Annotated in this window: 39 protein-coding genes, 1 tRNA gene and 3 pseudogenes (2 of these 43 cut by a window edge); 17 read left to right on the plus strand and 26 right to left on the minus strand. The window is 70.8% G+C overall.

The genetic code is table 11. The features are described from left to right. Together IEY98_RS16355 and IEY98_RS16360 are read left to right on the plus strand one after the other, a co-directional pair. A protein-coding gene (locus IEY98_RS16355) for a FecCD family ABC transporter permease (RefSeq protein WP_189211271.1) crosses the window boundary here: on the plus strand, positions 1–667 show its 3' portion. Its footprint begins 431 nt before the window's first position; 667 of the gene's 1098 nt are visible here — the last part of the coding sequence; its start codon lies off the left edge, out of view; its stop codon occupies positions 665–667. Between the two features lie 17 nt (positions 668–684). After that, positions 685–1521: an ABC transporter ATP-binding protein gene (locus IEY98_RS16360; protein WP_189211272.1), complete on the plus strand. Its 837-nt coding sequence runs from the start codon at positions 685–687 to the stop codon at positions 1519–1521. 29 nt (positions 1522–1550) lie between these two features. Here the strand turns inward: IEY98_RS16360 and IEY98_RS16365 are convergent, their stop codons facing one another. Next, the gene (locus IEY98_RS16365; protein WP_189211839.1) at positions 1551–2507 is read right to left on the minus strand and encodes an arsenic resistance protein; all 957 of its coding nucleotides are present in this window, start codon (positions 2505–2507) and stop codon (positions 1551–1553) included. Between the two features lie 120 nt (positions 2508–2627). Next, positions 2628–3383, minus strand: coding sequence for a MerR family transcriptional regulator (locus IEY98_RS16370; RefSeq protein WP_189211273.1), 756 nt, complete (start codon positions 3381–3383; stop codon positions 2628–2630). 186 nt (positions 3384–3569) lie between these two features. Between IEY98_RS16370 and IEY98_RS16375 the strand changes: the two genes are divergently transcribed. Further along, positions 3570–4433 carry an alpha/beta hydrolase family protein gene (locus tag IEY98_RS16375; RefSeq protein ID WP_189211274.1) on the plus strand — a complete coding sequence of 288 codons (864 nt, stop codon included), beginning with the start codon at positions 3570–3572 and terminating at the stop codon, positions 4431–4433. 127 nt (positions 4434–4560) lie between these two features. Beyond that, the gene (locus IEY98_RS16380) at positions 4561–5238 is read left to right on the plus strand and encodes a hypothetical protein (protein ID WP_229786961.1); all 678 of its coding nucleotides are present in this window, start codon (positions 4561–4563) and stop codon (positions 5236–5238) included. 69 nt (positions 5239–5307) lie between these two features. On the opposite strand, the gene IEY98_RS16385 is transcribed toward IEY98_RS16380, so the two are convergent. The 3 genes from IEY98_RS16385 to IEY98_RS16395 form a co-directional block, all read right to left on the minus strand. Beyond that, the gene (locus IEY98_RS16385) at positions 5308–5562 is read right to left on the minus strand and encodes a hypothetical protein (RefSeq protein ID WP_189211275.1); all 255 of its coding nucleotides are present in this window, start codon (positions 5560–5562) and stop codon (positions 5308–5310) included. Further along, positions 5559–5909, minus strand: a complete 351-nt coding sequence (locus IEY98_RS16390) for a DUF1622 domain-containing protein (RefSeq protein ID WP_229786962.1) — start codon at positions 5907–5909, stop codon at positions 5559–5561. The genes IEY98_RS16385 and IEY98_RS16390 overlap by 4 nt, the downstream gene beginning before the upstream one ends. Before the next feature lie 1165 nt (positions 5910–7074). Continuing rightward, positions 7075–8334, minus strand: coding sequence for a pentapeptide repeat-containing protein (locus IEY98_RS16395; protein WP_189211277.1), 1260 nt, complete (start codon positions 8332–8334; stop codon positions 7075–7077). 465 nt (positions 8335–8799) lie between these two features. Here IEY98_RS16395 and IEY98_RS16400 point away from each other — a divergent pair, with 465 nt between their 5' ends. Together IEY98_RS16400 and IEY98_RS16405 are read left to right on the plus strand one after the other, a co-directional pair. Further along, positions 8800–9174 (plus strand): hypothetical protein, encoded by a 375-nt coding sequence (locus IEY98_RS16400; RefSeq protein WP_189211278.1) that lies wholly within the window; start codon positions 8800–8802, stop codon positions 9172–9174. 8 nt (positions 9175–9182) lie between these two features. Further along, a complete protein-coding gene (locus IEY98_RS16405; RefSeq protein WP_189211279.1) occupies positions 9183–9755 on the plus strand; it encodes a hypothetical protein in 573 nt (190 codons plus the stop codon). Here the strand turns inward: IEY98_RS16405 and IEY98_RS16410 are convergent. Then, positions 9752–10831, minus strand: a complete 1080-nt coding sequence (locus IEY98_RS16410) for a phage exclusion protein Lit family protein (protein ID WP_189211280.1) — start codon at positions 10829–10831, stop codon at positions 9752–9754. The genes IEY98_RS16405 and IEY98_RS16410 overlap by 4 nt on opposite strands. A gap of 936 nt (positions 10832–11767) precedes the next feature. Between IEY98_RS16410 and IEY98_RS16415 the strand changes: the two genes are divergently transcribed. Together IEY98_RS16415 and IEY98_RS16420 are read left to right on the plus strand one after the other, a co-directional pair. Beyond that, positions 11768–12637 (plus strand): hypothetical protein, encoded by an 870-nt coding sequence (locus IEY98_RS16415; protein WP_189211281.1) that lies wholly within the window; start codon positions 11768–11770, stop codon positions 12635–12637. Beyond that, the gene (locus tag IEY98_RS16420) at positions 12637–12855 is read left to right on the plus strand and encodes a hypothetical protein (protein WP_189211282.1); all 219 of its coding nucleotides are present in this window, start codon (positions 12637–12639) and stop codon (positions 12853–12855) included. Before IEY98_RS16415 ends, IEY98_RS16420 begins: the two co-directional genes overlap by 1 nt. 737 nt (positions 12856–13592) lie before the next feature. Here IEY98_RS16420 and IEY98_RS16425 read toward each other — a convergent pair. Beyond that, positions 13593–14723, minus strand: a complete 1131-nt coding sequence (locus tag IEY98_RS16425; RefSeq protein WP_189211283.1) for a Dyp-type peroxidase — start codon at positions 14721–14723, stop codon at positions 13593–13595. Positions 14724–14786: 63 nt separating this feature from the next. Here IEY98_RS16425 and IEY98_RS16430 point away from each other — a divergent pair, with 63 nt between their 5' ends. Continuing rightward, positions 14787–16106 carry a right-handed parallel beta-helix repeat-containing protein gene (locus IEY98_RS16430; protein WP_189211284.1) on the plus strand — a complete coding sequence of 440 codons (1320 nt, stop codon included), beginning with the start codon at positions 14787–14789 and terminating at the stop codon, positions 16104–16106. On the opposite strand, the gene IEY98_RS16435 is transcribed toward IEY98_RS16430, so the two are convergent. After that, on the minus strand, positions 16099–16812 hold the full coding sequence (locus tag IEY98_RS16435) for a hypothetical protein (protein WP_229786963.1): 714 nt from the start codon (positions 16810–16812) through the stop codon (positions 16099–16101). The two genes, IEY98_RS16430 and IEY98_RS16435, sit on opposite strands and share 8 nt — an antisense overlap. A gap of 206 nt (positions 16813–17018) precedes the next feature. Between IEY98_RS16435 and IEY98_RS16440 the strand changes: the two genes are divergently transcribed. Together IEY98_RS16440 and IEY98_RS16445 are read left to right on the plus strand one after the other, a co-directional pair. Then, positions 17019–19454 carry an SdrD B-like domain-containing protein gene (locus tag IEY98_RS16440; RefSeq protein ID WP_229786964.1) on the plus strand — a complete coding sequence of 812 codons (2436 nt, stop codon included), beginning with the start codon at positions 17019–17021 and terminating at the stop codon, positions 19452–19454. Between the two features lie 253 nt (positions 19455–19707). Then, positions 19708–19905 carry a hypothetical protein gene (locus tag IEY98_RS16445; protein ID WP_189211286.1) on the plus strand — a complete coding sequence of 66 codons (198 nt, stop codon included), beginning with the start codon at positions 19708–19710 and terminating at the stop codon, positions 19903–19905. A gap of 429 nt (positions 19906–20334) precedes the next feature. On the opposite strand, the gene IEY98_RS16450 is transcribed toward IEY98_RS16445, so the two are convergent. Further along, positions 20335–21042 (minus strand): TetR/AcrR family transcriptional regulator, encoded by a 708-nt coding sequence (locus tag IEY98_RS16450; protein ID WP_229786965.1) that lies wholly within the window; start codon positions 21040–21042, stop codon positions 20335–20337. Between the two features lie 78 nt (positions 21043–21120). On the opposite strand from IEY98_RS16450, the gene IEY98_RS16455 reads away from it, so the two are divergent. From IEY98_RS16455 to IEY98_RS16465, 3 genes are all read left to right on the plus strand, one after another. Further along, a complete protein-coding gene (locus IEY98_RS16455) occupies positions 21121–22098 on the plus strand; it encodes an SDR family NAD(P)-dependent oxidoreductase (RefSeq protein WP_189211287.1) in 978 nt (325 codons plus the stop codon). A 243-nt stretch (positions 22099–22341) separates the two neighbouring features. Beyond that, entirely contained in the window at positions 22342–22737 is a 396-nt protein-coding gene (locus IEY98_RS16460) for a VOC family protein (RefSeq protein ID WP_229786966.1), read from the plus strand. Between the two features lie 25 nt (positions 22738–22762). Then, a complete protein-coding gene (locus tag IEY98_RS16465) occupies positions 22763–23350 on the plus strand; it encodes a PadR family transcriptional regulator (protein WP_189211288.1) in 588 nt (195 codons plus the stop codon). Between the two features lie 102 nt (positions 23351–23452). On the opposite strand, the gene IEY98_RS16470 is transcribed toward IEY98_RS16465, so the two are convergent. Beyond that, positions 23453–24235 carry an SDR family NAD(P)-dependent oxidoreductase gene (locus tag IEY98_RS16470; RefSeq protein WP_189211289.1) on the minus strand — a complete coding sequence of 261 codons (783 nt, stop codon included), beginning with the start codon at positions 24233–24235 and terminating at the stop codon, positions 23453–23455. A gap of 110 nt (positions 24236–24345) precedes the next feature. Here IEY98_RS16470 and IEY98_RS16475 point away from each other — a divergent pair, with 110 nt between their 5' ends. Then, positions 24346–24984: a TetR/AcrR family transcriptional regulator gene (locus IEY98_RS16475; protein WP_189211290.1), complete on the plus strand. Its 639-nt coding sequence runs from the start codon at positions 24346–24348 to the stop codon at positions 24982–24984. Positions 24985–25637: 653 nt separating this feature from the next. Here IEY98_RS16475 and IEY98_RS16480 read toward each other — a convergent pair. Then, the gene (locus IEY98_RS16480) at positions 25638–26885 is read right to left on the minus strand and encodes a serine hydrolase domain-containing protein (RefSeq protein WP_189211291.1); all 1248 of its coding nucleotides are present in this window, start codon (positions 26883–26885) and stop codon (positions 25638–25640) included. 488 nt (positions 26886–27373) lie between these two features. On the opposite strand from IEY98_RS16480, the gene IEY98_RS16485 reads away from it, so the two are divergent. Further along, positions 27374–27964, plus strand: a complete 591-nt coding sequence (locus IEY98_RS16485; protein WP_373292403.1) for a site-specific integrase — start codon at positions 27374–27376, stop codon at positions 27962–27964. 130 nt (positions 27965–28094) lie between these two features. On the opposite strand, the gene IEY98_RS16490 is transcribed toward IEY98_RS16485, so the two are convergent. Then, positions 28095–28171: transfer RNA gene (locus IEY98_RS16490), tRNA-Leu, on the minus strand. 181 nt (positions 28172–28352) lie between these two features. On the opposite strand from IEY98_RS16490, the gene IEY98_RS16495 reads away from it, so the two are divergent. Further along, positions 28353–29042, plus strand: coding sequence for a DUF899 domain-containing protein (locus IEY98_RS16495; protein WP_268244596.1), 690 nt, complete (start codon positions 28353–28355; stop codon positions 29040–29042). Here the strand turns inward: IEY98_RS16495 and IEY98_RS16500 are convergent, their stop codons facing one another. The 14 genes and pseudogenes from IEY98_RS16500 to IEY98_RS16550 form a co-directional block, all read right to left on the minus strand. Next, positions 29043–30935 (minus strand): ABC1 kinase family protein, encoded by a 1893-nt coding sequence (locus IEY98_RS16500; protein ID WP_189211292.1) that lies wholly within the window; start codon positions 30933–30935, stop codon positions 29043–29045. 190 nt (positions 30936–31125) lie between these two features. Then, positions 31126–32352 carry a methylaspartate mutase gene (locus tag IEY98_RS16505; RefSeq protein WP_189211293.1) on the minus strand — a complete coding sequence of 409 codons (1227 nt, stop codon included), beginning with the start codon at positions 32350–32352 and terminating at the stop codon, positions 31126–31128. Then, complete coding sequence (locus IEY98_RS16510; protein WP_189211294.1) at positions 32349–32783, minus strand: cobalamin B12-binding domain-containing protein; 435 nt, start codon at positions 32781–32783, stop codon at positions 32349–32351. The genes IEY98_RS16505 and IEY98_RS16510 overlap by 4 nt, the downstream gene beginning before the upstream one ends. Before the next feature lie 10 nt (positions 32784–32793). Beyond that, complete coding sequence (locus tag IEY98_RS16515; protein WP_189211295.1) at positions 32794–33579, minus strand: ABC transporter permease; 786 nt, start codon at positions 33577–33579, stop codon at positions 32794–32796. Next, a complete protein-coding gene (locus IEY98_RS16520) occupies positions 33576–34535 on the minus strand; it encodes an ATP-binding cassette domain-containing protein (protein WP_189211296.1) in 960 nt (319 codons plus the stop codon). The genes IEY98_RS16515 and IEY98_RS16520 overlap by 4 nt, the downstream gene beginning before the upstream one ends. A 12-nt stretch (positions 34536–34547) precedes the next feature. After that, positions 34548–36953 (minus strand): amino acid adenylation domain-containing protein, encoded by a 2406-nt coding sequence (locus IEY98_RS33525; protein ID WP_505606715.1) that lies wholly within the window; start codon positions 36951–36953, stop codon positions 34548–34550. 21 nt (positions 36954–36974) lie between these two features. Then, positions 36975–41735 (minus strand): annotated as a pseudogene (locus IEY98_RS33530) (amino acid adenylation domain-containing protein); the annotation flags it as partial. Next, the gene (locus IEY98_RS16530; protein WP_189211298.1) at positions 41717–49390 is read right to left on the minus strand and encodes a non-ribosomal peptide synthetase; all 7674 of its coding nucleotides are present in this window, start codon (positions 49388–49390) and stop codon (positions 41717–41719) included. The gene IEY98_RS16530 and the pseudogene IEY98_RS33530, both read right to left, overlap by 19 nt. A gap of 3 nt (positions 49391–49393) precedes the next feature. Next, positions 49394–50620, minus strand: coding sequence for a condensation domain-containing protein (locus IEY98_RS33410; protein ID WP_444541827.1), 1227 nt, complete (start codon positions 50618–50620; stop codon positions 49394–49396). Positions 50621–50734: 114 nt separating this feature from the next. Beyond that, a pseudogene (locus tag IEY98_RS33415) lies at positions 50735–52588 on the minus strand (non-ribosomal peptide synthetase); the annotation flags it as partial. Between the two features lie 111 nt (positions 52589–52699). Continuing rightward, positions 52700–56845: pseudogene (locus tag IEY98_RS33420) on the minus strand (amino acid adenylation domain-containing protein); the annotation flags it as partial. A gap of 84 nt (positions 56846–56929) precedes the next feature. Then, a complete protein-coding gene (locus IEY98_RS16540; protein ID WP_189211300.1) occupies positions 56930–57181 on the minus strand; it encodes an acyl carrier protein in 252 nt (83 codons plus the stop codon). Positions 57182–57270: 89 nt separating this feature from the next. Further along, complete coding sequence (locus IEY98_RS16545) at positions 57271–57471, minus strand: MbtH family protein (RefSeq protein WP_189211301.1); 201 nt, start codon at positions 57469–57471, stop codon at positions 57271–57273. Further along, positions 57468–57671, minus strand: the final stretch of a protein-coding gene (locus IEY98_RS16550; protein WP_189211302.1) for a non-ribosomal peptide synthetase. It continues 3627 nt past the right edge of the window; the window shows 204 of its 3831 coding nt (coding positions 3628–3831); the start codon falls outside the window, past its right edge; it ends in the stop codon at positions 57468–57470. Before IEY98_RS16550 ends, IEY98_RS16545 begins: the two co-directional genes overlap by 4 nt.

The following is a 57671-nucleotide window of genomic DNA, read 5'->3' on the forward strand; positions in this document are numbered from 1 at the left end:
GGTCGGCGCGAACTCACTCACCGGCAGCGCGTTCCTCGGCGCGCTCGCCGCGACGGGGATCGTGTTCGCCGTCGCGGCCATCGGCGGGCGGATCACCTCGGTGCGGCTGCTGCTGGCCGGGGTGGCCGTCGGGTACGTGCTCAACGCCGTCACCAGCTTCCTCATCTTCGCGTCCGACACCCCGGAGGGCGCGCGTGCGGTGCTGTTCTGGCTGCTGGGCTCGCTCGCCAGGGCCGACTGGCCCGCCGTGCTCGTCGCGGGCAGCCTGCTCGTGGTCTCCTTCGCGGTCCTGCTGCTGTGGTCGCGCAGGCTGGACGCGCTCACCCTCGGCGACGACACCGCCCACGCCCTGGGCAGCCCGCCCGCGCGGCTGCGCGCGCAGGCGCTCGTGGTGGTCGCGCTGTGCGTCGGCGCCGCGGTCGCGGTGTCCGGCGGGATCGGGTTCGTCGGCCTGGTCGTGCCGCACGTGGCCCGGCTGTGCGTCGGCGGCGTCCACCGCAGGCTGCTGCCCGTCTCCGCGCTGATCGGCGCGTCGTTCCTGATCTGGGCGGACGTGGTGGCCCGCATGGCGTTCGTGCCGAGGGAGCTGCCCCTCGGCATCATCACCGCCGTCCTCGGCGCCCCGTTCCTGCTGTTCCTGGTGCGCCGCGTCCGGTCGGCGGCCTGACCGAGAGAGGTGCCCGCGTGCTCAGCGCCACCGACGTGTCCTTCGCCTACGACGGAACACCCGTGCTGGCCGGGGTCAGCCTCGCCGCCCGCTCCGGCGGCGTCGTCGGCCTCATCGGCCCCAACGGCAGCGGGAAGTCCACGCTGCTGCGCGTCCTCTACTCGGCCCTGCGCCCCCTCGGGGGCGTCGTGCTGATCGACGGGACGCCCGTGTCCGGCCTCCGCGGCCGCGAACTGCCCCGCCGGATCGCCGTCGTGGCCCAGGAGGCCCCGCCCGAACTCCCGGTCACGGTGGCCGAGATGGTCCTCTTGGGACGCTCGCCCCACCGGTCGTCCCTGCAGTCCTACACCGCGGACGACCACCGCATCGCCGCGACCGCGTTGCACCGGGTCGGCATGCGCGACCACGCCGACCGCGGTTTCGCCACCCTGTCCGGCGGGGAGAAGCAACGCACCCTGATCGCCCGCGCCCTCACCCAGCAGACCGGCCACCTGCTCCTCGACGAGCCCACCAACCACCTCGACATCCACTACCAGCACGAGATCCTGCACCTGGTCCGCGACCTCGGCATCACCACCGTGGTCGTCCTGCACGACCTGAACCTGGCCGCCCGCTACTGCGACCACCTCGTCCTCCTCGACAGCGGCCTGGTCGCCGCCTCCGGCCCGACCGAGGAGGTGCTGACCCCCGAAGTGCTCGAACCCGTCTACCGGGTCACCGTCCGCACCATCGACGACGGCGACTGCCGCCAACTCGTCTTCCGCCCGACCGAGGCCGCCAGAGCCCAAGACGGCCTGCCCGCCCTCGGAGTACCGGCAGGACACGACGCGGTCAGCGAACCTGACCGAGGCTGACACGATCCGCCGAGAGCTGCCGGACGCGCTCAGGAGGCGGTGGCGGTGCGGTCCGGCAGCAGCCGCGGCACGGCACGGACGTAGGCGAGCATGCCGATCACCTCGACCAGGGTCTGGGTGACGACGACGCCCGCCGCCAGCGCCAGCCGGTCGGGCAGGGCGAGCGCCAGCGGGAGCACGACCAGGGAGTTGCGGGTCGCTCCGCTGAACACCACCGCGCGGGCGGCCGGGACGTCGAGGCGGAACACGCGGGCAACCGCCCATCCGGCGAACGCCATGATCACCAGGAACGCCGCGTAGAACGGGATGACGGCGGCGACGTCGGCGAGGTTGCCGTCCAGCCTGGGGACCTGGGAGGCGACGACGACGAGCAGGGTCGCGGCCATCAGCGGCACCATCGCTGTGCCCGCCGCCCCGGACAGAGCCCGGCCCGCGGGTGCGCGGGCGGCCCAAGCCTGGGTGGCCCAGGCAAGCGTCAGCGGGCCCACGATGAGCACGAGGAACGCCTCGACGAACGGCCCGGGCTCGACGATGTCGGCCAGCTCCGCGCCCAGGAACAGGTAGAGGAACACCGGCAGCAGCAGCATCTGGGCGATGAGCAGCAGCGGGGTGGCGGCCAGCAGCCGCTGACTACTGCCGCCCGCGAGGCCGCAGAAGACGATGACGTAGTCCACGCACGGGGTGAGCAGCACCAGCAGGACCCCGATGCGCACGGCCTGGTCGGCGGGCAGGAACCCGACCATCGCCGCGACCACGGCCGGGACGAGCAGGAAGTTCACCGCCAGCGTCGCGGACAGGAACCGCCCGTCGCGCAGCGACCGCAGCAGCTCGGCCGCGGGGACCTGGAGGAAGGTCACGTAGAGCAGGGCGCCCAGCACCGGGTTGATGGCGTGCGCCAGACCCGGCCCGGCGGCAGGCAGCGCCCAGCCGAGCAGGCCACCGGCCGCCATCGCCGCGAGGTAGATGGCGATCTGGTGGTGCTCCATCCGCTCGACCACACCCCGCGTCACCCTGTCCGCTCCCGCTCCTCGCCACCACCTGCCGGTCCATCCTCACAGGCCCGAACCCGTCTTCGCCGTGCGCTCATCAACCGGATCTCGCGATGCTCACGCGTCGGCCCCGAACAGGTCGGCCAGCAGTTCTGCCGCGGTGTCCGGAGCGCGCACGGTCAGCTCCAGAGCCGCGGGGGTCAGGTGCAGGCTGAAGTCGAAGAACGCGCAACAGTCCTGCTCGGCCACGGCCAGCGCGGCGACCTCGGCGGCCAGCTCGGGCGTGGCCGGGAACACCAGCACCATCCCGTCGGTGACGGCGCGCCGGTCGGTGGCCCGCGCCGTGAGCCGCTGCCACTGCGCGGTCCGCTCACCGAGGTCGGGACCATCCAGAGTGCAGGCCACCGGCACGTCCCGCCACGGCTCACCCGCGGTCTCCTCGGGACGGGTGGGCGGCACCGCCACCGGCACGGTGGCCATGCAGCCGCAGTCCGGTCCGCACCCCCCTGCAGGCGCGGGCGTCGACAACTGCTCGTGCACCCCGACCAGCCGGGCGGAGAACCCCGCGAGCTCGGCCTGGCGGCGATCGGCGTCGGCGATGCGCTCGGCGACCAGCGGCACCATCCGCTCCCGCACCGCCGCGCACACCCCCTGCTCCCACACGCCGAGCAGGTCGCGGATCTCCTCCAACGGCAGGCCCAGCGTCTTCGCCGAGGAGATGAACGCCAACCGCTCCACCGCGTCGGGCCCGTAGACCCGGTAGCCTGCCGCGGTCCGGTCGGCGGGCAAGAGGCCTTCCGTCTCGTAGTAGCGCAGCGTCGTCGCCGGGACACCGGTCTGAGCCGCGAGCTGGGAAATCCGCAAACTGGTCACCACCCGACGGTAAACCTTCGACCCGACTCGAAGGTCAAGCCCCACGTCCGGGCCCGTGGGGTTGATATTCGATGTGACTCATCACAGTGATCCCAGGACAAATTCGGAATCGCGGCCAATGCGCCGGTATCGCTTGACTGGGACGATCCAATCGTCCCCCAGGATCACTCTGAAGGAAGATCCGACATGACATCGCGCTCCCTGCGCCGCGGGTTCGGACTGTCGGCCATCGCCGTCGCCCTCGTGGTCGCGCAAGCCCCCGGCTTCACCGCCGTGGCCTCCCCCGCGACGGCGGCGGCCGTCGAGCGGCACTACGAGCAGCCCGGTCCGCACGCGGTGACCAAGGCGCCGGGCGGACCGGCCCACACCCTGTACTACCCGGCCGACATCGCGTCCTCTACCGTTCCGCACCCAGTGCTGGTGTGGGGCAACGGCACCAACGCCACCGTCGACCAGTACGACCAGTTCCTCAGGCACATCGCCTCCTGGGGCATCGTCGTCGCGGCGGCGAACACCGGGCGTGCGGGCTCCGGCGAGGAGATGCTGGCGGGCGCGCACTACCTGATCAGCGAGAACAGCCGCCCCGGCAGCGTCTTCCACGGCAAGATCAACCCGGGGAGGGTCGGCGCGGCAGGCCACTCCCAGGGCGGCGGCGGCGCCATCGCCGCGGGCGCCGACCCCCTCATCACGGTGACCGCTCCCGTGCAGCCGGGCCCGCAGGGCTCGGTGCCGATGCTGCAGGGGCCCGCCCTGTTCATCGCGGGCCAGCTGGACTACATCGTGCCGTCGTTCTACGTCCGCGGCCGCTACGCCCGGGCCGGGCACGTCCCCGCGGTGTTCGCCGAGCTGAGGGGTTCCGACCACTTCTTCCCGGGTGAGACCCGCACCCGCCTGATCGGCGTGCTCACGGCGTGGTTCCGCTACTGGCTGGCGGACGACACGAAGGCCAAGACGGTCTTCTTCGGCCCGGAAGACCAGACCGAGCTGTACCTGGACACCGCGGCCTGGTCCTCAGTAGACCGCAACACGAAGGCCACCGCGATCGGCTGACCCGGCACGAACGGCCGCCCCACGGAGGGCGGCCGTTCCGTTTCCCGGCAGCACCCCTGTGTGTCCCCCGAAGGGATGACCGCAGGCCGGGCGCTGGCAGTTGGGCAAAGGTGGGTACCCAGTAGGGGTGACGGGCTCGCGCAAGGGGGACGAGGAGGAGCGACAGGTCTGGGCCGAGGAGCTTCTTCGCAGGTTGGACCGGCCCATGAGCATGCTGGGCGTGTTGTTCCTGTTCGTCGTGTTGGGCCAGACCCTGGCGATCGAACCGGCGCTCAACACCGTGCTGGTGATCGTCGGCTGGGCGTTGTGGCTGGTGTTCGTGGGGGAATTCGCGTTGCGGCTGTACGTCGCGCCGATGCGGGGGCTGTTCCTGCGGCGGAACTGGTGGCAACTGGTGTTCCTGGTCGTGCCGTTCCTGCGGTTCCTGCGCGTGGTCCGGGTCCTGCGGATCGCGAGGGCGGGTGGAGTGCTGTCCTCGGCCGTCAGGGGCAGCCGTTCCGCCGGGCGGTTGCTGTCCGGCAGGCTGGGTTGGCTCATGGCGGTGACCGGGGTCCTCGTCCTCGCGTGCAGCCAGTTGCTCATGCTGACGGGTGATTACCAGTCCTACCACCTCGCCCTGCACGACGTCGCGCTGGCCACGATCACCGGGGAGCCGATGACCCAGGGCGGGGGATTCGCGCGTTTTCTGGAAGTCGTGCTCGCGTGCTATTCGGTGGCAGTCTTCGCCGCCCTAGCCGCAAGCCTCGGGGCCTATTTCCTCCGACCGGACGGCCCGAGTGGCGAGATCGAGAAGGCCACCGAGTAGTGCTATCCCGTTTTCTCTTTGCGATTTCACGGGACGGTCACCGCTCGGGCAGCTAGCGAGCCCCCGCGATCAGGAACCACTGTGGCCCGTTCGCGCGGTCTCCGCGGCGCCGATCGCGCTCACCACGAGCTTGCGCACCGCCACCACCACCGCGGCCGTGGCGATCTGCGCCCAACTCATCCCGAAGGACAACCCCAGCAGACCGGCCGCCATCAACAACTCCACCAACACCCGCACCGCAGCAGTGACCGACCGCCCGGTCACCAACACCACAACGGCCACCACCAGCGCACACCCCGCAAAGAGCGGGACCAACCCCGTCACGACGACGTTCGCTCATCCCGAGGACCGCGCTCACGGACCAGACGTTGCTCCTCGGCGATCTCCCGCCCGAGGAAGTAGTTCAACGCCGTCCGGATCGCCGCAATGGCCGCCAGCTGCCCAATCTGAGTGAACGTCGGCGCGATCGCCGTCCGCAGAATGTCCCCCGCGAGTTGGAACTCCAGCCCCAAGGCGAGGAACCGCCCCAACGTCAACCGCACCGGGGTGAACACCGCGGCGTCCCGGTACCGGATACCGGTCACCACGAACCGGACCATCGCCCAGGCAGCACCCGTCACGATGACCGCGGCCCCTGCCATCTCCACCAGGCGCACCAGCCAGTCGATCACCGCCCGCAGCTCTTCCTCACCCATACCCTGACCCCATGATCGGCTCCACGTCCTGGCCGACTACCCCTGCGCGAAGCGGCCAAACCCGACCCCGCCGCCGCTTGTCCCCCATTCGTGATGCCCGACTCACTGTCCCCGCGACCGACAAAGGTACCGCTCGCCCCAACCCCGGTAGTGCTGGTGCAGCCACCGGTACGCCCCGACCGGTAGCGACGGCGCCAGACACGCAGCGTGAGTTGGCCGATCCGCAACCGGCATCACGAGGGACCACCGCACCCACTCCTCGGCGCAACAGAGCGCCCCGCACTCCGTCGATGGCACGCTGCTCGATTCGGCTGCGGTCCCGCCCTACGCCACGCCTACGCGTCCTTCTGGTTCCCCGTCCTCCCCACCACCACGCGCCACCGATCTCGCGCACCTATGGGGCACAGACCCCCGCAAACAGCCGCGCCAAGCCACACAACCGGACACGGGACTGAGAGGTTGCAGTCAGGAGACCGCGTACTAGTCCGCTCGGCGCTCGAGCCGCACGATGCGGTGTTCGTGGTCGTTAAGCTTCCCTTCAGTGGCTTGGGCTTCGCTGATGGCTTCGATGACGGTGTCGAGTTTCTCGTCATCGGACTCGATGCTGCCGTTGACACCCGCTTCGAGGTCGGTCAGGTTGGCTTTGACCTCCTGTGGGCCCGGACCCGCCCATTTGTTCGATGGAAGTGCTGTGGCGGACTGACTTCACGAAGCGCCGCTAAGCCCGCAAGTGCGCAGAGGAGTCGAGCGCGTTCGTCGTAGCAGAATTCGCGGCCGAAACTAATGAAGTGCAACCGCTCCACAGACAGAATCCTCGAGAGGATGGAAATGAGTAAGGGGGGTTATGGTCAACTCTTGCGCCCAAGTCGAAGACGACTGCCCCGATAGTTTGCACCCAGTGGTGACACTAAGCCGCGCCTACGGCGAGATATCGTTCAATGGTCGATAGGGTACAGGACAAGCGACGCTGACGTCGCCGAGATAGACACCCCTTCGAGAATGACTTTCATGATACTTGACGACCCCTGCGGGTTTGACGTGAACGAAGGATGCCCCTCCAGAAAGGGTAGCAGTGTCAGCGTTGAAACCGGGTAGTCTGCTTGCACTGAAGTCCGCAGGTCTCCGGAATCTTGCTCCAGACTCAGCATCCCTTGGTCTTCCGGTACGGCACAACATCGTGAGCATCGGGATATCCCTGCTTGGTTGTCGACAGGTCAACACCATCGAGATTGGCGTCGCGCAAGTCCGCGGCAGTCAGGTCTGTTTGCAGAAGTACCGCACTCGACAGGTCAGCGCCCACGAGGACGGCCTCACGAAGGCTTGCCTGAACTAGGCGGGCCTGGCGGAAGTCGGCTCCGGAGAGGTTCGCCTTTCGCAGGTTGGTTCCACCTAATCCCGCGTCTGTGAACTTTGCGTTCTGCAAGCTTGCGGAAAAGAGTTGCGCCTCACCCAGGTGTGCACCGCTGAAGTTCGCTCCATCGGCATATGCTGATCCGAGATTCGCGCGGCCGAGACTAGCCTGGGAGAGGTTGGAGTTCTGCAGGCCAACATGGGTCAACTGCGCGTCGATCAGGCTCGCATCCTGGAGATTGGTGTCGTTCAATGACGCGAGGTGCAGGTCGGCTCGCAAGAAGGAGACCTGTTGCAGGTTCGCCTCGTCCAGATCTGCACGACAGAGTGTCGCACCCACTAGAGAAGAATTGCCCAGGTCTGCGTTGCGAAGGTCCGCGTCAATAAGGGTCGCGCCGTTGAACGTTCCACGGGTGAGTTCAGCGTGGCGCAGGTTCGCCGAGCGCAAGTCTGCATTTGTCAGATTCACCTGGCGAAAATCCGCATTTCCTAGGTCACTTTTAGCGAGGCATGCTCCGGATAGATCCATGCCCGCAAGCGGATCGCTCTCATCATGTTCGCGGTTACGGTCGATCGCTACTGACAGGGCGGCCTGAATGTCAGGCGCCACCCCTTCTGGGCAAGTGTCGACATTACCGCGAGCGACCGTCGCGGTAATGAAGGTCTCTATAACATTGATAATGGTGGGTTGATCGCGGGGTGAGTCCTCAGCCAAGCGTTGAAGCGCGAAGATGCCGCCGAGGCGGGTCTGAAGGTGGTCCGGGCCTGATTGATCCAGCTGTTCGACTGCCCTGGTGTAACGTTCGGTGAACTGCCCTTGCTGAGCGACTTCGTTCTGCCGGTGTGCTGCGGCAACTTGGTCGCGCGTGGCGTTGAGTGACAGTCCGGTGAAAACTAGCGCCCCGATCGCAGTGAACGCGGTGATCGTGGAGGTGATCGTCTGCGCATGAGAGTGAAGGGCCCCGGATCGACCTCTCGCCTGTGCTGCTCGTGGACGCATCCGTGTTCGGGCGATGCCGCTCGCGACGCGGCGGCGTTGTGCACTGGGCATGCTTCAAGATCGCTGATCAAGCCGCCGATGTCACGGGAAGTTTCACTAGTGGAACCTACCAGGGCGCAATGAAGTCCCCTCGTTTCTAGACGGCCGTTCGCATCTCGGCAGGTCATGTCACTGAGAGCCTGTTGTTGGTTGCCGCACTTGGTGGTCCCACCGAACGGTAGCGACGAACACCGAGCCGACCGCGGGTAGGCCTGCCGTCCAGGGAGTTGGTGGCGATGCGATCGAGCAGCGGGGGGCGACGCTCAGCAGCGCCCGCCGAGCAACAGACGGACTTCCGCGAGATCTCCTGAACGGATACCGACCGGGTACGGGGCGCGGGAGGGGTCACCTGGTAAACCCTGCTGGTCGCCGTGGAATCAGCCTGCGGATCAATAGTTCCGCGCCATCGCCCCACCTCAACGCCGTTGCAGTATAAGACCGGTCATACCGCCTACGAGTCGTTGAAACGTCTTGCCCGTGCGCCGCGACATCAGGTCTGTGAGTGATGAGGCGTGGCCCGACCCCGCGGTGCCGTACGACTACCCCGCCCGGACGGCGGGCAACGAGGCGCGCTGGAGGGAGGCGATCGCGGCGGCGCTGGAGGACAAGACGCTCGAACTCGTTGCGACGGGTGGAGACACTTACGACCTCACCGGCCGGTGTCCTCGCTGCGGGCACGAGATCTGCCAGTCGGTCGAGTTCGACGTCATTGCCAGCATGCTGCCGCTGGAGAGCAGGTTCGGCATGTTCGGCGTGCGGTGCAACTGCGTCGCCGCGCACGCCGGGCGCGACGGCGATCACCAAGGCTGCGGCTGGGGCGGCTCGATTCCCGTGCCGCTCTACATCCGGTAGGAGCGGCTGTGTCGCGAGAAGAAGACGAATACTGGGAAGGCAAGATCCTCGAGGCCCGCCGGGGGCAGCTCGACACCGTCCGCAAGGCTGCGGCGGGTTGGTCGGCGCTGCTCACCGCCGTCCTGGGCGCTTTCGCCACGGTGACGTTCGCGTCGGGTCTCACGGGGATGAACGACCTTCCGGTCGGCGTCCGGTCGATCGTCCGGATCGGCATCGCGATCGCCGCGATCGCCGTGCTGCTGGCGACGATTCTCGCCGGTGCCGCGGCGAACGCGTTCCCCCGCAAGACGAACGATCTCACCGTCGACGCGTTTAGGACCGCGCACAAGGAGCGGGCTACCCGGGCACTCAAGCGGCTCAAGTGGTCCATGGGTTTCGGCGTGGCGGGCGCCGTCGTGGTGGTGGCCGGTTCGTTCGTCGTGCTGTTCACCGACAAGGCGCCCGCCAAACCGCAGCCCGTGATCGCGCCAGCAGGCGGCAAGGTCTACTGCGGCGTGCCGAGCGCTGCCCCGGACGGTTCGCTCATGCTGGCGAACGTGCCGCTGACCGGCGACGTGATCGTCGTCGCCAAGTGCCCCTAGACAGCGCTCTCCATGCGGTCCAGCCAGGCGAAGTAGTGGTCGACGGAATCCAACGCCGCGGGCACCCGGGCTTCATCCATCTCGGCCTTGATCGCCTGCCAGCGCTCAGCCGCCGGAGGATGCGTCCCCGCCTCCTCGTTCCCTGACAGATACTCGACAGTCCGCTGCAGCATGAACAGGCAGCCGATGCCGTAGGCGACGTCCCGATGCCGCATCCTGCCGCCAGAGACGAGCTTTTTGACCAGCTGACGGTAGGCGAACCGATCGGCCTCGAACTCCGCCTCGATGGATCTCCGGTAGACCGGGACGTTCCGTTCTCCGAAGGCGTAGGCGACGTTGTTGCGGTTGAGGTGCCCGAGCGCGATGTGCCCGATCTCGTGCAGCACGATGAACATCTCCGCGATGAGACACGAGCCCTGGTAGACGGCATCAACGACGACATCGCCCTGTGCGACGAGATCGCGTGTTGCCGTCTCCAGATCCCGCTCAGTCCCACGCCGCTCGGCAAGCCTGCGCAACATCGAGTTGTCGTGGTCTTCCAGGCAGTGCAAGGCCTTGATGTCGATCACCGGGACGAGCTGCTTCGCGAGAACGCCCTCCGCCAGCCGGAACATGCCCTTGACCTTCTCCTGACGGGTGTGATGGGCACAGTACTCGCCGTCGGTCCACGTGGTCAGGCCCAGCGCGATATGCACGGCCGCGGAGACGTACAAGACCAAGCCGTGGTTGAGCACGATCGCCGGAACCCCAGACGGCGTCCTCACGCAGAAACCGTTCACGGTAGGGATCGCCGTCGGCATGAACATCAGGTCCGTCACGGGATGGTCGAACTCGCGGGCATCAACCTCGTCGATCGCCATCATGACGATACTCGACAGCATGTTGTCCTCACCGAAACCGAACATAGCCGCCTGCAGCTCCGGGGAAACCCCCTGCTCTTGAAGTCGGGGAGGCGCCGGAAGTCGCGCGATGCGATGCAGGAGAGCGGCGTATTCCTTGTCGTGCAACGCGTCGCTCAACGCCTGCAGCCACGCCCGGTCCTCTCGCAACGCCGACTCGCGCTCGCTCACGTCCATGACGACAGTATGCCGGACCGGATTTCCCGTGCGACACAGACGAATCCGGCGAACATGCCGTGAAGAATCGCCTGTGGCATCAGCGGCGTGACGGGTGGGGAACGCGAACGCGAGGCGGCGATCAGGCCGAGGAGCACGTCCACAGCCCGTCGGCAGCCGGGGTTACCTGACGCACATCGTGACCTGCGCCGAGGGCGGCCGCGGGACGGGCTGCCTGGTGGGCTGCTGGCTGGTGTGCTTGCCCGGGTGAGCGATGTCCGTCCAGCTGCTGCTGTGTTGCGGGTCGGCGCCGCCTTCGCCGCAGTCATGACCTTGGAGATCGTCGTTCTCGCCGCGTTCTAGCGGCCCGGAGCCAGCGGGCGCAGGACTTGCAGTCCTGCGCCCGATCGTTCTCGGTCAGCGTTGAAGTCGACCCTGGGCGCCGTGACGGGCCTGGCGCCGCTGCTGGCCGTGGTCGAGCTGCACGGGCCTTGCTGTCGCCGGGCCTGGTCGACCGCGGGCACGTCTGGTTCGTGGTGCTCGCCGGGCGTGGCTGGCCTGCTGGTCCGGCTGGTGTTCACCGGGGCATCATCGACATCGGCCACCTGCTCGATGGCCGGGTGCAGGTTGGTCTACCGGCGGCTGATCGGCCCGATCGCGAGGTTCATCCCGAAGAATCGGCGTGACACCTTCTCGATGAGGTCAAGGTGAGCCCCGGAGACGTGATCTCCCTCTGCGCTGGTATAGACGAGGAAGCCGGGCGATCATGAGACACGTCCACGTGGAAGCCGTGCCGCTACAAAGGCTGGCAGGCTCACCGGTTCCGGCACGCCACTGGTCGACGCTTTCCTGTCCCACCGCTGGGCCGTTCGGGTGATGGCCACCCAGGTCCTGAAACGGTCGTGCTCCGGCCGATATTCATCGAGTGCTGCGGCGGGCACGGGCGAGGGGGCAGCGGTGGGGAACTTCCGGGTCGAGTACCGGGGGCGCGAGATCACCGGCTACTGGGCGAAGCGCTTGGGCTGCCTCGGGATCTTCGTGCTGTCCCTGTTCGTGGTGCTGCTGTACGCGGCGGTGGGGGCGGTGTTCGCGGCGTTCAGCTTGCCCGAGGGGACCGCGAAGCTCAGCGCCCGGGACGGGTGGGCGTCGCTGCGGTGGCTGGCAGACGCCAGTGCCGCGGTCAATGGGGCCCTGCCCGCGTACGCGCTCCTGTTGACCTGCGTCATCTGGGCGACGGGGGTGTTCCTGCTGGCGGTCCTCGCCCTCGCCGCACGGCACCGGGAGCCCGCGTTTGCGGTCATCGCGCTGCTCACGGCCCCCCTCGCGGCAGCCGGGCTGCACGCGGTGGCGTGGGTGGGCGCGGCGGTGCACTGGGTGGTCAGGACCATCGGCCCGTGGTTCCTCGCAGCGTCCGCGTGGTTCCGCGGCTGGGAATGGTGGGTGTGGGCGCTCCTGGTGGCCCTCGCCGTCCTGTCGTGGATCGCGTTCTTCTCCGACGGATCGGAGTTCGTGTCGGTGCTCGGGATGGTGGGCTGGGCGATCGCAGGCACCGCGTTGAGCATCGGGCTCGGCGTGCTGCTCGTCGGCCTCGTCTTCGAGATCCCGTTCTTGCTGTTCCTGATGGCGCTGAGTGTCCTGTGCCTGCTCGGGCAACTGGTCGTCGACCAGCTCACCGGGACGATGAAGGCGGGACGCGGGCACCGGGGCGTGCTGCTGGGCGCACTGGGGGTCGGCACGTCCTGGTCGATACTGATGGTCGTCGGCAACGTCGGCGGCAGCCACGCCTCTACCCCCAGGTCGCGCGTGACTGGGTCGCGAACACCCTGATGAGCAACAACCCGCCACAGTTCGACGCGTTCATGGCTCTGGTCGTCGTGGCAGGATCGGCACTCTCGGTCCTGGTCAACGTGCACCGCATGCGCGCGGAGCCCACGCACGAGCAGTTCATGCGGTCGGTCGTGTTCACCCTCTACAGCATGGCGTTCTCAGCAGTCATCGCGGCGATCGGGCACCAGAGCGAGACCGGCGGGAACCGTCGAGGCTGACCGGCGCGGTGACGGCCATACCCATCAAAATCGTCACCGCACGCTGCAGGCAGCCGTGGAGGTTCTCTGCGGTCTCAGTTCTGATAAGGCCGTTGGCGAGGTGAAGAGGATGATCACTTGGCCAACCAGCTCGGCGGCGACTTGATGTCGACGGGTGGGATGACGTCGACGGCATTGCACTGCTCGGTGCAGGGTTAAGCAGCGACGGTCTATAGCGCAGCGACAAGAACGTCTGTCTGGCGAGCGGGCCCGGCGCATTCCGGGCTTGCCCCTTGCTCGGCGCGAGCGCACCGTACGAGCCCCTACCGGCGAGGCGGGCCGCGTTGGCCCGCAGCACGGCCAGAAGCCCTTCGGTGGCTCGGTTGCGCCCCGCCTGCTGATCACGCCGTCTGCGAGGTGCTGGGAACCCCAGTGGAGCAAGTGGACCGGTCGTTACAAGTCGCATTGCGCCGATCCGTGGCCGCCGGTTCCAATTAAGGGTGCCGGCTCGTCGACCTCGTCATCTCCTGCGAACTCCATTCCTCAAATCGAGGGGCCCGGATAGACGCGCCCGCGGCTACGAGCGCCACTCACCTCCTCGCAGGCGCTTGTCCGTGCCCGCGGAGGCCGACCAGCTTCGCAGCGGGCCACCCGTCTCGTGCTCCAGCAACAACTTCCCGACGTAAAGGGCACTGCCGCCACGCGTTCGCCCCGTCACGCTACCGGTGCACCACCCGGCATGCCCCGCCGATTCGCCTCTAATCGAACATCGTGGCGCCGAGTGGTAGTTGATCGAAGCCCGGCAGGATCAGGAAGGTCGCGCTGGCAGTGGTGGTGGTGAACGACAGCAGCGCGTCGCCGTCGTCCATACGGGTGAGGGTGTTGGTGAACGTGCGGATGTCGTTCTGGAAGCTGATGAAGAGCAGGCCGGGGGCGGGCTCGTCGATGCTGTAGGAGCGGCGGAGCATGAGACCGACGCCGACCGTGGCGGGGTGGGCCCTGCGGAGGTGGGCGTCCGCGGGGATGAGGTAGCGACCGTCCGGTGTCTTGGCGCTGAGATCGGGGTCGGAGGCGATGGTGCCGCCGGACAGCGGCGCGCCGGTGTCCCGGCGTCGGCCGAAGACAGCTTCCTGGTCGCTGACCGACAACGTGGCGAACCGCCGCAGGTCCAGCTCCATGCGTCGGAGCACGGCGATGGTGCCGCCCGCGACCGGGGGTGGTCCGGCCAGCCAGAGATCACGCCGCTGTTGGGCGGTGGTGTGCGGGCCGACGATGCCGTCGAGGAAGCCGAACACGTTGCGTGGCGCGGTGAGGTCTTGGTTCACCGCAACGGTGGAACCGCGGCGTCCGGCCTGGCGCCAGCGTTCGCGTATCCGGTCACCGGCCTGGTCCAGCAACGCGGCCGCGGCGACTGACGGGACGACCGCGTCTCCCGCGCAGACCTGCAGCAGCAGGTCGCCGCCACGCGCGGCCGGACTGATCCGCTCACGGTCGAATTCCGGGAGGTCCGTTGTGCCGGGCAGGGAAGGACCGGCCAGGCGCACCAATCGGGGACCGACCCCGACCGTGATCGTCAGGTCGCCGGGCGGCAGGCCCAGCAGTCGCGCGTCGGTTCCCGCGGTGAGCGTGCGGATGGCCTCGCCGAGTTCGGCCAACAGCGGGCCGACGGCGACTTCGTCCCCGACATCGGCCACCACGACCAGCAGGTTGGGCTGGGCTTCGCGGGGACGCACGATGCCCGCCTGGTGCTGACCCGTCGGCGGCACCGACGTCGACGCGGGAGGATCACGCCGATCCCTCGGTCCGCACCCCGCGGCGAGGCCCGCGGTCAGCGCGGCGCCCGCACCGAGGAAGGCGCGGCGAGACGCGTGGTCCTCAACTCGGCGCATGGCTGGAGCGTGCCAGATTCACCCTCGGGCAGGCGAATCCGCAGCCCGTGCCAGACTGCGTCCATGCTTCGTTCCGGTCTCGCCGCGATCGTGGCGGCGCCCGCGTTGGTGCTGGCGGCCTGTGGCGCCGCCCCGGAGACGGGCAGTCGACCGGCGGGCGAGCACGTGACGATCCGCGTGCCTGCCGACGCCCCGACGATCTCCGCGGCGGTGTCGCTCGCCCGGCCCGGAGACCTCGTCCTGGTCGCACCGGGCGTCTACCACGAGTCGGTCAGGGTCGACACGGCCCAGATCACCCTGCGCGGTGAGTCCCGGGACACGGTCGTCATCGACGGACAGCTGCGGCAGCCGAACGGCATCGTGGTCACCGCGCCCGGGGTGGCCGTGGAGAACCTGACCGTGCGGAACAACACGCAGAACGGCGTGCTGGTCACCGGTTCGGCGGCGGCGGCCAGCGGAACGCCGGGCAGCGGCGGCTACGACGCCGGAGACGAGCCGGTCCGCTTCCTGAAGTCGTTCCTGGTCTCCCACGTCACGGCCACCCGCAACGGGCTGTACGGCATCTACGCGTTCTCGGCCCAGGACGGTGTCATCGAGCACTCGTACGCGTCGGGCTCCGCCGACTCCGGGATCTACGTCGGGCAGTGCAAGCCTTGCCGCATCGTGGTGCGGGACAACGTCGCCGAGCTCAACGCGGTCGGCTATGAAGGCACGAACGCCAGCGGCGACATGTACGTGGTCCGCAACCGCCTCGTCGGAAACCGAGTCGGGCTCACCATGAACTCCGATCACCAGGAGAAGCTGCTCCCGCAGGAACGTGCCCACGTCGTGGGCAACCTGATCGCGGCGAACCAGCAGGCGTCGACGCCCGAACAGGCCGACGGCGGGTGGGGCATCGGCATCGGCATCGACGGCGGCAGCGAGAACGAGGTCGTCCGCAACCGCGTCCACGGCAACGCCGACGCGGGGCTCGTGATCACCGCGACCGCCGACATCCCCGCCAACGGCAACCGGATCGTGGGCAACACCTTCACCGGGAACGGCGTCGACGTCGGCTGGACGTTTCCCACCGCCGCCCGGGGTCGGGGCAACTGCCTGCGCGGCAACGAGCTCGCGAGGGTGGTGCCCGACCAGCTCCTCGCGGCCGCGTCGTGCCCGGCCACCGACCGGCCCACGCCGTCCGGCACATGGGCGAGCCCGACCGCGCCCCGAGGCATTCCGTTCACCGAGGTGGCCGCGCCTGTCGCGCAGCCCCAGCTCCCGAGCGCCGACGGCGCCACCACCGTTCCCGCCGTTCCCGCACTGCCGGACGTCGGGGCGATCCCGCTGCCGCCGACGTCGCTGTTCGCCGATCTCGCCGTGGTGCGGGACCTGCCTAGTTGACGAGCCCGGGCACCGGCTGGACCGGGAGGTGCTCCCGGGCGTCGAACTCGATGACGACCGGCTGCGGCTCGGAATCCACATCCGCCTGGACCCGGTGCATGGTCCCGATCGAGTCGACCCAGTAGCGGACGTTTCCCGCGGTGCGCGCCCTTCCGCGTGCGGCAGGGCCGCTCATGATGTCGACCTCGTGGTCGCCGACCTGATCCTCGCCGACCCAGGCCGCGCCGTTCTGCGGCAGCAGTTCGGCGTTGTCCGGCCGGTCGCTGCCGAGGCTGACCGCGATGAGCAGCGCACTGTCCAGCGAACTGCCGGACGTCCGCAACGGGCGTTGGTGCCAACCGGTCTCGGGCGGCGATGGAGGCGCCTGCGCCGGGGCGTCCACCATCGGGTGAACGAACACGGTAGTGGCGCTCCACTGGATCAGGCCGTCACTGGAGGTATCTCGCCCGATGCCTTGCACCACGCCATAACCGAGCCCGGCTCGGTAATCGATGGACCCGGTGATGACCAGGCCGCCCGCGGTGGTCGGCACGGTGATCGTCACCGCCCGGCCGCCCGCCTCGTGGTTACGGAACCGCGCGATCGCAAGCCGATTCGCCTCGTCCGAGGTCAGCGCACGGGGACCCGTGGATTCCCCACCGGAACCGAGCACCAGGAACGCGGTCAGCCCGACCGCTACGACCGCCGCGACGCCGACAGCGACCATCCGGCGCGGACCTGACGACCGGCGCTGCCGGATTCGCATAGTGCGCACGCGGGCCGATGCTAACAGGGGTCCGAGATTTCACCCCCCTGATTCACCCATTGCGCGGCCGCTGACGCGACGTCGTTCTGGTTGTCTGTGACTGTCCACCACGACTTCCACTAGGGGATGCGATGAGCCGGAGAACCCGGACGCGAAGAGGGCGACCGGTGCGGGTGGGGCTGGCCGCGCTGCTGCTGACCGGCAGCGGGATCACCGGGACGGCGGCCGCGTCCACGACCGACGGCACGCTGACCGTCCAGGTCCTGCGCGACTTCTTCGGCACCGGCGTGATCAACACGACGATGGACGTGCCGCAGCAGGGCATGCGCGTCGACATCTCCGACCCCGAAGGCCACCGCGTCACCGGCGTCACCGACGCCACCGGGAAAGTCGTGCTCCCCCCGTCCGACGCCCTCTCCGGCGGACATTATCGAGTCGACGTCACTATTCCGCCGCCCTACCGCGAGTACCTCCAGGCGGCGCCCGCCTCGACCGCGGCCAACCATTTCGACAGCTTCACCACGTTCGTCGACGTGTCGGACGGCGAGGACGACTCGGTGATCACCGCGGTCTGGAACCCCGCGCACTACGCCCTTCCCGACTCCCGTTATTTCGTGCCGGTCCAGAACGGCGGCAACGGCACGGACACCCGCGCGCTGGTGGCGTTCGGCATCGATACCCGCGGCACGTGCCCGGAGGACATCGCGTGCCCGACCACTCTCGCCACGCAGGCGCAGGTGGGCACGACCTTCGGGCTGGCATACGACAAGGACCGGCGCAGGCTGTTCCAGAGCGCGTTCGCCCGACGGCTCACGCTGTACGGGCCGGAGGGCGGGAACGCGATCTACACCGTGCCGGTCGACGGCGACGGCGCGCCGACCCTGTTCGCGAAGGTGCCGGGCGCGGCGGTCACGCCGCACGACACCGCGAACATCATCAAGGACGCGGGATTCACCGACGCGCCCGGAAAGGAGAGCATCGGCGGTCTCGCCCTGACGGAGGACGGCGCCACCCTGTACGCGGTGAACCTGTTGGCGCGCAGCCTGGTCAGCTTCGACGCCACCGGCGCCAGCGCCTCGGCCCCTGAGTCCACGGTGCCCATACCGGACCCGGGGTGTGCGGCGCCCACCGACTGGCGGCCGTTCTCGGTCGCCGCGCACGACGGCAAGCTGTACGTCGGGGGTGTGTGCAGCGCGGAGAGCACTCAGGACCGCGCGGACCTCAAAGCCGTCGTCTACTCCTATGACGGCACCCGGTTCACGACGGTGTTGACCCAGCCGCTGACCATCGAGCGGGGCGAGGTGCTCGCGGGCCGCTCCGTCCCCGGCCAGACCAACGGGTGGAACCCCTGGAACACCGACCTGGCGTCCTGGGACGAGCACGACGTGACCGGCTCCGGCGCCCTGATCGATCCGCAGCCGCAACTGGCCAGCATGGCCTTCGCGCGCGACGGGTCGATGATCATCGGCTTCCGGGACCGCTTCATGGACGTGGTGGGCTGGGGCGGTCTGGACCCGCGTCCGGGCGACAACACCCCGGAGAACGGCTTCTCCGGCGGCGACATCGTCATGGCCTGCGCCAATCCCGCTGGCGGGTACTCGTGGGAAGGCACCGGAGGCTGTCCCGACCACACGAACGAACTCGACGACGGCCAGCAGAGCGGCGGCGTGGCCGAGTACTTCCCCGGCGACTACTTCTCCCAGCAGGGCCCCGCGGGACGGGCGGCGCACCAGGAGGCCGCGCAGGGGTCGGTTGCCTACATCCCGCAGTTGGAGTGGGCGGTCAGCACGCAGATGGACCCGACGGTCAACGTCGCCACCGGCGGCACCGGTTACTACCGGATCGCGACCGGTGAGGGCCCCGGCAACAACCCCAAGGCCAACGCGTACGAGTTCGTCGGTCGGCGACCGAGCAACGGGTTCGGCAAGTCCGGCGGGCTCGGGGCCATCGCCTACCAGGCGGCCAACGCGCCGATCCAGATCGGCAACCTGGTGTGGTTCGACGGGGATCGCAACGGCGTCCAGGACCCGGCGGACGTGCGCCTGCCGGACGCGACGATCAACCTCCTCGACGACACCGGCGCCCAGGTCGCCACCACCAAGACCGACGCGGCGGGCGAGTACTACTTCGGCGGCGTCGGCGCCGCCTACGAACTCACACCAGGCGCGAAGTACACCGTGCAGTTCAACGTCTGCACCGCGGACACCAGAAACGTGCCGCGGCAGCCGCGCGCTGCCGACCTGCGCTTCACCCTCCCGGTGGTCGGCACCGACCGGGTGCACGACTCCAACGTGGTCCCGCCGACCCGTGGACAGCTGTGCAACGGCTACGCGCCCGTCACGGCGCCGGACAACCCCGGAGAGGTCGATCACACGATCGACGCGGGCGTGCACATCCCCCAGCCCCAGCCGACCACCACCCCGACGACATCCGCGCCACCCGCACCCACGACGACGATCCCGGCAGGCAAGGACCCGGGCTCGCTGCCCTCGACCGGCGTCTCGTCGCACCTACCGTGGTTGGCACTCCTCGGTGTCCTGGTCCTGACCGCAGGCGCGGCACTCGTGTTCCTGAGCCGCAAACGCCGAACCGGACAGGGCTGAACCCACGTCTGCCCGCCCGCAACTACCTCACGCGGGCGGGCAGACAGAGCCTCTTCGCACTACGGCGCGTGGCTGCCACGAGGCCCGGCCAGGGTGGGCGCTCCTCGCCGACGGGACCGGTCCATCCTCTCGGCACCCTCGCCGACGGCCTAGGCGTGCAGTTGTCTGTCGGACGCACGGCCGGGCGGGTCCGCCACTTCACGCGGACCGACACCATGCATGGTGGCCACCAAACGCGGTTGAGGCGTGGTCGATGAAGATCTACGGCCTTCGACACGACCACACCCGCATCGTGCTCGGTCACCACGGCGACGATCTGCGCCTGCACAGACTTCGCCACAGCATGATCGCGACGATCGAGCTCAGCGTGGTATCCGATGCTCCACTCTTATCGCGAAATCACCAGGGCCATCACTCCAATGCGGGACAACGAACTCACGAACCGCCCTGATGACCGCGATCGACCTCATGGCACCTGAGTTGCCAGCTGGCGGCTCCTACGAGGTCCTCGCCATGATCAATAGCGCTCCGCATCGGAGACCTCGCGCACCTGCCCCGTTTAGTGGCCGCAGCCGCCGCACAGCACTCGATCACCCCGACACCCAACAACACCTCGCCATCGCCACGAAGCGAGAACCAAGGCCAGCGATCAACCACTGCGGAAGGAAACACCAGCAGTGGTCAACTACCACGGAAGCAGCTGGAAGCCGCCAAAGTGCTCATTTACAGGGGAAAGGACACCACTGTAGGTTCCGCCGCGCACTTGTCCGCTTCCGGGTGCAGATGACCACTCAATGATCATTCGGTCAAGTGCAGCGGAAACTTCGTCAGGCATCTGCTCCGAATGTGTGGTGGAGGTCAGGGCAGTCGGTAGCGGGACCTAATGCCGGTCATCGGCGCGTGGGGTTGCCTTCGCTCCGCCGGAAGCCCGGGGAGCGGCGGGGTCGGGCGTGTCGAGTGATTCGATGTAGTGCAGTGCGATCCCGGCCGCGTGCTGCATCGCGGCGCGGGTCCGCTCGGGCGGTTCGCCGAGTTGGAGGCTGGCGACGGCGGCGGCGCTGATGGCACCCGTCAGCGCGCCGACGACACCTGCCGCGGTGATCTCGTCGAGCGTGTCCGGGTACGCCCTGCGCAGCGCCGCGGCGATTCGGGTCTGCGCGGTGAACATGGTGTGCAGCACGCGGGCCTGAACGGCGGGCGTGGTCACCACCAGCCGGGCGCGGAGCGCCGCCAGTCCGTTCGGCAGGTCACCGGCGGCGGTGTTGGCGATCATGGTCTTCGTCGCCTCGGCCAGCACCTCGCGCATCGGCGCGTCGGGTCGCCGTCCCTCGATGGCCCGCACGGCCAGGTCGATCCTGGTGCTGCCGTCGGCAAGCAGCACGTCCTCCTTGGTGGCGAAGTGCAGGAAGAAGGTGCGCTTGCTGACGTCGGCGGCTTCCGCGATGTCAGCCACGCTCGTCTGGTCGTAGCCCTGTTCGGTGAACAGGCGGACGGCCGCGTTGACCAGCGCCTGCCGAGTGAGCTGCTTCTTGCGTTCACGACGTCCGACTTCGCCTGACACAGGGCGAGCATAGTGCACCACGGACATCAATGCACTGAGTAAATGAGTACACTGAGTGCACCAATGCTCGACCGGAGGACGTTGAGCGCGGAGAGAGGTGTCGTGATGGACGGGTTGACCGGACGGACGGTGCTGGTGACCGGTGCCGGACGAGGGATCGGACGGGCGGAGGCGCTGTACCTGACGGCCTGCGGCGCGAACGTGGTCGTGAACGACCCCGGCGTGGAGATCGACGGGCGTGGGGGTGACGAGAGCGTCGCCGCCGCTGTGGTCGACGAGATCCGCGCGCGAGGCGGGCGAGCGGTGGCCGACACCGGCAGCGTCGCCGAGTGGGCGGACGCCCGACGCATGGTGGAGCTGGCCGTCGCGGAGTTCGGCGATCTGCACGCGGTGGTCAACAACGCCACCATCGAGGTCAACAAAGGGCTCGAACGGCTGACCGAAGCGGAGTTCGACGACGTCGTGGCGGTCAAGCTGAAGGGGACCTTCGCGGTGAGCCGCTGGGCCGCCGCGTACTGGCGCGGGCGGGTGGACGAAGGAGTGCGCACCGACCGCGCGATCGTCAACACCGCCTCGGGCTCCGGTCTGCTCAATCCCCTGCCCACGCAGACGAACTACGCGGCGGCGAACGCCGGAGTCGCGGCGATGACCACCGTGCACGCGCTGGAACTGCGGCGGATGGGGGTCCGGGTGAACTGCGTCAGCCCATCGATGGTGCGCACCCGGCTGACCGACCCGGTGCCGGGCATGGACCGGACACCGCCAGCCGGGGAACTGGACCCGAAGGACCCTGCCGTGGTGGCCCCGCTCGTCGCGTACCTGGTCAGCGAGGGCTGCGCACTGACCGGACAGGTGCTGTCGGTGCGCGGCGGCTCGATCGCGGTCAACCACGGCTGGACGAGCGGTGCGCAGATCGACAAGGACGGCGAACTCTGGACGGTTCCCGAACTCGCGGACAACATGGCGGCACTGCCGCTGGAGGACCCGTTCGACCGGCTGGCGACCGCACTCGGCGCCGCCTTGGGCATCCGAGGCCGCGACGAATTCGAGGCGATGGTCAACGCCCAACTCGACAAGAGCTGAGCGGATCCGGCCGCCGGCCCGAGCGCGTGATGTCGAAGGGATGGCCGAGCAGACGATCACCTGCGCCGACGCCCGACGTGCCCCTCCGCTGACATCGTCCGGTCGACGCGGTCACTGCCGTCCCTACATGCCGAGAGAGGGCTGGCCCCGCAGCCCCAGGGCCGAGCTAACTAAATTTGGCTAGTTGGCCGTCCGGGTGGTAGCGTCTCTGTAACCAAATTTGGTTAGTCGGAGGAGGTGGGTATGCCGCCGGTGACGCCCTACGTGATGGTGGACAGCGCGAACACCTATGCCGAGTTCCTGAGGAACGCGTTCGACGCGGAGGTGAGCAACGTCCTGCCCCTGCCTGCCGACCCGGAGCGGGTGATGCACGCGGAGGCACGGATCGGCGACAGCGTGGTGTTCTTCGCCGACTCCGGCGCACACGGTGAGCGGTGCCTCAGCTCACCGTCCGAACCGGTCCACGTGCAACTGTGGGCCACGCTGCCCGATCCCGACACCGCCTTCACCCGCGCGGTCTCCGCCGGAGCCACGCCTGCCATGGAGATCACGGCGCAGGGCGACGGCAGCCGGATGGGCGGGGTCGTCGACCCGTTCGGCACACTCTGGTGGCTCAGCTCAAGGCAGCCTGCTGCCTGAGCGCGGAACCAGGAGAGGACGGTCCATGTCGGCGGTTCGACTGCTCGTGCTCGGCGCGGTGCGGCGGCGGGGCCAGGCACACGGCTACCAGGTACTCGCCGATCTGGAGGCTTGGGGCGCGCACGAATGGGCCCGTGCCACCTCCGGGTCGGTCTACCACGCCCTCAAGGCCATGACCGGACAAGGTCTGCTGGTCATGCACGACACCACACCGAGCACGGCAGGCGGACCGCCGCGCATGGAGTACACGGTGACCGACGCCGGTGAACAGGCGTACCTCGACCTGCTCCGCACCGCACTCACCAACCGCGACCCACGACTCGACCTGCTCGCCGCGGCGGTCGGACTCATCGAGGACCTCCCCCGCGCCGAGGCCATCGCCCTGCTGCGGCAGCGCCTGCAGACCATGAACGAGTGGCGGGCCGCCATCACCGCGCACCTGCCCCCCGGCGCCGACCTGGACACCTGGGGCCCGGTCGGCGACGTCATCGGGCTGTGGCTGCACACCGCGGACACCCGCAGGGACTGGACAAGCCGCCTCCTCCACCGCCTGGAGCAGGGCGCGTACCGCATGGCCGGCGAAGATCGGGCGCAGACCCCTGAAACACCGTAGGGCCATGATCAAGTAGCGCGAACGCAAGCCAATCTCCGCGAGACACCCAAGCGCCGTGGCGTCGGTGAGGCGACAGGCCGTTCAGGGTCGCTGGCGATTCGGTCACGCCGCCGTCGCGTCGGGCTGAAGGGCGGGACCGAGCAGGAGCCCGCCGTCCGCGACGAACTCCGAGCCCGTGACGAACGAGGCGTCGGCCGAGGTGAGGTAGAGGACGAGTGCGGTGATGTCGGCCGGCGTACCCAACCGAGGGATGGCGTACGGCTCGGGTGAGTAGAAGTCGGCGATGGGCGGCTGGCCCGCGATCGGTTCGTTGATCAACGGGGTGGAGATGACGCCGGGGTGGATGGAGTTGACCCGGATGCCGTCTCGACCCAGCTCCAGCGCGGCGGTCCTGGTGAGCCCGCGCAACGCCCACTTGCTGGCCACGTACGGCGCGTAGAGCGAGGTGCCGACGTGGGCCATCGTGGAGGCGATGTTGACGATCACTCCGCCGCCGTTGCGGCGCAGTGACGGGGTCACGGTCTTGATGCCGAGAAACGCGCCGGTGAGGTTGACGTCGAGTACGCGCTCCCAGACCCGCCGTTCGATGGCCTCGATCGGCACCGCGGGGTTCTGAACGCCTGCGTTGTTGACCAGAACCGCGATCGGGCCGAACCGGCGTTCGGTCTCGATGACCGCCGCCGCCCAGGCGTCCTCGTCGGTGACGTCCAGGCGGACGAACAGTGCCCGCTCGCCGAGTTCAGCGGCGAGCTCCTCGCCAGGTCCTTCGGAGAGCGCGGCGATGACAACGTTCGCCCCCTCCTCGTGGTAGGCCCGAACGTGGCTGGTGCCCTGCCCGCCAGTGCCACCGGTGACGAGAACGGTCTGCTTGTCGAAGCGTCCCATAACGCGGTCCTCCCCTGCTCACAATGGTGAGTCGAGTGACTCACCTCGCCCAAAGCTACGCATCTAACGAGTGGTGAGTCAAGTGACTCGTCTCCCGTAGGGTGGTGCCCATGACGACGGAGCCCTCGCCCTACCACCGGCGCGTCGCCGAGCAGAAGCGGGCGGCCATCATCGAGGCGGCCACCCGACTGTTCCTCGACGCCGGGTACGCAGGCACCTCACTGGCCAAGGTCGCCGAGGCGGCCGGGGTGTCGAAGGCGACTCTGTTCAAGCAGTTCCCGACCAAGGCGGCGCTGTTCGACGCGATCGTGACGGAGTCCTGGACAGTCGAGGACGATGGCGACGACTTCCGCCCCCCGACGGGCGACCTGCGCGCGGGCCTGACGGCGATCGGCCGCCGGTACGTCACCCTCCTCACCCGGCCCGGCATGGCGGCGCTCTTCCGCATCGTCATCGCCGAACTGCCGCGCTTCCCCGAGTTGGGCAAGGCCCACTTCGAGCGCGGCAAGATGCCCTACTTCGACTCGGTGCGCCGCTATCTCGACACCGAGAACGCCCTGGGAACGGCCAAGCTGGACGACACGGAACTGGCAGCAACCCAGTTCCTCGGGATGATCTCCAACTACGTCTTCTGGCCCCGGATGCTGCTCATCGACTGGTCCCCTGACGACGCATCGATAGCACACGTCGTGGACGAGGCCGTACTGATGATGGGAGCCAGATACGGCGCGGCGAACACCACCAACTGAAGCACCCGTACGCAGCACGTGAAGGTTGATCGGCGGGCCGGGCAACGTTTGCTCCGACCGAACCAGCATCGCAACGAACGCTGAGAGCACAGGGGCTGGTCGAGAGGGAGGAGTGCGAGACCGACCGGCGCAGCGCCGCCTCCCTCACAGCCACCGACCTGACCAGCCACCTCATCAGTCAACTAAGCAACAACCGTCCACCGGCGACACCGCCAACCGGTGAAACCTTGCCTCGCCGCGGCTTCAGGCTCTTCGAGCCAACTACCTCTGCGGCCAGCAAGTGCCCGTTCGCCGGATGCGCCAGGATTGGCCGGAATAACGGAACCGCTTCCGCGACCAGGCCGCCGGTACCGGTGGGAAGTCGTCCCCGCGCACGAGGTAGTGGACGACACAAGCAGTGATTCATGGATAGTCCGGGTGAGGGTCTGCCGTAGCGGCAGCGTTGCTCACGCCTGTCTTCTGTTCCCCACTTCGACCGACAAGGTCGACGAGTCGAGGGCGACCTGCTGGCCCGCCGAGCACGAGGCATGGCTGGGGTGAGGTCGAGGGTATTGATCTCGCTCATCTTCCTCCGACAGAAACGGGACGAGACCAAGTGCCCCTGGCCTGGGCCAGCCGCAGGCTCTGAGAGCGGTCGCGGATACTGGTGCCGGTCAGGGTTGACGGGTCGCGGTCAGCGTCATGTCCTGTTGGCGCAACCGCAGGACGATCTCGCCGTCACGGGCCACGACGGTGAGTTCGCAATCCAGGGCGATGGCGCGGAAACGGCCGTCCGGCAGAGTGCGCAAGCCAAGTGGGGGCTGCCCTGGGGCATGGAGGATGAGGTTGTCACCATCGTTGGTGATCCTGACGGTGTAGCCGTCTCGCGCAAGGTACGTGCCAGTCAGGTCCGCCGGTGTGCGGTGTGGTGCGGAGCCGGTCCGACCGTGGTGGTGTTCAGCGGCGGCGAGCACGGCCAGGAGGACCTCCTCGGCCATCTCGTTGTTGACCATCACAGCCACGGTCGTGTCGGTCGCTGGCCAGGTGAACAGCCAACAGCCGTATCCGGCGTTGCCGCCGGTGTGGCCGAACCGCAGGTGGCCGTCGTCGACCACGGAGGTACCCAGGCCGGAGCCGCCCGGCACCTGGGGTGTGATCATCTCGGTCGCCAGGCCGTGCGACAGCAGCGCGGAACGACTGGCCACGGCGTGCGCGATCTCGACGCCCACCCGAGTCAGGTCCGACGGTGTGGTCCATAGCCCGGCGCCTGCCAGCTCCGGTTGCGTACGCCACCCGCCGCGCAGGGGCGTGCCGTCCAGGTGGTGACCGCGGGCGACCTGGTTGTGGCGGTGCGGGAAGTCCTGGTCATAACTGCTGTCGGCCATGCCGAGCGGTTCCAGCACAAGCGACCGCATCAGCTCGGCGAACCCTGATCCGGTGACGTCCTCCATCAACTGCTGGAGCACGGCGTAGTGGCTACCCGAATAACGAAACCCGCTGCCCGGCAGCATGGTCGCCCGAACCGGGGGGCTCGTTGCAGGTCCTTGTCCGCGCAGCACCTCGGTGATGGTCGGCACCGCCTCACCTTGGCCGAATCCGCGGAACCAGTTGTAGGACAACCCGGCCGTGTGCGCCAACAATTGCCGTACGGTGACCACCGGCCGCCAACCGCCGGACTCAGGCAGACGCCATGACGTCAGGTACGCCTCGATGTTCTCGTCGAGGTCCAGCACACCTTGATCGACCAGGCGCAGCGCACCGAAGGCGGCCACGTGCTTGCTGATCGAGCATGCCTGGAAGATCGTGCTCGGGCTCACCGCCTCCGTGCCACCGGAGATGGTTGTGCCGTACGCATGCGCCCACGGCTCAACGCCGTCCTGCCGCGCGGCGACACTCACAGCCGGAACGTCGTAGAGCCGCATCAGCTCCACCAGCCCGACCCGATCCGGCGAAGCCTCCCGCCATCGCGACTGACGGTCCAACTGATCCAACACCACTGACCAATCGCTCGGTCGCATCAGGCCCCCTGGACGTCTCTACCACGATTGAACTGCGACGGCCAAGGCTAGCCACCTGATCCAAGCGGCCGTGTGAACTTGCGATACTCAGCTAAAAGAGGGCGTTGAGCTGACCAGTTGCATCCGCTGCCCCGGCTTGCAGGACCTTTGGAGGCCAGCCTCCACACCGCGGTCGACAGCTGACCGCCCTCGGCCGTACAGCAGCCCGCCGCCCCCTTGCCCGCCGTCGACCTGCGCATACCGGTGATCAGCACCCGATCGCGCTGATTCACGGGGTGCTGGGCGCGGTTAGCGCCCCAGCACCGGACTGGACCTGTCCATCCTGAAAGCAGTCCTCGACGCCCTCTCTCAGAAGATGGGAACCGGCTCCTGAGGTAAAGCGGACCCCACCCATGTCAACCGCCCCATCGACATACGCGCGGTCGCTCGAGGAAGCCGCCCAACTCACCAAAGACAGCCTGGCACTACCACGCGAAGGATGGGGCGAGATCACCCTCTCCGACTCCGCACCCATCGCCGGCGGATCCTGGACCGACACCGGCAACCGACGCGACCGCCGCCAACTCAAACAACGCGCCGTCGGCGAAGTACGGGTCGTCCCCTGCCCACCACCGCTGACCCGCATCCTCAACCACCACCTCGACACCCTCGGCGTCACCGCCGACGGCCGACTCTTCCGCAACCTCACCGGAGGCGACCTCGCCGAATCCACCCTCTCCCGAACCTGGGACAAAGCCCGCAAAGCCGCACTCACCCCCGACGAGTACACCTCACCCCTCGCCCGCAGACCCTACGACCTGCGCCACGCCTGCGTGTCCTTCTGGCTCGCCGTCGGCGTCCCCGCCGCCCAGGTCGCCGAATGGGCAGGACACTCCATCACCGTCCTGCTCCAGATCTACGCCAAGGTCATCGCCGGACTCGAGAACACCGCCCGCAAACGAATCGAACACGGCCTCAACACCATGGGCACCTCCACCACCTGACCCTCAAGCCGCCAAACTCGGGCACGTATGGGGCACAGACACCCGCAAACAGCCGCACCAAGCCGCACACGACCGGACACCACAAGATCAACAGAATCGACCGTTGCCGCAGGTCAGACGGACTTTCAGCTGGTGCCCCCGGTGCGATTCGAACGCACACTGGACGGGTTTTGAATCCGTTGCCTCTGCCGATTGGGCTACGGGGGCCGTGGGGGTCACTCTACGGGATCGGGGTTGGGGTGGTGGTGGGGGGTCTGGGGTGGGGCGGGTGAGGGATTACCGGCAATTTCGTGTGTCAATCATGTGCCGGTTGAGCGGGGGTTCGGGGGTCGGTACCGTGCCCGTAAAAGGTCGTTCGGAGTGAGGAGTCGACATTAACCTGCCCAGGATAGCCAGCCGGGAGGAATGGCTGGTTGCGCGGATGGAATTGCTGGCCGCCGAGAAGGAGGCGACCAAGGCGCGGGATGCGCTCAATGCTCGTCGGCGGGATCTGCCGATGGTTGAGGTCGACAAGGAGTATGTGTTCGACTCGCCGGGTGGGAAGACTTCCTTGGCGGAGTTGTTCGACGGGCGGCGGCAGTTGCTCGTGTATCACTTCATGTTCGATCCCGAGTGGGAGGCGGGGTGTGTGGCCTGCTCGTTCCTGGCCGACAACCTGCCCCATCTCTCCCACCTGCGGTCGCGGGAGACGAACCTCGTGGTGGTCTCGCGGGCGCCTCTTGAGCGGATCACGAAGTTCAAGGAGCGGATGGAGTGGACCTTCCCGTGGGTGTCGTCCTACGGGTCGGACTTCAATTACGATTTCCACGCCACGCAGGACGAGTCGGTCGCTCCGGTGTTTTACAACTACCGCGACAAGACCGAATTGGAGGCGACCACGCCGTGGCACGCGCAAGGCGAGCAGCACGGGATGAGCGTCTTCTTCCGTGACGGCGAGCGGATCTTCCACACCTATTCCAGTTACGGCCGCGGCCCCGATCTGCTCCTGACCACCTACAACCTCCTGGACCTCACCCCGCTGGGCCGCCAGGAAGTGGGCACGGGGATCGCGAACTTCAAACACCACGACCAGTACTGATCAGCGCCGCAGCATCAGGAACAGCACGCGGAGGACCAGGACGCCGCAGAGGACCAGCAGGTTGTAGCCGAGGACCTGGAACAGGGTGACGTCGCGGGTGACCGACGGGCCGCCCGTGGTGCCCAGCAGCAGCACGGCCATGATGCCGGTCGTCCCGCCCAGGAACGCCGTGAGGACCTGGTCGAGCATCGCCGTCACGGCGCGGCGGTCGTCGCCGTCGGACAGCAGGCGGATGCGCATGGACAGCTGGCCGCGTTCCAGGGCCCCGGTGATGCGGTCCAGCCTGCGCGGGAGGCGCCGCAGCATCGGCAGCACGGCCAGTGCCTCGTCGGCGGCCGAGCGGCGCAGGGACGTGGCGGTGAACTTGTCGGCGAGCAGGGCGAAGGCTCCGGTGCGGGAGCCTTCGACCAGGTCGAAGCCGGGGCTGATGGCGGTGAGCGTGCCGTCGAGGGTGACCAGGCAGCGGAACACGGCCGCGACCTCCGGCGGCACCGCCAGGTCGAAGCGCGCGGTCAGCCGCAGCAGCGCGGTGAACATCTCCAGGTCGGGGCCGGTGCCGCCCGCGCTCAGGTGCGCGGCGAGGTACTGGCCCAGCGCGCGTTCGAGCTTGGCCTCATCGATGTCGTGCGCGGGCACGACCAGTTCGAGCAGGGCGTCGCGGAGGGCGGCGGGGTCGCCGCTGTCGGCGGCCAGGAGGACCCGTTGCAGGGCGGCGCGGGTGGTGGCGTCCAGCCGTCCCACGGAGCCGTAGTCGAGCAGGGCGAGCCTGCCGTCGCTCAGCAGGAGGACGTTGCCGGGGTGCGGGTCGGCGTGGAAGACGCCGGTGACCATGATCTGGCGGAGCAGGCAGCGCAGCAGGGCGTCAGCCAGCCCGACGCGGGCGTCCGGCGGGACCACGGTCTGGCCGATGGGCACGCCGTCGAGGCGGTCGAGCACCAGGACGCGGGCCGACGACAGTCCCGGATGGACAGTGGGGATGACCACGTCCGGCTCCTCCCCCGCCGCCACGGCCAGGGTGTTGCGCAGCTCGACGCGGAAGTCCAGCTCCTCGCGGAGCGCGACGGCGAAGCCGTCGGCCAGTTCGCGGACGCCGATCGCGGCGCCCCAGCGGGTGCGGTTGTGCAGGGTGCGGGCCAGGCGGGACAGGATGTCGAGGTCGCGGACGACCTCGGTGCGGATGCCCGGGCGCTGGATCTTGATCACGACCTCGCTGCCGTCCAGCAGCCGGGCCCGGTGCACCTGGGCGATCGCGGCCGCGGCCATCGGCTCGGGGTCGACCTCGGCGAACACCTCCCCGATCGGCCTGCCCAGGTCCTCGGCGAGCACGTCGCGCACGCGCTCCCACGGGACGGGGGTGACCTGGCTGTGCAGGCGGGACAGCTCGTCGATGAAGTCTGCGGGGAGGAGGTCGCCCCGGGTGGCGACCAGCTGGCCGAGCTTGACGAACGTGACGCCGCCGTCCTCCAGCGCCATGCGCAGCGCGCGGGCGAGGCCGTCACCCGCGCGGCCGCGGCCCCACAGGTGCGGGCCGAGGCCGTGCCGGACCGCGATCTTGGTGATCTGGGAGTACCGGCGGGTTCTGGCGAGCCTGCGGCGGGCCGCGCGGAGCCAGTCGTTGGGCCAGCCGAGCGCGCCGGTCGGGACGACGGCCTCGGCGACGACCAGGAACACGACCGCGACGAGCAGGGCGACGCCGAACTGGATGGTCGCCAGCACCGGCTGCTTGACGGTGAGGGCGAACACGGTCTGCCCGACGAGGCCGAGCCCGCCAGCGACCAGGGTCCGCAGGACGCCGACGCGCAGGCCGAGCAGCTTGCGCGCGAGCGCGGCCAGCACCGCCACCGCGGCGAGTGTCCCCGCCACGAAGAGCAGCCCTGAGGTGAACGCGCTCATGCGTCAACTGTGACTCCGGGCGGCGGGGTTCGGGTGGGGGTAGCAGGTTCCGGCAGAGCGCTCTGGGGCGGTTCGCGGGCGTGGAACAATCGCTTGCCCGCGCGCGTCCAGGAGGGCGGAAGCCGCACGAGCTCGTCGGAGAGGAGTTCGCGGGCTTCCGGCGCCGGGCCTGCCACGTGATCGGACGGGGTCAGAGGGTCGCCCGATCGTATTTGCGTTCCACGTAGGACAAGGCGCTCAGCAGGTCGGCGCTGGGGGTGGATCGGCCTGGGCCGGGGTCTGGGGGACGGGGTAGGGGCATGCGGCCCACGCGCGACCAGCGGAGTCTGCCGGAGTCGTCGAGGACCCCGCGGGACAGGCCCGCGTTGTCCGGGTGCAGGCAGTACGGGACGTCCAGGACGCCTCGGGCGAAGGCCAGGCGGAGCGCTCGGCCGATGTCCGGGCTGAGGTCCAGCACCGCGTCGACCAGGGTGCGGGCCTCGGCGTAGACGCCGGTGTCGACCAGGCGCTCGGTCTTCGGGTCGCCGCGGGCCACCTCGTCGGCCACGGCGGCGGCGTACTCCATCGCCGAGATGTTCTCCTCGATGGTCGGGATGCGGAACGCCTCGGCCGGGGTCTTGACGATGAGGCGGTCGGCGCCGCCGTGGACGGCCAGTTCGGCGGCGTCGCCGAGCAGGTCGAGGGCGCCGGAGCGGGTCCGGGGGAACACGCCCATGTACGCGTACAGCACGATGTGCCAGTCCACATCGGACAACTCGACGGCGGCGATGCGGTGCATCGCGTCCATGGCCTCCATGTCCTGGCGCCGGTCCGTCTGCTGGGCGTAGCTCAGCGACACGCTGCGGAGGCCGTGCTGGCGGAAGAACATGGCCTCCAGCACCGAGATCGCCACCAGCAGGCTCGGCGGGCACAGCTGGCCGAGCATGCAGCCGCCGAAGCTCTCCAGATGCGCCCCGGGCGCGCGCGCCAGCAGGTCGCAGGCGCGGGCCCAGTTGTCCACCGCCTGCGGCAGCGGCACGCGGCTGTAGGGCAGGCAGTACGACACCGGCCCGCCCTCGGTCGCGGCCAGCCCGCACTCGGCCAGCGCGGCGAAGATCTCCAGCGGCAGCGCCGACCCGTGCCGGACCTGGACCGGGATCCCGGCCGCGACCAGCGGCTCGACCATGGCGCGGGTCACCGACGGCGGGTGGTTGAGGATCGGGTACCCGTTGAGCGGCACGCCGTCGCGCAGGGCCACCGCGGCGGCGGGCACGTCGTTGACCCGGGTGTAGCTGTCGAGGGTGATGGTGGCGACGGCGCGCGCGGACGCCTGGGCGACCGCCAGCAGGCCGCGGCGCATCAGGTCCGGGTCGCTGAACCCCATCCTGGGCTGCACCACCAGGACCCCGTCCTGGGCGATGAACTCGGATATCGTCACGTCACCAGCTCTCCCCCCGCCGAGGTGGGCACGAGGTCGCCGATGAACCGGCGCAGCTCCTCGGCCCCGGCGTCCGTCCCGAACACCGCGTCGAACCCGGCGGCGCGCAGCTCGTCGACCCGTTCGGGCTCCAGCGGGCCCGCGACGCCGAGCTTGCCCCCGATGACGACCGGCGTGTTCCGCAACGCCTGCTGCGCGCGCAGCGCGGTGATCACGCGCTTGCCGTCGCCGTAGCCGTGCCCGTTGACCGTGGACAGCACCACCAGGTCCGGCCCGTGCCGCAGCGCGGACTCGACCAGCAGCCCGTCGGGGACGCAGGCGCCGAGGTTGACCACGTCGTGGCCCAGTTCCTCGATGAGCAGCTGCAGGTAGACCAGGTTCCAGGTGTGCGCGTCGGAGGACACGCTGGACAGCAGGACTAAGCGCTTCATCACTGGCCTTTCAGCGGGTCGCGGCGGTGCGGTAGTTGCGGACGGCGGCGGGGACGACGACGGCGAGGATGAGCGCGAGCCAGAGCAGCGCCATCGGGACGGGGTTGCGGGCGGCGAAGCTGTCGCCCGCGGCCGCCGGGTTGCCCCACAGCTCGCGCAGCGCGCCCGCGACCGCGCTGATCGGGTTCCACTCGGCGATCGCGCGCAGCCAGCCGGGCAGGCCGCCGAGCGGGATGTAGGCGCTGGACAGGAACATCAGCGGCATCAGCAGGACCGACGGCATCGACGCCGCCGCCTCCGGGCTGCGCACCTTCATGCCGAGCAGCGCGCCGACCCAGGCCATGGTGAACCCGAACAGCAGCAGGATGCCGAACCCGGCCAGCGCCGCGCCGACGCCGGAGTCGATGCGCCAGCCGATCAGCAGGCCGACGGCGGTCATCGCCACGCAGGTGACCGCGCGCAGAGCCGTGTCGCCGACAGTGCGCCCGACCAGCACGGCGGACGGGGTCATGGGCAGCGAGCGGAACCGGTCGACCAGGCCGTTGCCCAGGTCCTCCAGCGTGCCGATCGCGGTGTTCGGCACGGCGGTGATCATGACCTGGGTGAAGATGCCCGCCATGATGAACTCGCGGTAGTCCCCGTTGGGGATGCTGATGGCGCTGCCGAACAGCACGCCGAACAGCACCACGAACACCATCGGCAGGACGGTCGCGCTGACCAGCTTGTCCGGCATCCGGCGCAGGTGCAGCAGGTGGCGCCACACCAGGGCGCGCCAGTCCTCCAGGACCGTGGTCATGCGGCACTCCTCTCCATTGCGCGCGCACCGCCGGTGAGCGCGAGGAAGACGTCGTCGAGCGTGGGCCTGCGCACGGCGAGATCGACGATCTCGACCCGGGCCTCGCCGAGGGCGGCCATGGCGGTGGGGATGCCGAGCATCCCGCCGGGGACGGTCATCGACACCGTGCGGCCGTCGGGGGTGACGGTGGGCGAGACGGTGGTGGCGCGGGCGAGCGCGGCGGCGACGGCGGGCGCGTCGGCGGCGTGGGCGACGGTGACGTCGAGCCGCTCCTCCCCCACCTTGCGCTTGAGCTCGTCGGGGGTCCCGTCGGCGATGACGTGGCCCTTGTCGATCACGGCGACGCGGTCGGCGAGCTGGTCGGCCTCCTCCAGGTACTGCGTGGTGAGCAGGACCGTCAGGCCGCCCGCGACCTCGGACCGGATCATCGCCCAGAGGTCGTTGCGGCTGGCCGGGTCGAGGCCGGTGGTGGGCTCGTCGAGGAACAGCACGGCCGGGTCGGCGAGCAGGCTGGCGGCCAGGTCGAGGCGCCTGCGCATGCCGCCGGAGTAGGTGCGGCTGAGCCGGTCGGCCGCCTCGGCGAGGCCGAAGCGTTCGATCATCCCGTCGGCCCTGGCCTTGGCGGCGCGGCGGCCCAACCGGTGCAGGACGCCGATGAGGTAGAGGTTCTCGCGGCCGGTGAGCCGCTGGTCGACGGCGGCGTACTGGCCGGTCAGGCCGATCTTGGCGCGCACCGCCTTGGGGTCCTTGGTGACGTCGTGCCCGGCGACCACGGCGTGGCCGTCGTCGGGGGGCAGCAGCGTGGCGAGCATGCGGACGGTGGTGGTCTTGCCCGCCCCGTTGGGGCCGAGCACGCCCAGGATCGTCCCGGCGGGCACGAGCAGGTCGACTCCGTCGACGGCCTGGTTGTCCCCGTAGCGCTTGCGGAGGCCTTCCGCGCGGATGGCGTGGTCCATCGGTCTCACCTCTCAGGAATGGGTTCGCACGGCAGACAGCAGGCCCGCGACGCGGGACAGCGGCTCCGGCAGGGTCATCTCGTCATGTGTGCACTCGATCGGGTGAACGTCGAGGTGTCCGCCGACGACGGGCTCCCACGCGGACACCTCCGGCGCTCCGGGGCCTCGGCCGAGGACCGCCTGGAAGTAGCGGACGTCGCCGTCGTAGTGGTCGGGGCGGTGGTCTGCCGCGATGCGGGCGTTGTTGGCGGCGACGCGCGCGACCCTGGCCATGGCCTCGTCGTCGAGGTCGGCGAAGGGGGTGTCGCGGAGCGCGTCGCGGAAGGACTCCGGGTTGTGGGCGGTGCGCCGGACGTGCGGGTAGGCGTCCATCATGGACAGGTCCACCTCCGCACCCATCGCGCGCAGCCGGACGGCTATCGCGTGGGCGACGACACCGCCGAAGGACCAGCCGAGCAGTCGGTAGGGGCCGTCCGGGCGGGCCTGGCGGATCAGCGCGGCGTAGTCGTCGGCCATCTCGTCCAGCGACGCCGGGAGCGGTTCGTCGGCGTCGATGCCACGGGCCTGCAGGGCGTAGACCGGCTGGTCGGGCAGGTCCTTGAGGAGTCCTGAGTAGACCCACCCGAGGCCCAGGCCCGGATGCACGCAGAACAGGGGCGGCAGGGCGCCTTCCGCGCGCAGCGGGATGAGCGGGCCGGTCCGCGGCGTCGACTCGTGGAGCCGGGCGGCCAGTTCGGCGACGGTCGGGGCCTGGAACAGCGCCAGGATGCCGGGATCGACGCCGAGGCGGTCGCGGATGAGGCCGACGAGCCGGACGGTGAGCAGGGAGTGGCCGCCGAGGTCGAAGAAGTTGTCGTCCACGCCGACGCCGTCGACGCCGAGGACTTCGCCGAACAGGCCGCACAGGGTGTGTTCCAGCGGCGTGCGCGGCGCGCGGCCCTGGGCGCGGAAGTCCGGTGCGGGCAGGGCCGCGCGGTTCAGCTTGCCGTTGCCGGTCAGCGGGAGCGCGTCGAGCGCGACGATGGCGGCGGGCAGCATGTAGTCGGGCAGGCTGCGGGCGGCATCGGCCTTGACGGCGTCGATGTCGGACGTGCCGGTGACGTAGCCGACCAGGCGGTCGTCCCGGACGGTGACGGCGGCGTCGCGGACCCCGGGCGCGGCGCGCAGCACGGCCTCGATCTCGCCGAGCTCGATGCGGTGGCCGCGGATCTTGACCTGGTCGTCGGCGCGGCCGAGGTAGACCAGGTCGCCGCTCGGGAGCCTGCGGGCGACGTCGCCCGTCCGGTACATGCGGGCGCCGGGCGGGCCGTAGGGGTCGGCGGTGAAGCGCTCCGCGGTGAGGCCCGGTCGGTTGAGGTAGCCGCGGGCCAGGGACGCGCCCGCGATGTAGAGCTCGCCGGGGACGCCGGTCGGGACCGGGCGCAGGCGGGCGTCGAGGACGTAGGCGCGGGTGCCTGCGAACGGCTTGCCGATCGGCACGGGGCCGGGGTCCAGCGGCGCGCCCGCGGGGATCCGGTACTGGGTGCAGTTGACCGTGGCCTCGGTGGGTCCGTAGACGTTGAGGACGTCGGCGTCCGGGTGCTCGCGCCGCCACCGGGCGACCGCCTCGCCGAGCAGGGCCTCGCCGCCGAGGAGCAGTTCGCGCGCCGGGGAGTACGCGGCGGGCAGCTCGGTGAGCAGGGGCAGGTGGCTCGGGGTGGCCTTGAGGAACGTGCAGGGACGCGCGCTCAGGGCCTTGTCGGTGTCGGCGGACTCGGCGAGCGGGGCGATGTGGACGCAGCCGCCGGAGACCAGCGGGGTGTAGAGCGCGGTGACGGTGAGGTCGAACGACACCGGGGAGTGCAGGAGCGCCGCGCCGCTCGCGCTCGGGTAGGCGGCCGTGGTCCAGCCGAGGTAGTCGGCGACGGACCGGTGCTCGACCACGACGCCCTTGGGGCGGCCGGTGGAGCCGGAGGTGTAGATGACGTACGCGGGGTGCCCGGGGCGCAGGCCGCTGCGGGTCAGGCCGAGGTCGCGGGCGTGCTCGACCAGGAGGCGGGGGACGCCCGTCTCCGGGAGGTCGATCCCGGCCGTGGTGAGGATCAGGGCGGGTCGGGCGTCGGTGAGCACATAGGACAGTCGGTCGGCCGGGTGGTCCGGGTCGACGGGGAGGTAGGCGGCGCCGGACTTGAGGACGCCGAGGAGGGCGACGACCAGGTCCACGCCGCGCGGGAGGGCCAGGGCGACGATGTCGCCTGGACGGGCGCCGTGCTCGATGAGCGTGCTGGCGACGGCGTTGGCGCGGTCGTCGAGCTGGCGGTAGGTGAGGGTTCGGCCGTCGCCGGTGACCGCGGGGGCGTCCGGGGTGCGGGCGACCTGGGCCTCGATGAGGTCGGGGACCGGGACGATGGGGACGTCGTGCGGGAGGTCGTCGCCCAAGGCGGCCGTGTGCTCGGCGGGGTCGAGGAGGGGGAGGTCGGTGATGGGGCGGTCGGGGTCGGCGACGGCAGCGGCGAGCAGGCGGGCGTACCAGGCGGCGATGCGGGCGGCGGTGTCCTCGTCGAACAGGTCGGCGCGGTAGGACAGGATGCCGTCGATGCCGTGCGGGGTCTCGGCCAGGCTCATCGACAGGTCGAACTTCACCGAGCCGGTGGGGACCGGGTAGGGCGTGGCGGTGAGGCCGGGGAGGTCGAGGGCGGCCTGGGCGTTGTTCTGCAGGGTCAGCATCACCTGGAACAGCGGGTGCCGGGCGAGGGACCGGGGCGGGTTCAGGACCTCGACCAGGCGCTCGAAGGGGACGTCCTGGTTGGCGTACGCGGCCAGGTCGTTGTCGGCGACGCGGGCGACGAGCTCGCGGAAGGTGGGGTCGCCGGAGGTGTCGGTGCGCAGGACGAGGGTGTTGACGAAGAAGCCGACGAGCTCGTCCAGCGCGGGATCGGTGCGGCCCGCGATGGGCGCGCCGATGGGGATGTCGGTCCCGGCGCCGATGCGGGTGAGCAGGGCGGCGAAGGCGGCCCGCAGCAGCATGAACGGGCTGGCGTTGGCGGCCTTGGCGAGCGCGGCGAGGCGCGTCTGGGTGTCCTTGTCGATGGCGACGGGGACGCGACCGCCGGTCGAGCTCGGGACCGCGGGACGGGGGCGGTCGGTGGGGAGGGAGAGCTGGTCGGGGATGCCGCGCAGGCGGTCGGTCCAGTAGGCGAGCTGGCGGGCGATGGTGCTCTCCGGGTCGTCCTCACTGCCGAGGACGTCGCGGTGCCAGAGGGTGTAGTCGGCGTACTGGACGGGGAGGTCCGTCCACTGTGGCTGGTTGTTGTGCGCGCGGGCGGTGTAGGCGTGGGCGAGGTCGCGGGCGAGGGGGGCCATGGACCAGCCGTCGGCGGCTATGTGGTGGAGGACGAGGACGAGCACGTGGTCGTCGGGGGCGATGGTGAGGAGGTGGGCGCGGAGGGGCGGGTCGGTGGTGAGGTCGAAGGCGGTGTTGGCAAGGTCTTTGATGGCGTTGTGGATGGTTTCGTCGGTTATCCACAAGGGGTGCGGCTTGCCCTCTTGACAGGGCTGATCCGGCGTATTCTGGAAAGAAGAGGGCGGTTTGCCCCCGGTTGGGGCGGGGCGTGTCCCAGTGGGGGTGTGGGGGTTAGCAGGGTTGGGGTGGGAGGTTGTGGGAGTGGTGGGGTGGGGTGGGTTTGCGTTGTGGGGGGTGGTGTCCGCGGGTGGTTGGGGGGTGGTGCGGTCTCCTTGGGCGAGGGCGGGCGTGTTGGTGGGGTCAGCGCACGTTGCGGGGGTGTTGCGGGCGGACGGGGGTGCGGGGGTGCTGCCGTTGGTGTGTGCGGACACGGGGGTGCTGCCGTGGTCGGCAGGGGTTGCGGGTGCGGGGGTGCCGGCTAGGTGGGTGTGGGCCAGTTCGACCTCGTGGGCGGCGAGGATCAGTTGGTGGGGGGTGCCGTTGTGGTCCGGGTAGATGGTGCGCAGGGATTCGTGGCGGGCCACTACGTCGGAGAGGGCTTGGCGGAGGGTGGTGGGGTTGAGGGGGCCGGTCAGGCGTAGGGCTACCGGCATGGTGTACGCGGCTCCGCCCATGCGGTTGAGGAACCACAGTCTGCGTTGGGCGTCCGACAACGGGATGGGGGTCGGGCGGACGCGGGGGGTCAGGGCTGGGCGGGTGGGGTCTTGGGGGGTGGTGAGGCGGGTTGCCAGGGATTCGACGGTGGGGGACTCGAAGAGGGTGCGGACGGTCAGGTCGACGTCCAGGGCCGCTCGGATCCGGCCTACCAGGCGGGTGGCCAGGAGGGAGTGGCCGCCTAGGTCGAAGAAGCTCTGGGTGACGCCCACCGACTCCACGGACAGGACTTCGGCGAAGAGGGCGCACAGGGTGCGTTCCACGTCCGTCTCCGGGCCTCGGCCCGTGGCCGTGAGGTCGGGGGCGGGGAGGGCTTTGCGGTCGAGTTTGCCGTTGGGGGTGACGGGGAGTTCGTCGAGGACGACGATGGCGGCGGGGACCATGTAGTCCGGCAGGCGGTCGGCGACGCGGGCCCTGGCCGCCGCCGGATCGACGGCGCCGACCACGTAGCCCACCAGGCGGCGGTCGCCGGGGCGGTCCTCGCGGGCGATCACGGCGGCCTGGGCGACGCCGGGCGCGGACAGCAGGGCCGACTCGATCTCGCCGAGTTCCACGCGGAAGCCGCGGATCTTGACCTGCTCGTCCGCCCGGCCGACGAAGACCAGCTCGCCGTCGGGCGTCCAGCGCACCAGGTCGCCCGTGCGGTACATCCGGGCGCCGGGCTCGAAGGGGTTCGCCACGAACCGCTGGGCCGTGAGGGATGGGCGGCGGAGGTAGCCGCGGGCCAGGCCGTCGCCCGCGACGTACAGCTCGCCCGGGACGCCGGGGGGCACCGGGCGCAGGGCGGCGTCGAGGACGTAGCAGCGCAGGTTGGTGACCGGCCTGCCGATCGGCGGGACGCCGCCGGGGCTGAGCGGGCCGCTCACCGAGGTGGCGACCGTGGTCTCCGTCGGGCCGTAGCCGTTGATCATGCGCCGGTCGGACGACCAGCGGGCGACCAGGTCCGGCGAGCACGCCTCCCCCGCCGTCACCAGCATCGACGGGACGAGGTCCGGCGCCGGGTCCGTGGCGGCGAGCACGACCGGGGGCAGGGTGGCGTGGGTGACGCGGCGCGCGCGCAGGACGGCGGTCAGCGGCTCGCCGGGCAGCATGGCCTCGGGGTCGGCCATGACCAGGGTGCCGCCGGAGAACAGCGCCATCGCGATCTCCCAGAACGCCGCGTCGAAGCTCGGCGAGGCGAACTGGAGCACCCGGGCGTCCGGGCCGACGTCCAGCCCGGCGTGCGTGCGGACCATGGCGGGCACCCCGGCATGGGTCACGACGACGCCCTTCGGCTTGCCCGTCGACCCGGAGGTGTAGATGACGTACGCGGGATGCGCGGGCAGCGCCCGCTCCCCCGGCGATTCCGCCGGGTACTCGGAGAAGTCGCCCAGCACCAGCCGGGGGACGTCCGGGATGACGGCGTCCGCGCGGGCGTCCACCAGCGCCAGGACGGGCCGGGCGTCGTCGAGCATGTACCGGATGCGGTCGGCCGGGTAGTCGGCGTCGACCGGCAGGTACGCCGCGCCCGCCTTCGACACCGCGAGCAGCGCGACGATCAGCTCGACCGAGCGGGCCGCCGACACCGCGACGATGTCCTCCGGCCCGACGCCGCGCTCGATCAGCGCGTGCGCCAGCCGGTTCGCCCGCGCGTCCAGTTCGGCGTAGCCGACCACGGTGTCGCCGAACTCCAGGGCGGGCGCGTCCGGGCGCTCCCGCACGTGCTTCTCGAACAGCCGGGGGATCGTCGCCGGGGCGACCTCCGCCGCGCTGGCGTTCCACTCCCCCAGGACGCGGCGGCGCTCGACGGAGGACAGCGGGTCCACCCGGCCCACCGCGCGGTCGGGGTTCGCCGCGATCGCCGACAGCAGCCGGACCAGGCGATCCATCGTGGACTCGATCTGCGCGTCGCCGAAGACGTCCGCGCGGTAGGACAGGCGCAGCTGCAGGTCGGGTCCGGCGGTCCCGGCGGCGAAGCTCAGCGGGTAGTGCGTGCCGTCGGTCGTCGGGACGCCGCTGACGCGCAGCCCGGCGACGGTCAGCGTGTCGTCGTCGGAGTCCACCGGGTAGTTCTGGAACACCGTGACGGTGTCGAACAGCTTCTGGTGGCCCGCCAGCCGCTGCACCTCGGCGAGGTGGGTGTGCTGGTAGGGCATCAGGTCCGACTGCGCGACCTGCAGCCGCTCCAGCATGACGGCCAGCGGCTCGGCCCAGTCCCAGGAGACGCGCACGGGCAGGGTGTTGATGAACAGCCCGACCATGGACTCGATGCCCGGGATCTCCGGCGGCCTGCCCGACACGGTCGCCCCGAACACGACGTCGGAGCGCCCGGTGAGCGCGCCGCACAGCAGGCCCCACGCGCCCTGGGTGAGGGTGCTCATCGTCAGCCCGCGCTCGCGCCCGCGCCGGTGCAGCGCGGCGGCGAGTTCGGTCGGGACGACCCGGATCAGCGTCCTCGGCCGGGCGGGCGCCGGGTCGAGGTCGGCGGGCGCCAGCAGCGTCGGCTCGTCGAGGCGCGCCATCGCCCGCCGCCACGCGTCCTCGGCCGCCGACGCGTCCTGGGCGGCGATCCAGGCGAGGTAGTCGCGGTACGGCGTCACGGGCGGCAGGTCACCGCCCTGGTAGAGGGTGAACAGCTCGCGCACCAGGATCGGCATGGACCAGCCGTCGAGCAGCAGGTGGTGCTTGGTCATCGCCAGCCGGAAGCGCCCGGGGGCCAGCCGGTAGACCGCGAACCGCAGCAGCGGCGGCGTCGCGAGGTCGAACCGGGTGGCCCGGTCGGCGGCGTGGCGGGAGGCCAGCTCGGCCTCCCGCGCCACCGGGTCCAATGCGGACAGGTCGACCTGCGTCCACGGCACGGCCACCGAGCGCGGGATGACCTGCACCGGCTCGGGGAGACCGGCGTGCTGGAAACCCGCGCGCAGGTTGGCGTGCCGGTCCAGCAGGGCGTTCGCCGCTGCCCGCAGGGCCTTCACGTCCAGCCTGCCCTCGATGTCGACCAGCAGCTGGGAGACGTAGAGGTCCTCGCCCCGGTCGTCGAGCAGCGTCTGGAACAGCAGCCCCTCCTGCAGCGGGGACAGGGGCAGCACGTCGGAGATCTTCGACTTCACTGGACCATCTCCCACTCGTCCTCGGGCTCCTCGGCCCGCTCCTGGTCGTTCGCGGCCGTCTCGAACCGGTCGAGCTGGTCCTGGGTGAGCGCGACCAGGCCGGTGTCGGACGGCGTCAGCCCGCCCACCGCGTCGCCGGACGCGTGGGCGACCAGGCCGCGCAGCGCGTCGGTGAAGCGGGCCATGAGCACGCGCACGTCGGCCTCGGCGAGCAGGGTGCGCGGCCACGACCACACGACGACGAGCCTCGGCCCGTCCGGGTGGTCCTCGGTCACCGCGTTCACCGACAGCGCGTGGGTGAGCGGGGTGGCCGGGTCCGGCCTGCTGCCGGTGAGGTCGGCGCCGCCGACCGTGCCCTCGTCGGTGACCGCGGACCAGGCCCTCGTCGTGCCCGATGAGGCGTAGCGGCCGAGGTAGTTGAAGCTGATCTGCGGGTCGAGCAGGTCGGCGAGGGTGTCGCGGGTGTCGTGGTTGAGGTGGCGCAGCAGGCCGTAGCCGATGCCGTTGTCGGGCACGGCGCGCAGCTGCTCCTTGACCCGCTTCAGGGCCGCGCCCACGCCGGGGCCGCCGGTGTCGAGGTCGGGCACCTCGCCGGGATCGATGCGGACCGGGTAGCGGCTGGTGAACCAGCCGACCGTGCGGGCCAGGTCGACCGGGGCTACCGAGTCCTCGCGGCCGTGGCCCTCCAGGTCGACCATGACCGAGGTCGTGCCGTCGTCATCGATCCCCCGGTCGCCGCGCCAGCGGGCGACGGCGAGCGCGAGCCCGGTCAGCAGCACGTCGTTGACGCCCGCCTGGTACAGGTTCGGGACCGTGGTCAAAAGCGGGCCGGTCAGGGCGGCGGGAAGGGTCTCGGTGGCGTAGGCGACGGCGCCGACGGTGTCCTGGGTCGGGTCCAGCGGCCGGTCGCCCAGCAGCGGGTCGTACTCGTCCAGCACCTCGGTCCAGAAGTCCAGTTCGGACACCCGCTGCTCGGTGTGGGCGTGTGCCGTCAGGTGTTCGGCCCAGCGGCGGAAGGACGTGCCGACCTCGGGCAGCTCGGGCGCGCGGCCCTCGGCGACGGCCGACCACGCCGCGGCCAGGTCGTCGGTGATGATCCGCCACGAGACGCCGTCCACGACCAGGTGGTGGGCCACGACCAGCACGCGGCCCGGGTCGAACCAGACGACCTGGAGCATGCGGCCCGCCGCCGGGTCGGTGCGGTCCCACGCCTCGTCGCTGTGCGCGGCCATGGTCTTGGCCAGCGCCTCGCCGCTCAACCCGGCCAGGTCGACGCGGCGCACGCACTCCTCGGCGGGCACCGCGCCCGGCTCGGGCACCTCCAGCACCCACTCCGCCCCGGTGGCGTCGCGGTCGAGCCGCATGCGCAGCGCGTCGTGCCGGTCGAGCACGGCCTGCACGGCCGCGACCAGGCCCGCCAGGTGCAGGCCGTCGGGCGCGTGCAGCAGCATCGACTGGTTGAACCGGGTGATCGGGCCGCCGCGCTCGCGGAAGCGCTGCACGGCCGGGGTCAGCGGCACGCGCCCGGTCCCGACGTCGGGGGTGGCCTCGACCGGGGTGTCCAGGGCGCCCGCGAGCGCGGCCAGGGCGGCGACCGTCTTGGCCTCGAACACGTTGCGCGGGGTCAGCACGAGCCCGGCCTTGCGGGCCCGGCTGACGAGCTGGATGGAGACGATGCTGTCGCCGCCGAGCTCGAAGAAGTTGTCGGCGATCCCGACCTCGGGCACGCCGAGCAGCTCGGCGAACAGCCCGCACAGGATCTCCTCGGCCCGGTCGCGCGGGCCGCCGCCGCCCCCGGACGCCGCGGCGACCGGCGCGGGCAGCGCCTTGCGGTCGAGCTTGCCGTTCGGGGTGAGCGGCAGCGCGTCCAGCGGCACGACGGCGGAGGGGACCATGTGCTCGGGCAGCGTGCGCGCGGTGTGGGCGAGCACGTCCTCGGGGTCGCCGCCGACGACGTAGGCGACGATGCGCTTGTCCCCCGGCTTGTCCTCGCGGACGACGACCGCGGCCCGCAGCACGTCCGGGTGGCCGAGCACGGTGGACTCGATCTCGCCCAGCTCGATGCGGAACCCGCGCACCTTGACCTGGTCGTCGACGCGGCCGACGAACACCAGGTCGCCGTCGGCGCGGCGCTTGGCCAGGTCGCCGGAGCGGTACATGCGCGAGCCGGGCGGGCCGAACGGGTTGGCCACGAACCGCTCCGCGGTGAGCGCGAACCGGTTGAGGTAGCCGCGGCCGGTCTGGCTGCCCGCGACGTACACCTCCCCCGCGACGCCCGGCGGCACCGGGCGCAGGCGTTCGTCGAGGACGTAGACGTCGATGTTGTCGAACGGCCTGCCGACCGGCAGCGCGCCCGGGGGCAGCTCGACGCCGGGGTGGATGCGGTACTCGGCGCAGTTGACCGTCGTCTCGGTCTGGCCGTAGACGTTGAGCACGGTCAGGTCGGGCTTGGCCGCGCGCACCCGCGCCAGGTTCTCGCCGACCAGCGTCTCGCCGCCGAGCAGCAGGTGCCCGCTCGGGGAGAACTCGTCGGGCAGCGCGTCCAGCAGCGCCACGTGGCTCGGGGTCGCCTTGAGGAACGTGCACTCGGCGCGGGCGAGGTCGGCGCGCACCCGGTCGTCGTCCTCCAGCGCGGCCAGCAGGACCGTGCCGCCGGAGACCAGCGGGGTGTAGAGGCCGGTGACGGTGAGGTCGAAGGAGATCGGCGAGTGCAGGACGGTGACGCCGGTGGTGCTCGGGTAGTGCGCCGACGTCCAGGCCAGGTAGGCCGAGAGGGCGGCGTGCTCGATGATCACGCCCTTGGGGCGGCCGGTGGAGCCGGAGGTGTAGATGACGTAGGCGGGGCTGCCCGGCTGGGCGCGGTTGATGTCGGCGCTGTCGTGGCCGGAGAGGTCGACCTGGTCGAGCAGGATGGCCGGGCCGTCCACATCGACGCCGGTCGCGCTGATCAGCAGTTCCGGCGCGGTGTCGGAGAGCATGAAGCGGATGCGCTCGGCCGGGTACTCGGGGTCGATCGGCAGGTAGGCCGCGCCGGACTTGAGCACCGCGAGCAGCGCGACGACCAGGTCGATCGAGCGCGGCAGGGCGATCGCGACGTAGCGCTCGGGTCCGGCGCCGCGCTCGACCAGCAGGCGGGCGAGGCGGTTGGCGCGGGCGTCGAGGTCGGCGTAGGTGACCCGGACGCCGTCGTGGATGAGCGCGACCGCGTCCGGCCGCGCCTCGGCCATCGCCCGCACGCGCTCCGGCAGCGTCACGACCGGGACGTCGCGGCGGGCGCCGTTCCACTCGACGAGCAGGCGCTCGCGCTCGGCGTCGTCGAGGAGGTCGACGTCGCCGACGCGGGTCTTCTGATTGGCGGCCATGGCGGCCAGGACGCGGGTCAGCCGGGTGGCCAGGGCCTCCACGGTCGCGGCGTCGAACAGGTCGTGCGCGAAGTCGATGGCGCCGTGCAGGCCGTCCGCGCGCTCCTCGAACACCAGGGACAGGTCGAACTTGGCCGACTCGACGCCGGGCGCGACCAGCTCGACGTCGACGCCGGGCAGGGCGAAGTCCGGCTCGGGGTTGTTCTGCAGCGTCAGCAGCACCTGGAACAGCGGGTGCCTGGCCAGCGAGCGGTCCGGGGCGAGCGCGTCGACCAGCCGCTCGAAGGGCACGTCGGAGTTGGCGAACGCGGCGAGGTCCGTGCGCCGGACGCGGTCGAGCAGCTCGGCGAAGGTGGGGTCGCCCGCGGTGTCGGTGCGCAGGACCAGGGTGTTGACGAAGAACCCGACGAGGTCGTCGACGGCCTGGTCCGCCCGGCCCGCGACGACGGTGCCGATCGGGATGTCATTGCCGGAGCCCAGGCGGGTCAGCAGCGCGGCGAGTCCGGCCTGCAGGACCATGAACAGGCTGGTCCTGCTCTGCTTGGCGACGGCGGTCAACGCCCGGTGCAGGTCGGGGTCGATCGTGAACTCGACGCACCCGCCGCGGCCGGAGGCGACCGCGGGCCGGGAGCGGTCGGCGGGCAGCGCCAGCTCCTCGGGCGCGCCCGCCATCGTCTCCGACCAGAAGGCGAGCTGCCTGGCCAGCAGGCTCTCCGGGTCAGCCGCGTCACCGAGCAGGTCGCGCTGCCAGATGGCGTAGTCGGCGTACTGGACCGGCAGCGGTGTCCACTCCGGACTCTCACCGCGCAGTCGGGCGGTGTAGGCGGTGGACAGGTCGCGGGCCAGCGGGGCCATGGACCAGCCGTCGGCGGCGATGTGGTGCATGACCAGGAGCAGGACGTGCTCCTGCGGCCCCTCGGTGATCAGGTGCGCGCGGACGGGCAGGTCGACGGCCAGGTCGAAGCCGCCGCCCGCCGGGTCGGTGAAGCGGATGTCCGCCTCGACGACCTCCTGGCGCGGGGTGCCGTCGTCGTCGGGGAAGACGGTGCGCAGCGCCTCATGGCGGGCGACCACGTCGTTGACGGCCGCCTCCAGCGCCTTGACGTCGAGCGGGCCGCGCAGGCGCAGGGTGAGCGGCATGTTGTACGCGGTGGAGTCGTCCTCGAACCGGTTGAGGAACCACAGCCTGCGCTGGCCGTATGACAGCGGCACCACTTCAGGGCGCGCCACCGGGACGATCGCGGGCCGCGCGGCGTCGGCGCCGCCGAGCTGCTGGGCGAGCGCGCCCGGGGTCGGGGCCTCGAAGAGGGCGCGGATGGGCAGCTCCACGCCGAACGCCGCGCGGACGCGGCTGATCAGGCGGGTGGCCAGCAGCGAGTGGCCGCCGAGGTCGAAGAAGCCGTCCTCCACGCCCACCGCAGGCACGCCCAGCACCTCGGCGAACATCCCGCACAGCAGTTCCTCCGCCGGGGTGCGCGCGGTCCGGGTGCGGGTCCGCGAGTACTCCGGCGCGGGCAGCGCCTTGCGGTCGAGCTTGCCGTTCGCGGTCAGCGGGAGCGCGTCGAGCAGGACGAACGCCGAGGGCACCATGTGCTCGGGCAGGACGGCGGAGACGTGCTCGCGCAGGCCGTCGGCGCTCGGCGCGACGACGTAGGCGACCAGGCGCTTGTCCCCCGGCTGGTCCTCGCGGACGATCACGGCGACGTCGCCGACGGCGGGGTGGCCGCCGATGGCGGACTCGATCTCGCCCAGCTCGATCCGGAAGCCGCGGATCTTGACCTGGCTGTCGGCGCGGCCGATGAACTCCAGGTTCCCGTCGACCCAGCGGGCCAGGTCGCCCGAGCGGTACATCCGCGCGCCGGGCCCGCCGAACGGGTCGGCGACGAACCGGCCCGCGGTCAGCGCGGGCTTGCCGTGGTAGCCGCGGGCCAGACCGGCGCCCGCGACGTACATCTCGCCGACGACGCCGGGCGGGCAGGGCCGCAGGCCGCGGTCGAGGACGTACACGCGCAGGTCGGGGATGGCGCACCCGATCATGCTGCCCGGGCCAGCCGCCGCGGACGGCGCGTCGAGTGCCAGGTAGCTGACGTGGACCGTGGTCTCGGTGATCCCGTACATGTTGACCAGGACAGGAGCCTGGTCGTCGTGGCGGGAGTACCAGTCGGCCAGCCGCCACAGGTCCAGCGCCTCGCCGCCGAACACGACGTACCGCAGCGCGAGGTCGGTGCCGGGGTTCTCCCGGTCGGCCTGCATGAGCTGGGAGAACGCCGAGGGCGTCTGGTTGAGCACGGTGACCCGCCCGCGCTCGAGCAGCCGCAGGAACTCCTCCGGCGACCGGCTGACCGCGTACGGCACCACGACGAGCTTGCCGCCGTGCAGCAGCGGCCCCCAGATCTCCCAGACGGAGAAGTCGAACGCGTAGGAGTGGAACAGCGTCCAGGCGTCGTCGGGTCCGAAGTGGAACCAGTGGTCGGTCGCCGAGAACAGGCGCAGGACGTTGCCGTGCGGGATCACCACGCCCTTGGGGCGGCCGGTGGAGCCGGAGGTGTAGATGACGTAGGCCGGGTGCTCGGGCCGCAGGTCGACATCGGGCGCGGTGGCGGGCTGGGTGATCAGCAGCTCGGCGACGTCGTCGAGGAGCAGGCAGTCGACGCCCGCCGCGGCGGTGCCGATGACCAGCGCGGGCTTCGCGTCCTCGATCATGTAGGCCAGCCGGTCCGCGGGGTACTCCGGGTCCAGCGGCAGGTAGGCGGCGCCGGACTTGATGACCGCGAGCAGCGCGACGACCATGTCCGCCGAGCGGGGCACGGCGAGCGCGACGAACCGCTCGGGGCCCGCGCCGCGCTGGATGAGCAGGTGCGCGAGGCGGTTGGCGGCCTCGTCCAGCTCCCGATAGGACAGTCGGACGCCCTCGCAGACCACGGCGGTCGCGTCCGGGGTGCGGGCGGCCTGCTCGGCGAACGCCTGCGCGATCGAGGCGTGCCGGGCGGGCTCGCCTGTGCTCGACTGATCGATGACCTGGCGCAGTTCCGCCGGGGTGATGGCGTCCGCGCGGCCGGTGGGCTCGTCGAGGTCCACGGTCTCGAAGAGGTGGACCAGGCGGGCGGCGAGGGTGTCGGCGTCGGCGACGGCCTCCGGGCGGTGGTCCAGGCGCAGGGTGAGGCGGTCGTCCTCGATGCCCGCGATCAGGCCGAGCGGGTAGTGCGTGGCGTCGGTGGCGCGGACGCCGGTCAGGGTGATCCCGCCCGCGGTGGCCCGCAGCTCGGCGGGGTCGAGCGGGTAGTTCTCGAATACGGCGATCGTGTCGAACAGCCTGGGGTGGCCCGCGATGCGCTGCACATCGGTCAGACCGATGTGCTGGTGGGCCATGAGCCGGGCCTGCTCGTCCTGCACGCGGCGCAGGGCGTCGGCGAGCGTGTCGGCCGGGTTCAGCCGCACGCGCACGGGCAGGGTGTTGATGAACAGGCCGACCATGTCCTCGATGCCCGGGATCTCCGGCGGGCGGCCATTGACTGTGGCGCCGAAGACGATGTCGTCGCGGCCGGTGTGCCGGGCGAGCATGAGCGCCCAGACGCCCTGCACGACGGTGTTCAGGGTGAGGCCGTGCCTGCGGGCCTGGTCCCTGAGCCTGCCGGTGGCCTCCTCCGACAGCGCGACGGTCACGTGCCCGGGGGCGGCCCCGGTGGGCTCGGGGGCGTCCGGGGCGAAGAGGGTGGGCTCGTCGAGACCGGCCATGGCCTCGCCCCACGCCCGCTCTGCCGCCGCACTGTCCTGCTTGGACAGCCAGGCGAGGTAGTTCTTGTACGGGGTGGCGGCGGGCAGGGAGGCGCCCGCGTAGAGCTGGAACAGCTCGCGCACCATGATCGGCATCGACCATCCGTCCACCAGGATGTGGTGGTTGGTCATGACCAGCGTGTGCCTGCCCGGGCCGCGCTTGACCAGGGTGAAGCGGATCAGCGGCGGGCGGGTGAGGTCGAACCGCTCGGCGCGGTCGGCGGCGACGGCCGCGGTGAACTCGTCCTCGTCGGGCAGGTCGAGGTACCGCCACGGCGGGTCGACCTCGTGCGGGATGATCTGCACGGGCTTGCTGAGCTTCTCGTAGCGGAACGCCGCGCGCAGGTTGGGGTGCCTGCGCAGCAGGCCGCGGGCGGCGGCGCGCAGGGCGTCGGGGTCGAGCTCGCCGTCGATGTCGAACAGCAGCTGCACGGTGTAGACGTCCATGCCCTGCTGGTCGTACAGCGAGTGGAACAGCAGACCTTCCTGCAGCGGCGAGAGCGGCAGCACGTCCGCGAGGCCGGGCTTGGTCATCTTCTACAGCCTCCAGTCAGCTTCCAGCAGGTCGATCTCGTCCTGGGTCAGCGTGACCAGAGCGAGGTCGGACGGGGTGTAACCGCCGGTGTCCTTGGCCGAGGCGATCGCGGCCAGCGCGCGGAACCAGGTCTCGGCGATGTCGCGCACGTCGGTCTCGGCGAGCAGGGCGGCGGGCCAGGTCCAGGTGGCGACCAGGCCGCAGGCCTGGCCACCCGCGGTGTGCGCGTTCAGCTCCAGCGCGTGGCCGAACGGCGCGTCGGGGTCGGTGCCGCCGCCGATGCCGTCCTCGGCTGGCGACCACGGGCCGTCGCCGCATTCGAGCCTGCCCAGGTAGTTGAACGCCAGGCGGGGCGCGGGGAGGGCGGCGAGCACGCGGGACGTCTCGGGGTTGAGGTGGCGCAGCAGGCCGTGGCTCAGCGCGGGCAGGGCGCGGATCTGCTCCTTGACCGCCTTGATGGCCTGGCCCGCCTGGGCGACGTCGACGACGCCCGGGTCGAGGCGCAGCGGGTGCAGCGTGGTGAACCAGCCGACCGTGCGCGACAGGTCCTGTCCCTCGCTCTCCTCGCGGCCGTGGCCTTCGAGGTCCAGCAGCAGGTCGGTGCGCCGGGAGCCGGTGCGGCGCCTGCGCCAGTCGGCGACGGCGACGGCCAGGCCGGTCAGCAGGACATCGTTGACCCCGGCGTGGTGGGCGGCGGGGACCGTGGTCAGCAGCGCCTGGGTGGTCTCGGCGTCGAGGGTCAGCGTGATGGCCCGCTCGGTGGCGCGGGTGTGGCCGGTGGGGTCGGCGCTGTCCAGCGGGTCGGGGCTGGGGTCCTTCGCCAGGACCTCCGTCCACAGTGGCAGCTCGGCGACGCGGTTGGGCAGGGTGGCCTGCTCGCGCAGGTGCTCCGCCCAGCCGCGCAGCGAGGTCTGGACGGGCTCCAGCGGCTCACCGGCGTAGGCCTTGGCCAGGTCGTCGATCAGGACGCGCCAGGAGACGCCGTCGACGACGAGGTGGTGCACGCGGATGCGGACGTGCCCGTCGACCAGGGCGACGTCGACCATGCGGCCCGCGTCGGGGTCGAGGCCGCTGTGCAGGTCGGCCTTGCTACCGGGTGGGTCGATGTGCAGGTGCCACTCGCGGCCGCGCACCAGCCGGGCGCGCAGGGCGTCGTGGTGGTCGATCAGGCGTTGGACGGCCTGGTCGAGCTTGTCCGGGGTGATGTCGTCAGGAGCGCGCAGGAGCATGGACTGGTGGAATTCGCCGATGGGCCCGCCCTGCTCGCGCAGCCACTCGATGATCGGGGTGCCGGGGACGCTGCCGACGCCGTTGTCCGCCTTGACGGACTGGGTGAGCGGCCGGGCGACCCTGGCCAGCGCCTCCACCGTCTTGTGCTCGAACACCTCGCGCGGGGTGATCGCCAGCCCGGCGGCGCGGGCGCGGCTGACCAGCTGGATGGAGACGATGCTGTCGCCGCCGAGGTCGAAGAAGCTCTGGTCGGCCGCGACCTCGGACAGGTTCAGCACCTCGGCGAAGAGGCCGCAGAGCAGCTGCTCGACGTCGGTCTCGGCGTCCCGTCCGTCGGCGGTGTACTCCGGAGCGGGCAGGGCGCGGCGGTCGAGCTTGCCGTTGGGGGTCACCGGGAACTCGTCCATGACGACGAACGCCGCGGGGACCATGTACTCGGGCAGCTTGTCCTGGGCGTGCGCCTTGAGGTCGGCGGGGGCGTCGAGGACGACGTAGGCGACGAGCTGGCGGACGCCGGGGCGGTCCTCGCGGGCGAGCACGGCGGCCTGGCGCACGTTCGGGTGGGCGGCGAGCACCGCCTCCACCTCGCCGGGCTCGATCCGGAAGCCGCGGATCTTGACCTGGTCGTCGGCGCGGCCGACGAAGCGCAGCTGGCCGTCCTTGGTCCACTTGGCCAGGTCGCCCGTGCGGTACATCCGGGTCCCGGCGTCGAACGGATTGGCCACGAACCGCGCGGCGGTGAGCGCGGGACGGTTGAGGTACCCGCGGGCGAGGCCGTCACCGGCAACGTAGAGCTCCCCGGCGACCCCGGGCGGGACCGGGCGCAGGCCGGCGTCGAGCACGTAGTTGCGCGTGGCGATGACCGAGGTGCCGATGGGCGGAACGTCGTCCGCGGCGTGCAGGGGGTCGCTCATGGAGGTGCAGACCGTGGACTCGGTCGGACCGTACGCGTTGATCATGCTGCGGTTCCGCGACCAGCGGGCGACGAGCTCGGCGGAACAGGCCTCACCCGCGGAGACGATGGTCCCGGTCGGGATGTCCACTTCAGACATAGCCGCGAGGGCGACGGGCGGAATGGTCGCGTGGGTGATCCCGTGCTGGTTGAGAACCTCGGCGAGCGGGGCGCCGGGCAGCAGCCGCTCCTTGGGCGCCAGCACCAGGGTCGCCCCGGTCAGGAGCGCTTGGACGATCTCCCAGAAGGCGGCGTCGAAACTCGGCGAGGCGAACTGCAACACCCGCTTCCCCGGCCCGACCCCCAGCCGCTGCCGTTGCGTGGCCACCAGCGCGGCGACGCCTTGGTGAGTGACGACGACCCCCTTGGGGCGGCCGGTGGAGCCGGAGGTGTAGATGAGGTAGGCGGGGTGGGCTACTTGGGGCTCTGCGGTTGTCCGCAAGGCTGCGGGTTCCCCTTGATGGGGGTGGCCTACTTGGGGCTCCCCGGTTGTCTCCAGGGACGCACTTTCCCGTTGACGATTGGCGGGCCGTTCCTCACCCGGAGCGAGCGGCATGGTCAGAAGGCACGGCTGGCTGTCGGCCTTCGCGTCGTGCCCCCTGCCGCCCTGCACTTCCGCACCCACCTGCGGCCCGGTTATCCACAGCCGCGGCCGCTCCCCCTCTTGACAGACCCCGAATCCCGTACCCTGGAAAGAGAAGGGCGGATTGCCCCCGGTTGGGGCGGGGCGCGTCCACCTGTGTGGGGTGGAGGGGGGCGCAGTGATGGTGAGGATCGGGCGGGCGTCGTCCAGCATGTAGGTGATGCGGTCGGGGGGGTAGTCGGGGTCTACCGGGAGGTAGGCGGCGCCGGATTTGAGGACGGCCAGGAGGGCTACCACCATCTCGGGGGAGCGGGGGACGGCTACCGCCACGAAGTGTTCGGGGGTGGCGCCGTGGGTGCGGAGGACTTCGGCCAGGGCGGTTGAGCGGTGGTCCAGTTCGGCGTAGGTGAGGGATTCGTCCTCGTAGCGCACGGCTTCGGCGTCTGGGGTGGCGGCTGCCTGGGCGGCGAAGAGGGCTGGGACGGTGGTGGGGGTGGGGTGGGGTCCGGTGGCGTTCCAGGTGGTGAGGACCGTCCGTTGTTCCTCGGGGGTGAGGATGGTGGCGGCGCTGATGGGGGCCGTGGGGTCGGCGGTCACCGACTCCAGGAGGCGGACGTAGCGGGCGGCGATAGTGCGCACGGTGTCCGGGTCGAACAGGTCAGTGCGGTACTCGATGAGGCCGTCGATGCCGTGGGCGGTCTCGGTCAGCTCGACGGCCAGGTCGAAGCGGGCGGCTCCGGTGTCCACTCGGGACATGGTGACGTCGAGGCCGGGGAGGCCGAAGGTGCTCGCGGCGTTGTTCTGCAGGATCAGCATGACCTGGAACAGCGGGTGCCGCGACAGCGACCGGTCCGGGGCCAGGGCGTCGACCAGGCGCTCGAAGGGGACGTCGGCGTTGGCGAATGCGGCGAGGTCGGTGTGGCGGACGCGGGCCAGCAGGTCGGCGAAGGCGGGGTCGCCGGAGGTGTCCGTGCGGAAGACGAGGGTGTTGACGAAGAAGCCGATCAGGTCCGACAGCGACTCGTCGGTGCGGCCCGCGACCACGCTGCCGATGGGGATGTCGACGCCCGCGCCCAGTCGGGTGAGCAGGGCGGCGAGACCGGCGCGCAGGACCATGAACAGGCTGGCGTTGTGGTCGCCCGCCAGCGCCCGCAGCCGGTCGCACAGCTCGGCGGGGATGGCGAACGCGCAGGTGGCGCCGCTGTGGTCGGCGACCGCCGGGCGCGGGCGGTCGGTCGGGAGGTCGAGCTGGTCGGGGATGCCCGCCAGCTCCCGCGACCAGTGCGCGAGCTGGCGCGAGACCAGCGTGTCGTCGAGCAGGTCGCGCTGCCAGAGTGCGTAGTCGGCGTACTGGACCGGCAGCGGCGACCACTGCGGCTCCCGGCCCGCCGCCCTGGCCCCGTACGCGGTGGCCAGGTCGGCCGCCAGCGGGACCAGCGACCAGCCGTCACCGGCGATGTGGTGCAGGACAAGCACCAGGACGTGCCGGTCCGGGCCGACGGACGTCAGATGCGCGCGCAGCGGCAGGTCGGCGGCGAGGTCGAACGGCGCGGCCACCCCGCCGTCGCCGATGATCAGCTCCGGGGACCGGTCGGTGATCGCCTGGTACGGGACCCCGTCGTGCTCGGCGATGACGGTCCGCAGCACCTCGTGGCGCCGGGCCAGGTCCGCCAGCGCCAACCGCAGCGCGGGGACGTGCAGCCTGCCGTTGATCTCCAGCGCGTACGGCAGGTGGTAGGCCGCGTTCGGGCCGTTGAGCCGGTCCAGGAACCACAGCGAGCGCTGCGCCGCCGACAGCGGCACGCGCTCGGGCCGGGGGCGCGGCCGCAGCGCCGGACGCGCGGGCGGCGCGGTCTCCACGGCCTCGGCCAGCGCCGCGGGGGTCGGCGCGTCGAACACCGCGCGCACGGTCAGCTCGCGCCCCAGCCCGGCGCGGACACGGCTGGTCAGCCGGGTCGCCAGCAGCGAGTGCCCGCCCAGGGCGAAGAAGTCGTCGTCGACGCCCACGTCGACGACACCCAGCAGCTCACCGAAGAGTCCACAGAGGACCCGCTCGGTCTCGGTGCGCGCCGCCCCGCCCGCCCCGGAGACGACGACCGGGTCCGGGAGGGCCGCGCGGTCGAGCTTGCCGTTCGGGGTCAGCGGGAACGCCGAGAGCGCCACGAACGCGGCCGGGACCATGTACTCGGGCAGCTTCGCCGCGACGTGCTCGCGCAGGTCGGCGGGCGGCTCCGGGGTCACGCACGGCGTGTTGTGCGCGGGCCGGTCCGCCCGCGGCAGGCGGGAGAACGGCCGGGCCCCGATCAGGACGTCGAACGACCCGCGCGGGTCGTCGGCGCAGAACGTGGCGGTCGCGCGGTGGCCGAGGCCTTCGACGAACGCCAGCACGTCCTCCGGGTCCACGCCCGGATCGGGGTTCACCAGCGCGTCCAGGACGTCGACGAGCTCGGCGCCCCCGGCCAGCGCGGAGGCGGCGGCCACCTCCCCCGCCGCCCGGGCGTTCGGCACGCCGGTCACCCGGACCGGCCCCGCGATCGCCCGCAGGTCGTCCAGACCCGTCCACGGCACGGTCGCCACGTCGTCGGGCGATTCGGGGCCGGTGTGCAGGATGACGTCGTAGCGGAAGCGGCTCAGCTCGTTGTCGTACCGGCCGCGCTTGAGCCGGACCTCGGCCCCGGTGATCCCCGCGACGGCCAGCCCGGTGAAGAACGCCGGGTCGAGCAGCAGTTCCTCCTCGGCGGCGGCGGCCGCGCGGGCGTCGGCCAGCAGCCGGTCCGCGCCGCGGTTGCCGTCGCCGCGCCGCAGCCGGACGGCCACGTGCAGCTCGGTCAGCAGCGCGAGGTTGCGCACGTCGCCCAGGAAGACGGTCCCGCCGGGCACGAGCAGGCGCGCGGCCTTCGCGAGCACGTCCAGCAGGTAGTCCGCGCTCGGGAAGTACTGCGCGACGGAGTTGATCACGACGGTGTCGTAGCCCGGCGCCAGCCGGTCGATCTCGTGCGCGGCGCCGACGTGCAGCTCGACGTTCTCCGACGCGCGCAGGCGGCTGATCGCGACCGGGGAGATGTCGATGCCCGCGTAGTGCTCGCAGTGCGGGGCCAGCTCGCTGAGCAGCAGCCCGTTGCCGACACCGATCTCCAGCACGCGGCTGGGCGCGGTCTCTAGGATGGCCGCGACGGTGGCCGCGCGCCACTGCCGCATCTCCTCGACGGGGATCGGCTGACCGTCCTCCTGCGACGTCCACGCGGAGAAGTCGTCACCGGGTCGCTGCGCCTCATAGACGTGGTCGTAGACCTCGCGCCACTGGTCCACTCCCCCGTGCTCGGGCACGACGTACCCGACGAGGCTCGTGGCGCCGGACGCGTCGGCGCGGGCGGTGACGACCGCCTGGGAGACCTCCGGGTGCGCGGCGATGACCGCCTCGATCTCGCCCAGCTCGACCCGGTGCCCTCGGATCTTGACCTGGTGGTCGGCGCGGCCGAGGAACTCCAGCTCCCCGTCCGGCGACCAGCGGACGACATCGCCCGTGCGGTACATCCGCGCGCCGGGCCCGCCGAACGGGTCGGCGACGAAGCGTTCCGCGGTGAGCGCGGGCCTGCGGTGGTAGCCGCGGGCCAGTCCCGCGCCCGCGATGTAGAGGTCGCCGGGCTCGCCGGGGCCGACCGGCCGCAGGTCGGCGTCCAGGACGTGCACCTGGGTGTTGGCGACGGGAGCGCCGATGGTCAGCGGCCCGTCCGCGCTCAACCGGGTCACGGTGGACCACACGGTCGTCTCGGTGGGGCCGTACAGGTGGGTGACGGACGCGCCGAGGTCGCACAGGCGGGCCGCGAGCGCGGGTGGCAGCGCCTCCGCGCCGACGAACACGCGCAGCCCGCGCACGGCGTCGGGGTCGTGGGCGACGATGGCCTGCCACAGGCTCGGCGTGGCCTGCAGCGCGGTGGCTCCGGTGGTCGCGATGAGCCGGGTGAGCGCGGCGGGGTCGCGCACGTCCTGCTTGTCGACCAGGACCAGCCGGGCGCCCGCGATCAGCGGCAGGTACAGCTCCGGCACGGCCATGTCGAAGGCGATGGTCGTGGGCGAGAGCAGCCGGTCGTCCGGGCCGAACCCGAACCACGGGCCGAGGGCGGCGACGAAGTTGGCCAGGGCCCCGCGCGGGATGACCACGCCCTTGGGGCGGCCGGTGGAGCCGGAGGTGTAGATGACGTAGGCGGGGTGGCGCTGGTCCACCGTCGCCGGGATGTCCATATCGGACGCCTCGATCGGCTGGTCCAGCCGGATGGCGGCGCCCGCGGCCAGGTGCGCGGTCTCCTCGGTCACCACGGAGAGCGCGGGCCGGGCGTCGTCGAGCATGAGCGCGACGCGGTCGGCGGGCTGCGCGGGGTCGAGCGGCAGGTAGGCGGCGCCGGACTTGAGCACGCCCAGGACGGCGACCAGCATGTCGACGCAGCGCGGCAGGGCGATCGCCACGAATGTCTCCGGCGCGGCGCCCCTGGCGACCAGCAGCCGGGCCAGGCGGTCGGCGCGGGCGTCGAGTTCGGCGTAGGTCAGCCGCTCGGCGCCGAGTTCGACGGCGATCGCGTCCGGGGTGGCCGCCGCCCGCCGCGCCACGAGCACGGACACGTCCACGTCCACGTCCGGCACCTCGCGCGCGGTGTCGTTGCGCAGCGCGAGCAGTTCGAGCCACTCCGGCATCGTTGTCACCCTCTGGTCGTCGCTTTCGGACTGGGAGGTCGGGGCAGGCTCCGGCTCGCCCGGGGCCTGCCCCGCTCGGGCGGGCTACCAGCCCGCGGCCTCGCCCACCACCTGGTAGACACCCCGCAGGTTGACCATCCGGCCGAGCTCGGCCTGGTCGATGACGGTGGAGAACTGCTTCTCCAGCGAGGCGAGGATCTCGATGGCGCGCAGCGAGTCGGCGCCGTGGTCCTCCTTGAACAGGCTGGTCTCGGTGACCTCGTCGGCGTCGATCTCCAGGATCTCGCAGACGATTTCCTTGATCTGGTCCATGCGCTCGTCGACAGCGGCAGTCATTTTTCCATTCCCTTTCGGATCGGCGGAGCTATTACCAGTGTGTTGGTTTTCGTCGCGGTGGTGCCACCGCGTTTCCGGATGCTGCAGAATCAGGAGCCGATGAGGCTCTTGGGCCGCATGTCGGTCCAGTTCGCCTCGATGTATGCCACGCAGGACGCCCGGTCGGCCTCGCCGTGCACAACGGTCCAACCTGCGGGAACGGCCACGAACGACGGCCAGAGCGAGTGCTGGTTCTCGGCGTTGACCAGCACGAGGAAGGTGCCTTCTTCGTTGTCGAACGGGTTGGTCATGACATTTCTCCCTGGGATGTGCCGCGCAATTCGGCGGACAGGATGGTGCCGATCTCGGCGAGCGGGCCGGGTTTCATGAGGTCGTTGTGCTTGCGGTCGACGCGGCGGGTGATGATCCGGCCGTCGACATAGGGCCGCCAGGTTTCCGGGGTCGGCGAGATATCGATTTTGTCGAGCGTCGCGACGATCACGGTGACATC

The organism is Actinokineospora fastidiosa (assembly GCF_014648415.1).
Lineage (GTDB): Bacteria > Actinomycetota > Actinomycetes > Mycobacteriales > Pseudonocardiaceae > Actinokineospora > Actinokineospora fastidiosa.

Bases quoted from the DNA above. Each gene is read 5' to 3' on its own strand.
- IEY98_RS16365 (WP_189211839.1), bottom strand. From the start codon at position 2,507: ATGGAGCACCACCAGATCGCCATCTACCTCGCGGCGATGGCGGCCGGT.
- IEY98_RS16375 (WP_189211274.1), top strand. From the start codon at position 3,570: ATGACATCGCGCTCCCTGCGCCGCGGGTTCGGACTGTCGGCCATCGCC.
- IEY98_RS16395 (WP_189211277.1), bottom strand. From the start codon at position 8,334: ATGCCCAGTGCACAACGCCGCCGCGTCGCGAGCGGCATCGCCCGAACA.
- IEY98_RS16410 (WP_189211280.1), bottom strand. From the start codon at position 10,831: ATGGACGTGAGCGAGCGCGAGTCGGCGTTGCGAGAGGACCGGGCGTGG.
- IEY98_RS16420 (WP_189211282.1), top strand. From the start codon at position 12,637: ATGAGCAACAACCCGCCACAGTTCGACGCGTTCATGGCTCTGGTCGTC.
- IEY98_RS16425 (WP_189211283.1), bottom strand. From the start codon at position 14,723: ATGCGCCGAGTTGAGGACCACGCGTCTCGCCGCGCCTTCCTCGGTGCG.
- IEY98_RS16430 (WP_189211284.1), top strand. From the start codon at position 14,787: ATGCTTCGTTCCGGTCTCGCCGCGATCGTGGCGGCGCCCGCGTTGGTG.
- IEY98_RS16435 (WP_229786963.1), bottom strand. From the start codon at position 16,812: ATGGTCGCTGTCGGCGTCGCGGCGGTCGTAGCGGTCGGGCTGACCGCG.
- IEY98_RS16445 (WP_189211286.1), top strand. From the start codon at position 19,708: ATGAAGATCTACGGCCTTCGACACGACCACACCCGCATCGTGCTCGGT.
- IEY98_RS16450 (WP_229786965.1), bottom strand. From the start codon at position 21,042: ATGTCCGTGGTGCACTATGCTCGCCCTGTGTCAGGCGAAGTCGGACGT.
- IEY98_RS16455 (WP_189211287.1), top strand. From the start codon at position 21,121: ATGGACGGGTTGACCGGACGGACGGTGCTGGTGACCGGTGCCGGACGA.
- IEY98_RS16460 (WP_229786966.1), top strand. From the start codon at position 22,342: ATGCCGCCGGTGACGCCCTACGTGATGGTGGACAGCGCGAACACCTAT.
- IEY98_RS16465 (WP_189211288.1), top strand. From the start codon at position 22,763: ATGTCGGCGGTTCGACTGCTCGTGCTCGGCGCGGTGCGGCGGCGGGGC.
- IEY98_RS16470 (WP_189211289.1), bottom strand. From the start codon at position 24,235: ATGGGACGCTTCGACAAGCAGACCGTTCTCGTCACCGGTGGCACTGGC.
- IEY98_RS16475 (WP_189211290.1), top strand. From the start codon at position 24,346: ATGACGACGGAGCCCTCGCCCTACCACCGGCGCGTCGCCGAGCAGAAG.
- IEY98_RS16480 (WP_189211291.1), bottom strand. From the start codon at position 26,885: ATGCGGCTCTACGACGTTCCGGCTGTGAGTGTCGCCGCGCGGCAGGAC.
- IEY98_RS16485 (WP_373292403.1), top strand. From the start codon at position 27,374: ATGTCAACCGCCCCATCGACATACGCGCGGTCGCTCGAGGAAGCCGCC.
- IEY98_RS16500 (WP_189211292.1), bottom strand. From the start codon at position 30,935: ATGAGCGCGTTCACCTCAGGGCTGCTCTTCGTGGCGGGGACACTCGCC.
- IEY98_RS16510 (WP_189211294.1), bottom strand. From the start codon at position 32,783: ATGAAGCGCTTAGTCCTGCTGTCCAGCGTGTCCTCCGACGCGCACACC.
- IEY98_RS16515 (WP_189211295.1), bottom strand. From the start codon at position 33,579: ATGACCACGGTCCTGGAGGACTGGCGCGCCCTGGTGTGGCGCCACCTG.
- IEY98_RS16520 (WP_189211296.1), bottom strand. From the start codon at position 34,535: ATGGACCACGCCATCCGCGCGGAAGGCCTCCGCAAGCGCTACGGGGAC.
- IEY98_RS16530 (WP_189211298.1), bottom strand. From the start codon at position 49,390: ATGACCAAGCCCGGCCTCGCGGACGTGCTGCCGCTCTCGCCGCTGCAG.
- IEY98_RS33410 (WP_444541827.1), bottom strand. From the start codon at position 50,620: ATGCTCCTGCGCGCTCCTGACGACATCACCCCGGACAAGCTCGACCAG.
- IEY98_RS16540 (WP_189211300.1), bottom strand. From the start codon at position 57,181: ATGACTGCCGCTGTCGACGAGCGCATGGACCAGATCAAGGAAATCGTC.
- IEY98_RS16545 (WP_189211301.1), bottom strand. From the start codon at position 57,471: ATGACCAACCCGTTCGACAACGAAGAAGGCACCTTCCTCGTGCTGGTC.